This window comes from Microbispora siamensis, assembly GCF_016863095.1.
Lineage (GTDB): Bacteria > Actinomycetota > Actinomycetes > Streptosporangiales > Streptosporangiaceae > Microbispora > Microbispora siamensis.
Window position 1 is genome coordinate 1 of sequence record NZ_BOOF01000050.1, and the last position, 55818, is coordinate 55818.

The following is a 55818-nucleotide window of genomic DNA, read 5'->3' on the forward strand; positions in this document are numbered from 1 at the left end:
CGATCTGATTCTGTATCTGTTCGGTACGCCGGGTCAGCATCGGTTCTGGTTCATGTGGGATGACCTGGTGCGGGGGGCGATCGGCGCGGTGGTGCTGGTCGACACCCGGCGGCTTGCCGACAGTTTCCCCGCGGTGGACTACTTCGAGGAGGCGCGCCTGCCCTTCGTCGTCGGCGTCAACGGCTTCGACGGGGAGTACACCCATGGGGAGGACGAACTGCGTGAGGCCCTGACGTTGTCGCCCCGGGTCCCGATCGTCCGCACCGACGCCCGTGACCGTGAATCGGTCAAGAGCACCCTGATCACCCTCGTCGAACACGCGCTGACGTCCCACGTGGGCGCGGTCCGTTGAGAGCAGGGAACGGGCCGGACCGGCGATCTCGCCCCGGCGGCACGGGCGTGAAGGGCGTGCGGGCGGATAGTCTGGGGAGACTGATGATTCACCGACCCGTCCACTCGCTTCGAGGCTGGCCAAACACGTGTTCGAGACGCTTTCCGACCGGCTGACTTCGGTCTTCTCCTCCCTTCGGTCCAAAGGCAGGCTTTCCGACGCCGACATCGACGCGACCTGCCGCGAGATCCGCATCGCGCTGCTCGAGGCGGACGTCGCGCTGCCGGTCGTGAAGGACTTCGTGGCCCGGGTCAAGGAGCGGGCCCGCGGCGCCGAGGTCTCCCAGGCGCTCAATCCCGCGCAGCAGGTCGTGAAGATCGTCAACGACGAGCTCATCGAGGTGCTGGGCGGCGAGACGCGGCGGCTGCGCTACGCCAAGACCCCGCCGACCGTGATCATGCTGGCCGGTCTCCAGGGCTCCGGTAAGACGACCCTGGCGGGCAAGCTCGCCAAGTGGCTGCGCGAGCAGGGGCACGCCCCGCTGCTCGTCGCCTGCGACCTGCAGCGGCCCAACGCGGTGCAGCAGCTCGCCGTCATGGCCGAGCGGGCCGGGGTGGCGGTGTACGCCCCCGAGCCGGGCAACGGTGTGGGCGACCCGGTCGCGGTGGCCCGGCAGTCGGTGGACCACGCGCGCCGTCAGCAGCACGACGTGGTCATCGTCGACACCGCCGGCCGCCTCGGCATCGACCAGGAGCTGATGAAGCAGGCCGCCGACATCCGCGACGCGGTCACCCCCGACGAGGTCCTGTTCGTGCTCGACGCCATGATCGGCCAGGACGCGGTGAGCACGGCTCGGGCGTTCATGGACGGCGTCGGCTTCGACGGCGTGGTGCTGACCAAGCTCGACGGCGACGCCCGAGGCGGCGCCGCCCTGTCGGTGCGGCACGTCACCGGCCGTCCGATCATGTTCGCCAGCACCGGTGAGAAGCTCGAGGACTTCGATGCCTTCCACCCCGACCGCATGGCGGGCCGGATCCTCGACATGGGTGACATCCTCACCCTGATCGAGCAGGCGCAGAAGACGTTCGACGAGCAGGAGGCCGCCAAGATGGCGGGCAAGCTCGTCTCCGGGGACGGCTTCACGCTGGAGGACTTCCTCGAGCAGATGATGATGGTGCGCCGCATGGGGCCCATCAAGAACCTGCTCGGCATGATGCCGGGCATGGGGCAGATGCGCGAGCAGCTCAACCAGGTCGACGACCGCGACCTGGACCGCATCGCGGCGATCATCCGCTCCATGACGCCCGGCGAGCGCCAGGACCCCAAGATCATCAACGGCTCGCGCCGGGCGCGCATCGCCAAGGGGTCGGGCGTCACGGTCACCGAGGTGAACAACCTGGTGGTCCGCTTCTTCGAGGCGCAGAAGATGATGAAGCGGATGACCCAGGGCATGGGCATCCCGGGCATGCCCGGCGGGCGCAAGCAGAAGGCGCAGAAGCCCAAGAAGGGCCGTCGTGTCAGCGGCGACCCGCGCAAGGCCGCCCTCGGCAAGGCCGGCGCGAACGCGTCGCCCGACGCCCCGAAGCTGCCCAAGGGCCTGCTCGGCAACCTCGGCGGCGGCCAGTTGCCCCCCGGCCTGGAGCTGCCGCCCGGCTTCGACCCGTCGAAGCTGAAGCTGCCCGGCCAGAACTGACGGCCCGGACTCCCGCCCGCCCGCCGGTTCTCTTCTCGACGGGCGGCGGATAGGGCGGACAGGTCAGAGGCTCGCGCTGTGTGTCAAAGGCTCGCGCCTGGGGCCATCGGTGTGGCGTCGATCCTGCCGTCGTCGCACACCGTCGCGCTGAACGGAACCTCCAGGTGCGCGACCTCGTCCGGCGGAATGATCATCAGCCGGGCCGAGGCGGGGCACCGGGTCTCGTGCCCGCTCGGCACCACGGTCCAGTGGAGCCGGGCGTGGGCGCTCGCCCCGGGGCGCAGCGTGACCCGGTGCGGGGTGACGCTCTCGCGCCGGGTGCGCGTACGCAGCACGTCGCCGTGGCCGTCGATGAGGACGAGCCCGACGAAGCCGTACACCCAGCAGGTCTTGGCCGAGGTGTTGGTCAGCACGAGCGGCGCGTAGCGGTTGCCCGCCCCCGCGTCCTGTCGTCCCACGCGGGCCCGCAACCCGGTCGTACGGCACCGCTCGGGGGCGGCGCCCGTGCTTCGTGTGGCCGTGGTTCGCGCCGCGGCGCCGTACCGGACGGACGCCGCGCCCGCGGCGGTGGCCCGTCCCGTGTCCACGGCGGGCGGGGCCGTCGCCGTGTACGGAGTCGTCGTGTGCGGGGTCGTCGTCCTGGCCGGGGGAGCGGCGGCCGCGGAGGTCGTGGCGCTCGTGCCGCAGCCTGCGGCCAGCAGGGCGAGGGCCGCCGCTCCGGCCGTGAGGGTCTTGTTCGCAACTCGCATAACAGGTTGGACGGCCTACCCGCGCGATCAGTTCGCACGCCCGTTCCGGGGTCATGGGAGCATCCGTGCCGAAATCAGGGCGGCGGCGGACCCGTCCTTTGCGGAGCATGGGGAATCATCTGGCAGAATGTCAGGCTGGAACATCGTGACCAGGCGGGTGCCCTCTCACCCCCGCCGGTCGCGCCTGTCCCTCGGGCGGGCTCCCGTCGTGCCCCACTCGATGAGACACCGCTCACCCACGCTCTAATGCAGGAGAGACCACACCCGTGGCAGTCAAGATCAAGCTCAAGCGGCTCGGCATGATCCGCAACCCGCAGTACCGCATCGTCGTCGCCGACGCCCGGAGCAAGCGGGACGGCCGTGCCATCGAGGAGATCGGCCTGTACCACCCGAAGGAGAACCCCTCGCGCATCGAGGTGAACTCCGAGCGGGTGCAGTACTGGCTGGGCGTCGGCGCGCAGCCGACCGACCCGGTCCTGAAGATCTTCAAGCTGACCGGCGACTGGCAGAAGTTCAAGGGCGAGCCCGCCCCCGCCACGCCGCTCCAGGTCGCGGAGCCCAAGCCCGACCGGCACGCGGCGTACGAGGCCGCGGCCAAGGAGTCGCTGTCGGGTGACACCGGCGCCGCCGCCACCACGCCGAAGAAGGCCAAGAAGACCGTGAAGGCCGAAGAGACCGCCGAGGCCCCGGCCGCGGAGGAGAAGCCGGAAGGCGAGGCCTGAGGTGCTCGAGGAGGCCCTCGAACACCTGGTCAAGGGCATCGTCGAGCATCCGGACGACGTCCGGGTCCGCGCACGGCGCATCCGCACCGGGCGTGTTCTCGAGGTCCGGGTGCACCCCGACGACCTCGGCAAGGTCATCGGCCGCGGCGGCCGTACGGCGAAGGCGTTGCGCACCGTCGTCAACGCGTTGTCGAACGGTAAGTACGTGCGGATCGACCTGGTCGACCTGGAAGAGGCGCGCTGAGCCGAACGACGTGTCCGGGGGACCCCGCACCGGGGTCCCCCGGCGTGTTTTCGGCTCCGACGGGTCTCTTCCTGGCGGCTCGCGTTGAAGCGTTGAGGCTTTGGAAGCGGTAGCGGAGGTAGGCGACAAGTGCAGCTAGTCGTGGGCAGGATCGGCCGCCCGCACGGTGTGCGGGGCGAGGTCACGGTCGAGGTGCGCACCGACGAGCCCGATCTGCGCTTCGCCCCGGGTGCGACGCTGGCCACCGACCCGGCGTCTGCCGGTCCGCTGACGGTGGAACGGGCCCGGTGGCACAAGGGGATCCTGCTGCTGACCCTGGCCGGCGTGGAGGGCAGGGACGCCGCGGAGGCGCTGCGCGGCACGCTGCTCGTCGTGGACTCGGCGGACCTGCCGCCGATCGACGACCCCGACGAGTTCCACGACCACGAACTGATCGGCCTGACGGTGGTCACCACCGAGGGGGAGACGGTCGGCGAGGTCAGCGACGTCCTCCACCACGGACAGGACCTGCTCGTGGTGGCCCGTCCCGCCCGCGACGAGGCGTACGTCCCGTTCGTCAAGGCGCTCGTGCCCGAGATCGACCTCGGCAAGGGGATTCTCGTCGTCGACGCCCCGCCCGGACTGCTCGACGCCCCAGAGGCGGAGTAGGGGCCGCAGATGCGCGTCGACATCATCTCGATCTTCCCCGAGTACTTCGCCCCGCTCGACGTCTCTCTCATGGGCAAGGCCCGCGAGCGCGGCATCCTCGACATCCACCTCCACCAGCTCCGCGACTGGACGCACGACGTCCACAAGACCGTGGACGACACGCCGTACGGCGGGGGCCCCGGCATGGTGATGAAGCCGGAGGTCTGGGGCGAGGCCGTCGACGCGGTGATCGAGGACGGGCGCGCCGCCTCCGGGGAGGACGCGCTGCCCCGGCTGATCGTCCCCACGCCGAGCGGCCGGCCGTTCACCCAGGAAGTGGCGCTGGAGTACGCCGAGGAGCCGTGGCTGCTGTTCGCCCCGGCGCGGTACGAGGGCATCGACTCCCGCGTCGTCGCCGAGTACGGCGAGCGTCTGCGCGCCGACGAGGTGAGCATCGGCGACTACGTCTTAGCCGGGGGAGAGGCGGCCGTCCTGGTGATGGTCGAGGCCGTGGGGAGGCTGCTGCCGGGGGTTCTCGGCAACGCGCGCTCCGTCGCCGACGACTCCTTCGCGCCCGGGGCCATGGCCAACCTGCTGGAAGGCCCCGTTTACACCAAGCCGCCCGTGTGGCGGGGGCACGAGGTGCCGGAGGTCCTGCTGTCGGGCCATCACGGCAGGATCGCCCGCTGGCGGCGCGACGAGGCGCTGCGCCGTACGCTGGCCAGGAGGCCGGAACTGGTCGCCCGGCTCGACCGGGACGGTCTCGACAAGCACGACCGGCGCGTCATCGAGGAGTTCGGGGAGCGCCGTCACGAGTGCCGCCAGGAGGGCCGTGAGGAACGGCCCGAGGAACGGCCTGAGGAGCGTGCCGGGGAACGTCCCGAAGAGTGCCGTTCCACCGCCGCGTCTCGCACCGCGTTTCGCGCAGCGCCGGAAGATATGGCAGACTGAATCGCTGCTGCCTACTTCGGCATGGCCGGGTGTCCCCGGCCTGGACGTGGCAGACAAGACGTATCAAGCCAAGCACGCGTGTCCCCCTCGTCGCCGCGCCCTCGGGCCGGCCGGGTGGACCTCCGTGTGCCCATGTCAATGAGGAACCGCCGCCATGCACACGCAGATTCGAGAGATCGAGAAGGCTGCCCTTCGCAGCGACGTACCGGCTTTCCGCCCGGGTGACACGCTGGAGGTCCACGTCCGCGTCGTCGAGGGCAACCGGTCCCGCATCCAGGTGTTCAAGGGCTTCGTCCTGCGCCGCCAGGGCGGTGGCATCCGTGAGACGTTCACGGTCCGCAAGGTCAGCTACGGCGTCGGCGTCGAGCGCACCTTCCCGGTTCACAGCCCCGTGATCGAGAAGATCAACGTGGTGACCCGCGGCGACGTCCGCCGGGCCAAGCTGTACTACATGCGCGACCTGCGCGGAAAGGCCGCCCGCATCCGCGAGAAGCGCGAGGCGCAGCCGGCCGGCAAGTAAGGCTTTGAAGATCGTGGTCCGTGCCTCAGGCGCGGGCCACTTTCTTTTTGCCGGTGATGCGGTGTCCCCGGCGCTCGCCGTCGTGGACATCATCTAGGCTCAGCACCGATGGCTAGCGAGGGACAGGGGCCGGGCACGCGCCGCCCAGCCGAGGACGGGGTGGACGTGGTCGCCGAAGACGTCAAGCAGAACGCCGAGGACGGGAAGAAGAAAGGCTCGTTCTGGCGGGAGTTGCCCGTCCTGATCGTGGTCGCCCTCGCCCTGGCTCTGCTGATCAAGTCTTTCGTGGTCCAGGCGTTCTACATCCCGTCGGAGTCGATGGAGAACACGCTTCTCATCAACGACCGGGTGCTGGTGAACAAGCTGGTCTACCACGTACGCGACATCGAGCGCGGCGACATCGTCGTGTTCTCCGGCGTGGACTCCTGGGATCCCGAGGTGAAGCTCGAGGAGCCGTCCAACCCCATCGCGGCCGGGCTGCGCTGGCTCGGCACCGCGTTCGGGGTCGTGCCGGGGGAGAAGGACTACATCAAGCGGGTCATCGGCGTGCCGGGCGACAAAGTCAAGTGCTGCGACGAGCAGGGCCGGGTCACGGTGAACGGCGTACCGCTGAACGAGAAGTCGTACCTGTATCCCGGCGACGAGCCGTCCGGTCGCGATTTCGAGGTCACCGTCCCGCCGGACCGCCTGTGGGTGATGGGTGACCACCGTTCGGTGTCCTGGGACTCCCGCCTGCACATGGGTGATCCGGGCGGCGGCACCATTCCCGCCGACAAGGTGATCGGCCGCGCGTTCGTCATCGTCTGGCCGTTCAACCGAGCCAAGATCCTGCCGATTCCGGATACGTTCGCGCAGCCGGCGCTCCAGGCCGCCCTCGGGGCCGCGCCGTTCGTCGCGGGCTTCGCGGGGGCCGTGCCGCTGGTGGCCCTGCGCCGGCGACTGGTGAGGCGACGATAGGACGTGACAGAGCCGGAGGAGGCAGCCGTGGGGGAGTCCGACGAGAGTCGCTTAGGCGCCGCCGGGCCGGTCGGGTCCGCGGACGGCGTTCCGCGGGAACCGGCGGAACCGCCGGCCGCGGGTGAGGACGAGCCGGCCGGCGACGGGAAGCAGGACCGGCCCGCGAAGAAGAAGGGCTCCGGCCTGCTGGAGATCCTCATGTACTCGCTCGGCGGGGTCGTCGTCGCCCTGCTGGTCCACACCTTCCTGCTGCAGTCGTTCTACATCCCGTCCGAGTCGATGCAGAACACGCTGCTGGTCGACGACTACGTGGTGGTCAACAAGCTGGCGTACAAGCTCGGGCCGGTGGAGCGCGGCGACATCGTGGTCTTCAAGGGCTGGGACGGCGAGGACACGATCAAGCGGGTGATCGGCGTCGGCGGCGACCACGTGAAGTGCTGCGACGCCAAGCGCCGCATCACGGTGAACGGCACGCCGCTGGACGAGGAGGGCAAGTACCTCTACCCGGGGGCCAAGCCCTCCAGCGTCGAGTTCGACGTCAAGGTCCCGCAGGGGCGGTTGTGGCTGATGGGCGACCACCGGAACGACTCGGCGGACTCGCGCTACAACATCGAAGACGGGCACCTGGGCACGATCTCCGAGGACGACGTCATCGGACGGGCGTTCCTGCGCTACTGGCCGCTGAACCGGATCTCGTTCCTCTCCCGGCCCGGCACTTTCTCCGCCGTACGCTGATCTCACCTGCGGCTTTGCCGTCGGCGGTGGTTCCGGCCGTATCGCCGGTCCCGAATGGGGCGTAATCTGCTTGTCGTCATGACAACTGCCTATCGCCCGCGCCCGAGTGTCGTACGACGGGACTCCGGACTCTACGGCTACGAGCGGGCCCTGGCCCGGCGGGGGTTCACGCCGGTCGCCGGGGTGGACGAGGCCGGTCGCGGCGCCTGCGCCGGGCCGCTGGTCGTCGCCGCGGTGGTGCTGGGGCGGGACATCGACGGGCTGAGTGATTCCAAGCTCCTGACCGAGGCCGTGCGCGAGCGCCTCTACGAGCGGATCATGGCGACCGCCCGGGCCGTGAGCGTGGTCGTGATCCCTCCCGAGGAGATCGACTCGCGCGGCCTGCACAAGTGCAACGTCGCGGGGATGCGGCGGGCCGTCGCCGGGCTGGGGCTCGTCCCCGGTTACGTCCTCGTGGACGGCTTCCCGGTGGCCGGGCTGCCCGCGCCGTCGCTGGCCGTGTGGAAGGGCGACCAGGTCGCCGCGTGCGTGGCGGCGGCCTCGATCGTGGCGAAGGTGACGAGGGACCGGCTGATGCACGGCCTCGACGAGGCCTACCCGCAGTACGGTTTCGCCCTGCACAAGGGCTACGTGACCCCTGGCCATCGGCGGGCCCTGGCCCGGCACGGGCCGAGCCCCCACCATCGGTTCTCGTTCGTGACGGTGGCCAGGGTGACTCGTGGGGCAAGGATCCCGGCCGGGGGCCTGTGGACGGGGCAGGATGAGGACATGCGCGAGAATGAGGTTGGGACCGGTGTCGTCTGAACGGGTCGGCCTCGACAGTGGGATCCCGACGGGGAGCGGAAGAGGAGGACCGGGATGAGCGCGGAAGATCTCGAAAAGTATGAGACCGAGATGGAGCTGCAGCTCTACCGGGAGTACCGCGACGTGGTCGGCCTGTTCACCTACGTGGTCGAGACCGAGCGGCGCTTCTATCTCACCAATTCCGTCGATCTCGACGTCCGCACCGCCGAGAACGGCGATGTCTTCTTCGACGTGAAGATGCAGGACGCCTGGGTCTGGGACATGTATCGCCCGGCCCGCTTCGTGAAGAACGTGCGGGTCGTGACCTTCAAGGACGTCAACATCGAGGAACTGGCCAAGCCCGACCTCGAGATGCCCAAGGAGGGCTTCTCGAGCTGATCGTGCGCCGGCTGTCCCCAGAACGGCGTTCGGCCGCTCGGCGCGAGCCTTAGGGGCGCATCGTCGTGGCATGCGTCTCGTCGCGTACGTGCTCGTACTGGTCCTGCTGACCGCTGCCCTCGCCCGGCCATCCGGTGCCGTCCGGCCCGTGGCCGCCACAGGTCCCGTCGAGCCGTACGCGGCCACGACGGCGAGGGGACCGGGGGCTGTGCGGGGCTTGGCGTCCCGGTCCGCGGACGCATCGCCGGTGCGGGCGCCTCGGCCTGCGGGTGCCAGGACGGTCGGGCCGGCCCGGTCCATCGGGTCGGCAGGCGGAGCGCCGGCCGAGCCGAACCGGACTGAGGACGCCGTGCCGGCGGGGGCGCGCTCTCGTGGGCCCGCGCAGCCGTTGGGGCCGGTTGGGTCTGTTGGGCCAGTGGGGCCGGTTGCGCCTGCGCCGGTCGCGCCGGTCGCGCCAGTTGTGCAGGCCCCGATGGGGCCGCATGGGAAGGCATCCGGCTGGCGGTGGCCGCTCGCCGGGCCCGCACGCCCGACAAGGCGCTTCGATCCGCCCCCACAGCGGTGGCTGGCCGGTCACCGGGGCGTCGACCTGGCCGCGCGGCCCGGAGAGAAGGTCCTGGCCGCAGGACCGGGACTCGTCGGCCTGGCGGAGCGGGTCGCAGGCCGGGGGGTCGTGACGATCTCGCACCCCGATGGCCTGCGCACCACATACCTGCCGGTCCGTGCCCTGGTCCGGCCCGGTGACGTCGTCTCGGCCGGTCAGGTCATCGGCGTCGTCCAGGAGGACGCCGCCGGTCACTGCACCGCCTCCTGCCTGCACTGGGGGCTCTTGCGCGGACGTCTCTACCTGGACCCGCTCCTCCTGTTCGGCTGGGGGCAGGTCCGCCTTCTACCCCGCTGGCCCGTCAGTGGGGCCCGCCAGGCGTCATGACGACCGAGAGGCTCATGACGGCCGGGCCGCTGTTTCGGGAGTCGGCTGACGTGCGCGTCCGCAGTCCTCAAGAGCGCTCCTCAAGCACGGTGCGTGATGTTTGGGTGCGGTGCTTGGTGCTGCGCGGTGCTCAGGCGCGGGGATGGGCCTGGCGGTAGGCGGCCCGCAGCCGCTCGATGGACACATGCGTGTAGATCTGTGTGGTGGCCAGGGAGGCGTGCCCGAGCATCTCCTGCACGGATCGCAGGTCGGCCCCGCCTTCGAGCAGGTGGGTGGCGGCGGTGTGGCGCAGCCCGTGCGGGCCCATGTCGGGGGTTCCCTCGACCTGCGCCAGACGGGCGTGCACGACACGCCGGACGGTGCCCTGGTCGATCCGGCCTCCTCGGACGCCGAGGAAGAGCGCGGGGCCGCTTCCCTCGCGAATCCACCGAGGCCTGCCCTGCACACACCATGCGTCCAGGGCGTGCAGGGCGGGCAGCCCGAAGGGAACAGTCCGCTCCTTGCGCCCCTTGCCCAGCACGCGGACCGTCCGGCGGTCCCGGTCCACGTCGTCCACGTCGAGGCCGCACAACTCGCTCACCCGCATGCCGGTGGCATACAGCAGCTCCAGCATCGCCCGATCACGCAGGTCCCTGGCGTCGCCCGGCCCCTGTGTGGACAGGACGGCCTCGGCCTCGGTCTGGTCGAGTACCTTCGGCAGTCGGCGTTCGGCCTTCGCCGTGCCGAGGAGCAACCCGGGGTCACTCGCCAGCCATCCCCGCCGGTGACAGAAGGCGGTGAAGACTCGGGCGCAGGCGGAACGGCGGGCCAGCGTCGCCCTCGATCGTCCGGCCTGATGCTGGTCCCCCAGCCAGTCGCGCAGGATGGTGACGTCAAGAGCGGACACGTCGTCGTGCCCGGCGGCCCTCATATGCGCGAACAGCGAGGAGACGTCCCCGAGATACGCCCTCAGCGTGTGCGGTGACAGGTCCCGTTCGAGACGTAGATGCCGCTCGAACTGCTCCAGCACGGCGTCGAAGTCCCCGAGTCCTTGCCCTTCGTCCGCTGCCACGACGTCGTCCTTTCCCCTCGCTTCCGGCTCGATGCGGGTGCGACCCGCACCGCCCCGCGGGCGAGCCGCAGCCCGTGACCTCCGTAGTCGCGGTCACACGACGACGCGGACCGGTTGTGCCCCATCGCGCCGTGTCACTGCCCCTTTGACGGCGTCCGATGCGCGCTGAGCGTACCCGTCCCGGCGAGCCCGAAAGGAGGAGGGGGAAGGAGACACGGCCACGATCCGCATGCTATCCACCGGTCTCATTCCGGAACGCACGGCCGTATCGGCGCGGGCTGCACCGGCGCATGGTGGCACCCGCGACGAGGTGGCGGGCGCGAGGGGGGCGGGCGCGGTGGTGGCGCCCGTGCGGTGGTGGCGCCCGGGTGGTGGTGGCGCCCGCGCGGTGGTGGCGCCCGGGCCAGGGAGGCCGAGCTCGGCGTCGCCTCAGCCAACGGCCAATGCAATGACGCGCGCCCGCGTTCACTCGCGCGCGGCAGGGCGCAGCCGCCACCCTCGATCCACGTTCTCGACGAACCCCGCGGCTGCCAGGCCGCCGAGGCAGGCGAGGGCTGTCCCGATGTCCACACCGGCGGCGACGGCGATCGCGGCGGGACCCGTGGCACCGCGTGCGGGGATCGCTTCGAGCACACGTCTGGTCTCGTCGTTCAGCCCGTCGCGAGGCCGCACGGGCCCGCGTTGCTCCGGTGCCAGGTCGTCACCGATGGAGCCGACCAACTCGATGATCTCCTCCGCCGAAGTAACGCAGACGGCCTTGCCCTGACGGATCAGGACATGGCAGCCCGTGGAGACCTCAGTGGTGATGGGACCTGGCACGGCCATCAGCTGCCGGTTCAGGCCCCAGGCGTGAGTGGCCGTGTTGAGCGCACCGCTGCGCGCGGCCGCCTGCACGACAACGGTTCCCCGGGACAGGGCGGCGATCACCCGGTTGCGGATCAGGAAGCGCAGCCGGGTGGGGTGTGCGCCGGGCGGCCACTCGCTGATCACTACGCCCTGCTGCCGCACGGCACGGAACAGGTCCTCGTGCGCGCTGGGATAACAGACATCCGTCCCACAGGCGAGCACGACGACCGTCGGCGTTCCGGAGGCCAGCGCGCCCCGGTGGGCGGCCCCGTCGATCCCGTAGGCGCCACCGCTGATCACCGTCCACCCGCGCCCGCCGAGACTCATGGCGAACTCGGCCGCCACGGTCGTGCCGTACGCGGTCGCGGCCCTGGCCCCGACGACGGAGACCGAGCGCAGGCAGGAGAACCGCAGGTTCGCCCGTCCGTCCACCCACAGCCCGAACGGCCGTGCGTCCCCGAGGTCGTCGAGTTGGGTGGGCCATTCGACGTCACCCGGAACGACGAGCCGCGCCCCGCGTTGCGTGCCTTGCGCCAGGTCGCCTGCCGGGTCCGTGTAGCGGGCCGCCCACGCGGCCGCATGCCGGCCGAGATCCAGGTGGCGCCTGGAAGCCTCGGCGCGGTCTTTCTCATCACGTGCGAAGTCAGGGTCGAGCACGCCGCGTTTCGCCTGCTCCATCGCGCCCACGGGACCATAGCGGGCGATCAACCGGCCCATCACCGCGTCGCCTGCTTCGGCCATCCGCATGATCGCCACGCGGGCCAGTCGTTCCGCCCTCCCGGGACCGGCCGCGCCGGCCGCGTCCCCGGTCGCACCGCCGGCGTCCCCGGCCGCACCGGCGATGTCCCCGGCCAGACGGGAGGCGCCCGCTGCCTGCGAGATGGCCTCGCCGGACGACGCGGCGCCGGCGGTGAAGAACTCAGTCGCTTCCATCAATCCACTCCGAGCCACAGTGCGAGGGCCGCCGACGTCTCGGTCTGGCCCGGACGGTCCTTGCCCGCGAGATCCGCGAGCGTCCAAGAGACGCGAAGCACGCGATCCAGGCCGCGTGCGCTGAGCGTGCCCACGTCGAGACCGCGATGGAGCGGGGCCATCGCGGCGTCGGGCAGGCGGAAGTCACGGTGCAACGCGGATGAGGACACCTCCGCGTTGGTACGCCAGGGGGTGCCGGCCAACCGTCTGGAGGCCCGCTCGCGAGCCAGCCTCACTCGCTCGGCCACGGTCGCGCTCGTTTCCACGAAGTGCCGGTCCGCGAGCAACTCGGCGCGGGTGGCCCGGCCGATCTTCACCTTCACGTCGACGCGGTCCAGCAGCGGTCCGGAGAGCCGATCGAGATAGCGGCGCCGGCCCGCGGGGGTGCACTTGCAGGGGTGCCCGACCGTCCCCTGCAGGCCGCACGGACACGGATTGGCCGCCAGGACCAGCATGAACCGGGCGGGGAACGTGACCGCGCCGACAGCCCGTGCGATGGTCACCGTTCCCGACTCGAGGGGTTGCCGCAGGGAGTCGAGCACGGTCGTCGCGAACTCCGGCGCCTCGTCGAGGAAGAGCACGCCTCGGTGCGCGAGCGACACCGCTCCGGGCCGCACGACGCCTCCGCTCCCACCGCCCACGACGGCCGCCATCGTGGCGCTGTGATGCGGAGCCATGAAGGGCGGCCTGGTGAGCAGCGGACGCCCCGGCGGCAGCGTTCCCGCCACCGAGTGGATGGCCGACACCTCCAGGGCCTTCTCCTGGTCGAGCGGCGGCAGGAGGGTCGGCAGGCGCTCGGCGAGCATGGTCTTGCCGCTCCCCGGCGGGCCCAGCATCCAGAGGTTGTGCCCACCGGCCGCGCACACCTCCAACGCTTTGCGGCCCATCGGCTGCCCGGCCACGTCGCACAGGTCCGGCCCCGGCATGCTCCGGCCGCCGCCCTCCGGTCCTGTGGGATGCGACCCGTGCTCGGCCTGCCCGACGTGCCCGACGTGCCCGATGTGCTCGACGCGGCCAGCCTGCTCGGTGTGCTGGACGTGGTCGGCGTGGCCGATGTGCTCCTCGTCCTGCGAGAGCGAAGCGGCGTCCGCCACCACCGGAAGCCGGTGCAGGTCGCCCGAGCGCAGCCACCCCACCAGTTCGCCGAGAGTGGCGACGGGGACCACGGTGAGATCGGGCACGAGAGCGGCCTCGGCGGCGTTGAGCGCGGGCACCACGACCGTGCGCACCCCCGCCGCCGCGGCGGCGAGCGCGGCCGGCAGCACGCCTCTGATCGGCCGGACCCGCCCGTCGAGGCCGAGCTCGCCGAGGAACATCGGCGCCGCGATCCGCTGCGCGGGCACGGCGCCGGCCGCGCCGAGCACCGCGATCGCGATGGCCAGGTCGAAGATCGAACCTCGCTTGGGCAACGTGGCCGGGAACAGGCTCACGGTGACCCGTGCGTCGGGCCAGGCGAACCTGCTGTTGATCAGTGCGGACCTCACGCGGCCCCGGGCTTCACTGATCGCGGTGTCGAGAAGCCCGATGAAATGCGTTCCGGCGATGCCGGGGCCGACATCGGCCTCGACCTCCACGAGGCGTCCGGTGACGCCCACAAGGCCCACGCAGTGGGTCCGGGCGACGGGCATCTCAGACCACCCCGCGTTCGTGCCTGAGTGAGAAGTCGCCGGCGAACCGCTCGATCGCGATCACGTCGACCCGTATCGTGTCGAAACGCTCCGTGTGCATGGACAGCCACCTGACTGCCAGCGTCCGCAGGCGCAGCAGTTTCTCACCGGTCACCGCCTCGAATGCGGTGCCGTGGCTGCGCCCGGAGCGGGTCTTCACCTCCACGATCACCAGCGCGTCGCCGTCGCGGGCGACGATGTCGACCTCGCCCTCCGCGCAGCGCCAGTTGCGGTCGAGTATGTGCATGCCCTTCGCCGTCAGAAAGGTCACGGCGAGTTGTTCACCCTGTCTGCCCAGCCGATCCTTCGCCGCCATGGGACCACCTCCGGCGCAGACAATCGCCCAAGCGGCCCCCGCCCCGTGCCACCGAACCTCTTTCTGTGGAAAAGCCCATCCCGCGAATCGGCCGCTGTGGACGGGCGGAGGAAATCGCAGGTCGGCCTGGTGAGAACGCTCTCGTCGTCCACAGCGTGGCCCAGGAGCGGAAACGAGAGGGTGACCGCGGGCAGACTGCGACCGGCATGGATACTTGCCCCGCTTCCGGGAGGCGGGTGACGGGCTCTGCCCTTACGGAGCACGCCGCCGGGCATCGGGCGCCGCAGGGCATCGGCAGTGAAGAGTCGGCAGTGAGGAGTCGGCAGTGACCGCGAAACTGATCAGGGAACTGGGCGCGGGCGTCGGGGTCGCCCTGCCCGAGGTCCGGGTCACCGGCGAGGACCCCGTCCTGCCGTCCGTCTTCCCCCTCGGCACGATGGCCGCGGCCTCGGCCGGCGCCCTGACCGCCGCCGTCGCGGCGTACGCCGCCCGTACCGGGGAGAACGGCGCGGAAGGGCCCGGCGGCCGGCAACCGTCTCGCGGCGCGCACGGCGATCCGGACGTCACGATCGATGTCCGTCACGCCGCCGTGGCCTTCCAGAGTGAAAGGCATTTCCGCGCCGACGGGAAGGCCGTGGACGGCTGGGCCCCGTTGTCTGGGGACTACGGCACCTCGGACGGCTGGGTCCGGTTGCACTGCAATTTCGACCACCACCGTGATGCCGCCCTGCGCGCTCTCGGGCTGCCGCCCGGCTCGGGCAGAGCCGCGCCCTGCAGAGAGGACGTCGGCAGGGCGTGCGCCGACCGTACGGCGGTGGAAATCGAGGAGGCCGTGATCCGCGAGGGCGGCTGTGCGGCGGCGATGCGGAGCAGGGCCGAGTGGCTCGCGCACCCCCAAGCGCGGGCGCTGGCCGACCTCCCTCTCGTCGGCGTGTCCCGGTTGCCCGATGGGGGCGGCCAGGCGAGCGGCGACGGGCTCCCGGCAGGGCCGGAGCGGCCGCTCGGCGGCGTGCGGGTGCTCGACCTGACCCGCGTGATCGCCGGGCCGGTGGCCGCGCGGGCGCTCGCGGCGTACGGCGCGGACGTGCTGCGTGTGGGCGCTGCGCACCTGCCCGAGGTGCCGGGGCTCGTGGTGGAGACGGCGTTCGGCAAGCGGTCGTGCCACATCGACCTGCGTTCCGAGGCGGACAAGCTGCGGGAGTTGGTCCGTCAGGCCGACGTGGTCATCCAGGCCTACCGGCCCGGGGCCCTGCGGGCCAGGGGCTTCGGGCCGGACGATCTCGCCGCCCTGCGGCCCGGCATCGTCTGCGTCGACATCTCCGCGTACGGCACGCGCGGACGGTGGGCCTCGAGGAGGGGGTTCGACAGCCTCGTCCAGATGGCATGCGGGATCGCCCACGAGAACGGCGACGGCCGGCGGCCGAGTCCGCTGCCCGCGCAGGCTCTCGACCATGGCGCCGGCCACCTGGCCGCGTTCGGCGCGGTCGCCGCGCTGCTCCGGCGGGCGGCCGAGGGCGGCTCCTGGCACGTCGAGGTGTCGTTGGCGAGGACCGCGGCGTGGCTCGACGATCTCGGCAGGATCGACATGGCGGGGATGCGGCAGCCCCGGGTGGAGGATCTGCTGGCGACGATGGACAGCCCTTTCGGCACGCTCACCTACGTGACGCCACCCGGCGCCATCGACGGGGCCCGCCCGCACTGGACGAGCCCGCCGCCCCGCCAGGGGGAGCACCCCGCGGCATGGTGGGCTCCAACCTCCTGACGGTCGACGGCCTAAGGCATGGGGAACAGCGGCGGCCGCCCGGCGGGCCCGCCGGGGAAGGGCGACGGTCACGGGGGTGAGGCTCGATGAGGGAAGAGCGACGGCGGCCCTCCGGAGCACATCGACGGCCCGCGGGGGGCGGCCGCTCCGCCGGGGCCGGTCCGGACAGGCGTTCAAGAGGCCCGGCAGGCGCGTGGAAGGCCGCTGACGGGACGATCGCGGCCACGTGGCGCCTACAGCAGCCGCCTGATCTCGCCGTAGGTCCGGTAGAAGCCGCCCCGGCCGGCGGGCCGCACGCCCTCGACCAGGTAGCGGGCGCCGGGCTCGCGGATGTCCTTGGGGAACTGCACGTTCCACGCCTCGTAACCCGGGCTGGTCACGCGGACGCGCAACCGCTCACCTTCGCGCACGCACTCCACGACCACTCCGTCGCCGGCGTGGCTGACGGTCTCCAGCACGACCGACGGCTCCACCACAGGAAGCGAGGCGGCGGCCTTCACGTCGAGGGGCTCGGGCACCGAACCCTCACGGGCGGCGGCGATCGCGGCCTCGCTCGCGTCGATGCAGGCCAACGACCCGTCAGTGGTGACGATGTAGAGGCGGTCGTCGAGGAACTGCATGGAGAAGGCCGATCCGCACCCGGTGCCGAGCTTCCACAGCCGCTCTCCGGACGCGGCGAAGCAGTACACCGACGAGTGGCTGTCGCCCGCGAAGACGTAACGGCCCTCCGGCGAGGTGGCGCAGGAGTAGACGGGACCGTCGCACCGGTAGACGGCCTCGATCTGGCCGTCGCTCTTGGCCAGCCGGTGGACGGTACGGCGAGCGGTCGCGGCGTAGACGGCGTCCTCCTCCTGCCAGCCGAACAGCACCTGGTCGGCGGCGGAGGTGTGCCAGACGAGGGCGCCGCCGGAGGCGTCGTAGCGGGCCACGCCACCGGAGTGGCCGTGGTAGATCGCGTCCTCGTCGCACCGCACCATCCAGGCGTAGTCTCCCTGGCTCGTACGCGCCCACTGGAACTCGTCCTCGTAGTCGATCGTGGTGATCCGCCCGGCCCGGTCGGAGACGCCGAGGACGCCGTCGTGGATGTCCAGCCAGTAGATGTCGACGTCGGCGGCGATCTCGTAGGCGACCCTGGGCACCTTGCCGCTCAGGTCGTACACCTTGCCGTCGTCGCAGCCCGCGTAGATCCAGAAGTCGTCGGCCACGATGCACTTGACGCCGTCCGGCAGGCGGAAACGGCCGGTCACGGTGCCGGAGTGGGTGATCGTGTACACGTCGCCGCGCTGGTTGCCGACCCAGCAGCGCTCCTCGTCCACGAAGATGCCGAAGGCGGAGGCGCCGCTGTCGAAGCGCCACAGGACCGGCGCCTGGCGGGCGGTGGAGCGGGTGCTCACGATGGTCCTGCGGGTGACCGGCCTGCGCTGGCGCACGCCCCGGACCGCCGGGGCGTAGCCCTTGCGCAGCTTCTCGTTGATCTTCTTGGCCGCCGCGGCCCGCGCCTTGTCCTCGGTGGGGAAGTCGGTGACCTTGGTCTGCCCCGCCTCGCCGATGCGCCCGTACGTGATGGTCACCCGCGTTCCGGAGACGACGGTCTCGTAGAACTTGTGCGCTCCGCCGCCGTCCTCGGACAGCTCAAGGTAGGTCATGTCCCGCCTTCTCCAGTTAAGACCGGCTTGATCAATTGGTCGGGAGGCTAGAGGACGGCGGCGACATTTCGCGGGCGAATGATCGGCTTCGCCGGTGGGTGCATGCCGTGCGCGCCCGCCGGCCGCGCGTCGGGGCGTGTCGGCGGTGCGGGGGCGTGCTGATCCGGCAAGGGTCAACTGAAGGGGCGGATCCGGGTAGACTGTTCGACGGCCTGCTAGGCGGGCCGAATTCGCACGCCCACTCACGAGCCGCCTTCTCGGTCCGGACCGCGTCCGGTGAAAGCGGCCCGGGGCGTCAGGGCGCGGGCAAGACGCCCGCGTGACCAACCGAGACCGTGCCCGAGGGCACACGACCATGGAGGACCATCACCATGGCCCCTGTCGTCACCATGCGGCAGCTGCTGGAGAGCGGCGTCCACTTCGGCCACCAGACCCGCCGGTGGAACCCGAAGATGAAGCGCTTCATCTTCACCGAGCGCAACGGCATCTACATCATCGACCTGCAGAAGTCGCTGTCGTTCATCGACCGTGCCTACGACTTCGTGAAGGAGACCGTCGCGCACGGCGGCACCATCATGTTCATCGGCACGAAGAAGCAGGCGCAGGAGTCGATCGTCGAGCAGGCGTCGCGCGTCGGCATGCCGTACGTGAACCAGCGCTGGCTGGGCGGCATGCTCACCAACTTCTCCACCGTGCACAAGAGGCTCCAGCGGCTGAAGGAGCTCGAGGAGCTCGACTTCGACAACGTGGCCGGCTCCGGGCTCACCAAGAAGGAGCTCCTGATGCGCCGCCGCGAGAAGGAGAAGCTGGAGCGCACCCTCGGCGGTATCCGTGACATGGCCCGCGTCCCGAGCGCGGTCTGGGTCGTGGACACCAAGAAGGAGCACATCGCGATCAACGAGGCCAAGAAGCTCGGCATCCCGGTCGTCGCGATCCTGGACACCAACTGCGACCCGGACGAGGTCGACTACCCGATCCCGGGCAACGACGACGCCATCCGCGCCGTCAGCCTCCTCACTCGCGTGATCGCCGACGCCGTCGCCGACGGCCTCATGACCCGTGCGGGCGCCGGCCGCGGTGACGAGAAGCCCGCGGGCGTCGCCGCCGCCGAGCCGCTGGCCGAGTGGGAGCGCGAGCTCCTCGAGGGCGGCGAGGCCGCCGAGGCCGCCCCGGCCGCGGAGGCTCCGGCCGCCGAGACCGCCGAGGCTCCGGCCGCCGACGAGCAGCCCGCGCAGGGCGAGCAGGCCTGACGAACGACCACAGGTTCCCGCCGGCCGCGACGCCTCAGGCCGGCCGCGACGGCGGGGATCTCCCAGGGAACGACCTGGTTCCGGTGCGGTAGGGCGACGTCCGCCGCACTGAGGGCTTCATCGGGTGGGCGCCCGGCACGGGCGCCCACCCCCCAGACGATTCGCATCCGGGTCCCGAAGAGGAAATTGGACAATGGCTTCCGTAAACATGGCCGACGTCAAGCGGCTTCGCGAGCTGACCGCCGCCGGCATGATGGACTGCAAGAAGGCGCTCGAGGAGTCCGAGGGCGACTTCGACAAGGCCGTCGACATCCTGCGTCTGAAGGGCGCCAAGGACGTCGGCAAGCGCGAGGCCCGCACCGCGTCGAACGGCCTGGTCGCCGTCAAGCACGAGGGCGACTCCCTCGCGGCGCTGCTTGAGCTCAACTGCGAGACCGACTTCGTCGCCAAGAACGAGCGCTTCCAGGAGCTCGCCGCCGACATCGTCGCGCACATCGTCGCGACCAAGCCCGCCGACGTGCCGACGCTGCTCGAGTCCGAGCTCAGCGGCAAGACCGTCAAGGAGCTGCTCGACGAGGCCAACGCGGCGCTCGGCGAGAAGATCGAGATCCGCCGGTTCGCGCTGCTGGAGGGTGGCTTCATCACCTCCTACATGCACAAGACCGACCCGCAGCTCCCGCCGGCCGTGGGCGTGCTCGTGCAGCTCGACACGCCGAACGCCGAGGTCGCCAAGGACATCGCCCAGCACACCGCCGCGATGGCGCCGAAGTACCTCAGCCCCGCCGAGGTGCCCGCCGAGGTCATCGAGAAGGAGCGGTCGCTGTTCGAGCAGATGACCCGCGAGGAGGGCAAGCCCGAGGCCGCCATCCCGAAGATCGTCGACGGCCGGGTCAACGGCTGGTACAAGGACTTCACCCTGCTGGAGCAGGCGTTCGTGAAGGACAACAAGAAGACGATCGCGAAGGTCGCGGACGAGGCCGGCGTCAAGGTCCTGGCCTTCACCCGCTACAAGGTCGGCCAGGCTTAGGCTTACTGCCAGGAGCTTTTCGACCCGCGCTGACATCCGAGGAGGCCGCCGCCGTGCAGGAGAACACCAGACCCGCCACGCCGGCGGCTTCGTCGTACGACGGGCCGCTGCGCTGGAAGCGGGTGATGCTGAAGCTGTCGGGTGAGGCGTTCGCGGGCGGTGAGTCCCTCGGGATCGACCCGCGCGTCGTCGCCCAGCTCGCGGACTCGGTCGCCGAAGCGGTCCGGGAGGGCGTGCAGGTGGCGGTCGTCGTCGGCGGCGGCAACATGTTCCGCGGCGCCGCCCTGTCGCAGGGCGGCATGGACCGCGCCCGGGCCGACTACATGGGCATGCTCGGGACCGTCATCAACTGTCTCGCGCTGCAGGACTTCCTGGAGAAGCGCGGCATCGACACTCGCGTGCAGACCGCGATCACGATGCAGCAGGTGGCCGAGCCCTTCCTGCCGCGCCGCGCGATCCGTCACCTGGAGAAGGGCCGCGTGGTCATCTTCGGCGCCGGGCTCGGCTCGCCGTTCTTCTCGACCGACACCTGTGCGGCGCAGCGCGCGCTGGAGATCGGCGCCGAGGCGTTGCTCAAGGGCACCCAGGTCGACGGCGTGTACGACTCGGACCCGCGCAAGAACCCCGACGCGGTCCGGTTCGACCAGCTTGATTACGGTGAGGTGCTGACGCGGGGCCTCGGGGTCATGGATGCCACCGCGATCAGCCTGTGCATGGACAACGGCCTGCCCATCGTGGTCTTCGATCTCATGGGCGAGGGCAACATCCTCCGGGCGGTCCGTGGTGAGAAGATCGGCACGCTGGTGAGTCCGGCAGGGAAGTAGGGAGCCGCAGTGATCGACGAAACCCTCCTCGAGGCCGAGGAGAAGATGGACAAGGCGGTGACGGTCGCCAAGGACGACTTCGCGAGCATCCGCACCGGCCGTGTGACGCCCTCGATGTTCAACAAGATCAATGTTGACTACTACGGGTCGCCGACGCCGATCCAGCAGCTCGCGTCGTTCCACGTCCCCGAGGCGCGCATGGTGCTCGTGCAGCCGTACGACAAGGGCTCGCTGAACGCGGTCGAGAGGGCCATCCGCGACAGCGACCTCGGCGTCAACCCGAGCAACGACGGCACTGTGATCCGCGTGGTGTTCCCCGAGCTGTCGGAGGAGCGCCGCAAGGAGTACATCAAGGTCGCCCGCAACAAGGCGGAGCACGGCCGGGTGTCCGTACGGAACATCCGCCGGCACGCCAAGGAGATCCTCGACAAGCTCGTCAAGGACGGCGAGGCCGGCGAGGACGAGGTCCATCGTGCGGTCAAGGAGCTCGACGACCTCACCCAGAAGCACGTCGCGAAGATCGACGAGCTGCTGAAGCACAAGGAAGCCGAGCTGCTCGAGGTCTGACGTCGCGGCCCCGCACGTGGGCCGTACGGCACGACCGTGATCCTTGTGCCGCACCGCGAAGGGCGGGGCGGCACAAGGATCACGCGTATATAGAGAGTGGGACGCTGTGGACGGAACTGCTGCCGCAGGCGACCGGAACCCGGCGGGGGGCGCTGCGGGCCCCTCCGGTGCCGGACACGGTCCCGAGGCGGGTGGCCGCACCGGTGCCGGTCCTGGTGCCGGCCAGGCTTCCGCATCGAGCGGCCTCGCCGGTGCCGGCGCGGGCGCCGGCGCCGTGCAGAACGGCGTCACCGATTCCGGCGCCGGTCGCGCCGCCACGCCGAACGGCCTCGCGGACCCGGCGGACAACGGCGCCCCGGGCGGCACGTCCGGTGACGCCGCCAAGAAGCCTTCGGGTCGTACCGGCCGCAACCTCCCGGCAGCGGTGGGCGTCGGCGTCGCGCTTGGCGCGGTGGTCATCGGCTCGCTCTACTTTGTCAAGGTCGCCTTCCTCGTCGTCGTCCTCGTGGCCATCGGCGTCGGGATCCACGAGATCGTCAAGGCGTTCGGCGGGTTCGGCATCCGGGTGCCGCTGCCGCCCCTGCTGGCCGGCATGGCGGCCATGACGCTCGGGCCCTACTGGGGCGGCACGACGTTCCTGGTCGGCGCGTTCGCCGTGACCGTGATGGTGCTGCTGGCCTGGCGCATGTTCCAGGGCGCGGAAGGCTTCGTCAAGGACGCGACCGCAGCGGTGTTCGTCGCCGTCTACCCGGCGCTGCTCGCGGGGTTCGTGCCGTTGCTGCTGGCTCCCGAGGACGGGCCGGACCGCGTGATCGTCTTCATCGCGGTCACCGTGTGCAGCGACATCGGGGGATATTTCGCCGGGATCTTCTTCGGCAGGCACCGGATGTCGCCGCTCATCAGCCCGAAGAAGACCTGGGAGGGCTTCGCGGGGTCCACCCTCGCCTGCGTCGTGGGCGGCGCGTTACTGGTCCACTTCCTGCTGCAGGGCGAGTACTGGGAAGGCGCCGTCGTCGGCCTGGCCGGAGTCGTGTGCGCGACGCTCGGCGACCTCGTCGAGTCGGTGATCAAGCGTGACATCGGCATCAAGGACATGGGCACGCTGCTGCCGGGACACGGCGGGGCCATGGACCGCCTCGACTCGCTGCTGTTCACGCTCGTCCCCGTGTGGCTGCTGCTCACGATCCTGGTCCCGGTCGCCTGACCAACCACGCCGAGTTTCGGCACGCCTCAGATCCGGCTGGTCATCGCCAGTCGCTCGCTGATCGCCCGATGGCCCTGATCGGCCACGAGGCGGAGTTCGGATTCGGTGAGCGGGAGCAACCACAGCCACCGTACGGCGTCGCCGCCAAACACGAATCCCGACATGTCCGGTAGTCCGGGCGGGTCCATCAGCATGAGCACCCCCTGGTGCCCGCCGTCCAACGGGAACGTGACCGGGTTCTGGAACCAGCGGGCCGTGTGCCCGTGCCCCAGCCACGTCACCGACCGCCACGGATACTGCCCGAGCCAGGCGAACAGCCGTGCGGCGATCCTCGGATCCTGCCTGGTCGCCAGCGCGAGTTCCACCCGGCACGCCGTGTCGTACATCTCCGCGGCGGGCATCCGCTGGCAGCTTATGCCGACCGTGGACAGCACCGTGTAGTCCCGCGTGAACGTGGGCGGGCGCTCGCTGACGCCCACCAGGGGGAACCGGTCGCCGCCGACGTCCCAGTAACGGCCGGGCGGCCCCAGCCTGCCGTCGAGGTGGCCCAGCACGAACTGCTGGTAGGTGGCCCAGCTGCCCTCCGCCTGCCGCCACTGCCAGTACGCGCGGGCCTTGGCCACCCGGGGGGACAGGCCCTCCAGCGCCTCGCCGAGCGGCCAGGCGAACGGCGACTCCCCGACGGCGTCCCGCGCGTACCCGGGCAGGCCGCGCTCCATGTCGGCCCACGCCGGAATGACCGCCAGGAGCGTGTCGTTCTCGTACAGGGCGACGCCGTCGCCCTCCTCGAACCACAGCACCGACAGCGACTCCGCGTCCAGGGGCGGCCGGCCGGAGGGATGCGCGGTGTGCGCCTCGGGCATCAGCGGCGGCAGCCCGGCGCCGGCCCGGCCGGGATCGGCCTCGGCGGGCGCGGGGACGTGGTTGGCCAGCCAGACCGCTCCGTGGACGATCCCCTTCGCGTCACGAAGGTAAGCTACGGAGGAGGTCCGGTCTGCTTCGATCGTCAGTGTGCGGCTCCCGTAGGGGTTGGTGCTGGTGAGCACGACAGTGGTGTCCACACCTCACCTCTCGTACGCCTCCGGGATTCGACCGCCAGACAGAATGTAAAGCCGCGCGCGCCGGTCGTTAAGACCACGGCCGCGGATGATGGAAAGGGTTTTGCGTGAGCGAGCAGCCGAAGACCGGGCAGCTGACCTTCGTGGCGCCCCGCCGGGCCAAGCCGCAGCGCCACCTCGCCGACCTGACCATGGCGGAGCGCAGGGACGCGGTGGCGGAGCTGGGGGAGAAGCCGTTCCGCGCCGACCAGCTCTCCCGCCACTACTTCACCCGGCTGACCGGTTCTCCCGAGCAGATGACCGACCTGCCGGGCGCGCTGCGCGAGCGGCTGGTCGAGCAGCTCATGCCCCCGCTGCTGACGTCCGTACGCGAGATCACCTGTGACGGCGGCATGACGCGCAAGACGCTGTGGAAGCTGTTCGACGGTTCGCTGGTCGAGTCGGTCCTGATGCGTTACCCCGACCGCGTCACCATGTGCGTCTCCTCCCAGGCCGGATGCGGCATGAACTGCCCGTTCTGCGCGACCGGCCAGGCCGGGCTCACTCGCAACATGTCCACGGCCGAGATCGTCGAGCAGGTCGTCGCGGGTGCGCGGGCGCTCGCGCGCGGTGAGGTCCCGGGCGGCCCCGGCCGGGTGACCAACGTGGTCTTCATGGGCATGGGCGAGCCGATGGCCAACTACAAGGCCGTCATCGGCGCCGTACGCCGCCTGGTCGACCCCGCGCCGGAGGGCCTCGGCATCTCGGCGCGCGGCGTCACGGTCTCGACGGTCGGCCTGGTGCCGGCGATCGGCAAGCTCGCCGACGAGGGCCTGCCGGTGACGCTCGCCGTGTCCCTGCACGCGCCGGACGACGAGCTCAGGGACACGCTCGTGCCGATCAACACCAGGTGGAAGGTCGCCGAGGTGCTCGACGCGGCCTGGAACTACGCGGCGAAGACCAAGCGACGCGTGTCCATCGAGTACGCGCTGATCAAGGACATCAACGACCAGGAGTGGCGGGCCGACCTGCTCGGCCGCCTGCTCAAGGGCAAGCTCGTGCACGTCAACCTGATCCCGCTCAACCCCACGCCCGGTTCGAAGTGGACCGCCTCCCGTCCGGAGGACGAGCGGGCGTTCGTACGCCGCCTGGAGTCCCACGGCGTCGCCGTGACCGTACGGGACACCCGGGGGCGGGAGATCGACGGGGCGTGCGGGCAGCTCGCGGCCGCGCCCCAGCAGTGAGTCAGGGTCGCGTGCGGCGCAGCCACACGTAGGCCGCCAGGCCGATCGCGGGCCACAGCAGGGACTGCACCGTGAGCAGGGGCAGCCCGGACAGCAGCACACCGTGGTGGGCGTCCCGCATCCAGGCCATGACCGGCACGGTGAGCCAGCGGGCCCCGGCCATGCTGATCATCAGCATCGACAGGTAGCCGAGGATCAGGGCGATCGTGGAGACCGCGGGGGAGGGCAGGATCGGGCGGCTCGTCAGCGCCCCGAGCGCGAGCCCCGCCGCCGCGGACAGCAGATGCAGCCACACCCCGGTCAGGAGCACGGTGAGGGTGGGGGAGGCCGCGAGGCGGAAGAGCAACGCGGCCTCGGCGATCGCGGCCAGCGCGAGCAGCGACGCGAACGCCGCGAGGAGGCCGCTCACCAGCTCCCTCGGCCCCAGCGCGGACAGGGCGACGCTGCGCTGCTCGTCGGGCTCGGTGTCGAGCAGGCCGCGCGCGGCCCAGGCGAGCACCGGCACGAGCATGGCGGCCGAGTCCGCGGTGGCCCCGATCTCCTGACCGGCGGGCACGGCGCCGGCGTAGAGGACCGCCAGCAGTGCCAGCAGCGCGATCAGCGGTTGCAGTGCCCGGTGTGAGGCGACATATCCGGTGAGGCGGAACCTCGCCAGCGCGATCACGGCTGTCATCCGGCGGCCTCCCGGGCGACGCCGCCCGTGATGTGCCCCTTGGTGTGCCCCTTGATATGCACCGTGCAGCCCTCGGCGCGCAGGCGGTCGGCCAGGTCCGACGCCCTCGACGCGGCCACCGCCACCTCCAGCACGGTCAGGGCCGTCTCACCGACCTCCTCGACCGGCTCGAGTTCGCGTACGGCCCGGTCGCGGACCTCGCAGCGGCGCAGGCCGGGGAAGGCGCGCAGATCACCCTGGTGGTCGCTCACCACCACGATCCCGCCGCGCGCGCTGATCTCCCCGATGATCCTGGGGAGTTCGGCGCGGGTGGCGGCGTCGAGACCGGCGAAGGGCTCGTCGAGCACGAGCAGCCCCGGCTCGGCGAGCAGCGCCTGCGCGAGGCCCACCTTGTGCGCGCTGCCCTTGGACAGATCGGGCAGGCGCTGCCCGAGCAGGTGGTCCATGCCGAGCCGCTCGCTCCACCGGCCGATCGACTCCGAGCTCACCCTCCGGACCGCCGCCATGTGCCGCAGGTAGGACGCCACGGTGAACGGCTGGTCGGCGGGGAACCGCTCGGGGGCGTACCCGACGACCCGGGGACGGTCCTGGACGCTTCCGCGTACGGGCCTCAGCAGCCCGGCGACCAGTCGCAGGAGGGTCGACTTGCCGGTGCCGTTGGGCCCGGTGACCTCGACCACGTCTCCCGGATCGAGGACCAGACCGGCGTCGGACAGGACCCAGGGGTCTCGCCGTCCGTACCGGAAGGAGAGGCTGGCGATCCGCATAGTTTTCCGAGCCTATCGGGATGTTCCTCCCGGTGTACGTACATCGGGCGATCTTTGGGTCTCGCCTTTCTGTTGGGACTCCCGTCAAAATGGACGGGCGTCAGCAACGGGCAGGGAGGTGTGGTGTGAACCGCTTTCCCCGCGTCATGGCGGTGCGCCTGGGCTATGACCCCGAACAGGTCGACGACTTCGTGCGCAGGATCGAGCGGACGCTCGGGCTCGGCCCGCTCGACGGGCCACCGGTGACCGCCGACGAGATCAGGAACGCGAAGTTCGCCGTCAAGCTCGGGGGTTACAACGAGACGGCGGTGGACTTCGCGCTCGACGCGTTCATCGTCGCGGTCGAGGCCAGAGCCGGTCGGGACGCCGCCGTACCGGCCGTTCCGCCGCCGCCCGCCGTCTCGGACTCCGTTGTCAAAGAACCCGTCACCACAGAGCCCGTCACCACAGAGCCCGTTGCCCACGAGCCCCGGCCCGTCGCCGCCCGGGCCCCGGCGGCACCGTCCCGCCGTACGCGGGCCGAGGAGCGCGCGCGTCCGCAAGCGGCCCCCGCGCAGGCCACCGGCCGTGTGGAGAAGACCGGCACGCCCCCTCCGGAGCCGGGCACGCCGTCCTGGCTGGAGACGCAGGCGGCCCGGGTGGAGCGCGTGGCCTTCCGTCCCGGGCGGCTCGGGATGGGCTACCGCGAGGAGGAGGTCGACGCGTTCCTCGACCGGGTGGTGGCGACGCTGCGCGGGACGGCGGCCGAGCCGTTGACGCCGGAGCAGGTCAGGAAGGCCACGTTCGCGACCGTCGTGTTCCGGCCCGGCTACGCGATCCACGAGGTGGACGGTTTCCTGGCGGAGATGGCGAGCGTGCTGGAGCGCTGCCCCTGAGGCGATTCGTAAAGGTAATAAATTGCAATTTTCGTGGAGCAATGCACCACGATAGGGATCATGCTGCGCAGACCATCCCCCTTGGCGGCGCTCGTCGCCGCCGGTCTCACATTGGCCGTCCCCCTTCAGACCGTGCCGGCGGCCCAGGCGAGCACGGGCTCCGGCGACTTCGTCCCCGGCTCGGCCGGTCTCGGCGACCCGTACTTCCCCCACGCGGGCAACGGCGGATACGACGTCGGCCACTACACGATCCGGCTGCGGTTCACGCCGAAGACCCGGCACCTCAGCGCCACGACGACGATCACGGCGACGGCGAAGAAGAACCTGTCCCGGTTCGACCTCGACTTCTCCGGGCCGAAGATCGGCAAGGTGCTCGTGAACGGCGAACGGGCCTCGTACGCCCGGAAGGGCCAGGAACTCGTCGTCACGCCCCGGCACGGGCTGCCGTCAGGGAAGACGTTCACCGTCGAGGTGTCCTACGCCGGCCGGCCGAAGGCGATCAAGGACAAGGCGCTCGGCGTCACCGGCTGGATCAATACCAAGGACGGCGCCGTCGTGCTGGCCGAGCCGGACGGAGCGCGTAGCTGGTTTCCGGTCAACGACAACCCGCGGGACAAGGCCACCTACACCTTCGAGGTCACCGTGCCCGAGGGGCTGACGGTCCTGGCCAACGGCGAGCCGGGGAACTCCGGCGTGGCCGGCCCGCGCGACGGCTACAGGACCTCGAAGTGGGAGATGCGCCGGCCCATGGCGTCGTACCTCGCCATGGTCGCGATCGGGAAGTTCAAGGTCACCCAGGGCGTCGTCGACGGCATGCCCAACATCACGGCGTACGATCCGTCCCTGGCCAAGGAGTTCAAGCGCCTGCACGGCACCACCGCCAAGGCGATCAGGTGGGAGTCGAAGATCTTCGGCGACTACCCGTTCTCCTCGACCGGCGGCATCGCCGACCGGCTCGGCGTCTACTACGCGCTGGAGACGCAGGGCAGGCCGGTGTACGACACGGGCATGTCGGACGAGCCGACGATCGTGCACGAACTGGCCCACCAGTGGTTCGGCGACAGCGTCGGCCTGCGCAGCTGGAAGGACATCTGGCTGAACGAGGGCTTCGCGTCGTACGCCGAGTGGCTGTACCAGGAGCAGCACGGCGGACCCTCCGCCGAGAAGACCTTCGCCGAGCACTACAAGCACAAGGCGGGCAGCGCCTTCTGGAAGCTCAAGACCGGCGACCCGGGCCGCACCGGCATGTTCGACTGGAACGCGATCTACCTCCGCGGCGCCATGACCGTGCACGCGCTGCGCAAGAAGATCGGCGACGAGACGTTCTTCACGCTGCTGCGCACGTGGACGAAGGAGAACCGGCACTCCACCGTCACCACCAAGGATCTCATCGCCTTGGCGGAACGGCTGTCCGGCCAGAACCTGGACGACCTGTTCGACGCGTGGCTGTACAAGGCGGCCAAGCCGAAGCTCTGACCGGCGCGGGTCGCGGGCGGCGGCGAGACGGCCGCCCGCGACGGCACCGGCCGCGACCCCCGCGACGGCACCGAGGCACCGGTGCCGCCGCACGGTGTCGGCGAAAACCTGTCAGCGGCCGTCCGACGCGGGCGCCGGTTCGAACCCCGCCGTGCGGTACCGCTCGACCTCCGACCACGCGGCGGACATCCCGGCCAGGCATCGGTCGAACACCTCCGCCTGCCGGACGTACGCCTCGCGGGCGGGACCGGGGCGGACGCACAGGTCGTCGGTATCGCTGACCGACCACGGCACGTCGCTGTGCCCGAGCGCGGCGGGCAGCAGCGAGGCGACCCCGCGTGCGCCGAGTTCGCTGGTGAGCTGACGGCGGACGGGACGGCCGAGCACGTCGGCGAAGATCTGCGCCCACACCTCCGACCGCGCGCCGCCCCCGGCCAGCCGCCAGGGGCGGTCGCCCACGTCGGCACCGCTGGCCAGGACCCGGTCGAGTTGCACCCGGTGATACTGGGCGACCCCCTCGATGACCGCACGGGTGAGATGCCCGCGACGATGTACGGCGGAGATGCCGAGGAAGGTCCCTGAGGCCGCGGGATGCTCGGGGGCGCCGTTGACGAACGGCAGGAACAGCAGCCCGTCCGCGCCCGGCGCCACCGTCGCCGCCTCGGCCAGCAGGTCCGCCGCCGGGACCCCGGCGGTCGCCCGGTGCGGCACCGACGCGGTGCTCAGCCAGTCGAGGTTGGCGGCCGACGTGGGGGCGACCTCCATGGCGAGCATCGTCCCCGAGTCCGGCATCAGCGCGCTGAGCGTGACCTCGGGCGCGGGAGTGGCGGCGGGGACGACGACGCCGTTGATGGCCCAGGTGCCCACGATGATCGTCACGTCGCCCTGCGCCCGGCCGCCCGCGCCCAGCGTGGCGGCCACGCAGTCCATGCAGCCCGCGATCACGGGCAGTCCCTCCGGCAGCCCGGTCAGCTCCGCGACCCGCGCGCTGAGCCCGGCCACGACCTGCCCGGACTCGCGCAGCGGCGGGAAGCGGTCGAGGTCACTGGCCGGAAGCCCCACCAGTTCGAGCGCCGTCGGGGTGTACTGACGGGTGTCCAGTGCCACCATGCCGAACGCGCTCGCGTCGCTGTAGTCGGCGCTGGGCACGCCGGTGAGCTGCGAGGTCACCCAGTCCTTGCACGACAGCGCCCACCGGGTCGCGGCGTACGCCTCGGGCTCGGCGTCGTGCAGCCAGCGCAGGAGCACCGACGGCTGGGCCGCCCACGGGATGGAGCCGGTCTCGGCGGCCAGGCGGCGGGCCGCCTCCGGCTCGATCGCGTCCACGATGTGCTGGGCCCGGCTGTCCGACGATGCGATGGCCGGCCCGACCGGCCGCAGCGACGCGTCGACCGGATAGAGCCCGTTGCCGTGGGCGGCCACGCCGATGCCGGCCGGCGTGTAGCCGTCGGCCGCGAGTTTGCCCGCGAGGTCGCCGAGCAGCGACACGACGGTGTCGGCCAGCCCGGTCATGTCCACGTCGTGCCGGTGGGCGGTCACGCTGGTCCGCGGGGTGCGGGCGTGCACCACGCCCACCTCGCGTCCCTCCGCGTCGAACGCCGCGGCCTTCGACGCGGTCAGGCCGACGTCGACCCCGATGTAACACGTGGCCAGGTTCGTCATGCCGTCCTCCCGTCGTTGCCCCGGCTCGCCGCCGCGGCCAGCGCCCGGGGACGGTGCCGCCGCAGCTCGTTCTCGTAGGCGGCCACCTCGGCGCGGGCCCGCCCCTCGTCCCAGCCGAGGTGTCGTACGGCGACGTCCGCGCAGGTCGCGGCGCTGGAAAGGCCCATGTCGCCGTTGAGCCCGACAAGGATACGCCGCAGCATGACGTCGGCCAGCGTGACCGCGCCCTCCTCGCGCACGGCCATGACGACCTCGGCGGCCAGGGCGCCGGTCTCCTTGTCGACGACCTCGGCGAGCGAGGGGTCCCCGGCGGCGAGGTCGAGCACCCGGCGGGCGCGCACGCCGTACAGCTGCAGCAGCCGGCGGGAGGACGCGCCGTCCAGCGGCGACTCGCGCAGGAAGTCGCGCACGAACTCCGGCCAGTCCGAGGTGTCCGCGCCGGGGAACGGCCGGGTGCGGGTGACGCACGGGCGGGGCCGCCTGCCGAGCACGCGCAGCGCCTCGTCGGTCACGTCCTCCGCGAGCGCCCGGTGGGTCGTGAGCTTGCCGCCGATGACCGTCAGCAGGCCATGGTAGGCGGGCGCGTGGTTGAGCACGGTGTGCCCACGGCTGATCTTGGCGTTGTCCGACACCCCGGTCGTGTACGGCAGGGGCCGGATCCCGGCGACGCTCCAGAGCACGTCGTCAGGGGTCAACCGCGCCTGCGGGAAGATCCGGTTTGTCTCGGCGAGCAGGTAGTCGATCTCGGCGTCGCTGGCGACGACCTCGTCCAGGTCGCCCTCATAGGTGAGGTCGGTGCTGCCGAGCACGTAACGGCCCTGCCAGGGGAAGACGAAGATGGGCCGGCCGTCGGCCGCCGCCTCGAAGAAGATGCAGGTGTCGGGCGCTCCGGGGAACGGGTCGAGGACGACGTGGCTGCCCTTGGTGCCGCCGTTGAGCCGCCGGCTCTCGATCTGCCCGTCGAGGATCCGGTCGATCCACGGCCCGGCGGCGTTGACGGTGACGGCGGCCCGGATCTCCCCGCGTTCCCCGGTCCGTACGTCCTCCGTGCGGAGGCCGGCGACCCGGTCGCCGTCGACGATCAGGCCGGTGACGGAGGTGTAGGTGAGGACGCGCGCGCCCAGGTGGCGGGCGTCGAGGAGCAGTTCGACGCAGAGCCGCTCCGCCCACGGCACCTGCGCGTCGTGGAACAGCGCCGCCCCGCGCAGGCCCTCGCGCGACAGCGTGGGCCACCGGCGGGCCACCGTGCGGAGCGGCACGCCCCGGCTGAGCCCGCGTCCCCGGCCCAGGGCCATCATGTCGAACGCCAGCAGGCCGAGCCGGATCAGCGCTCCCGGCCGGGTGTACCCCTCGTAGAAGGGGATCAGCATCGGGTAGTCGCGGATGAGGTGGGGAGCGGTGCGGAACAGCAGGTGCCGCTCCCGGATGGATTCGTGCACGAGCGTGAAGTCGTAGCGCTCGAGGTACTTGAGGCCGCCGTGGATCAGCCGGCTGGAGGTGCTCGACGTGCCCGAGCCCACGTCGGCGCGGTCGACGACGACGACGCGCAGGCCGCGGGCGGCGGCGTCCCGGGCGATGGCGAGCCCGTTGATACCGGCTCCGATGACGGCGAGGTCGACGGCGTCGTTCTCACCGGAGGGGACGTGATGCGACATGGGAGGCTCCCGGAGGGTGACGGGCGCGGGTCCGCGGGCGGCGGACCCGCGCCGGAGAAGAACTGGACTAGGCTGCGCCGGCCGCCTTCTCCTTGTAGATCTCGTACGCCTCCTCGGGCTTGAGCCCGTCGTGCACGACCGCGCGGACCGCGGCGAGCATGCCGGCGGGGCTGTCGCTCTGGAAGATGTTGCGGCCCATGTCGACGCCGGCGGCGCCCTCCTGGATCGACCGGTAGGCCATCGTCAGGGCGTCGATCTCGGGCAGCTTCTTGCCGCCCGCGACGATGATCGGCACCGGGCAGCTCGCGGTGACGGTCTCGAAGCCCTCCTCGACGTAGTACGTCTTGACGATGTGGGCGCCCATCTCGGCGCTGATCCGGGTGGCGAGGCGGAAGTAGCGGGCGTCGCGGACCATGTCCTTGCCGACCGCGGTGACGCCGAGCACGGCGACGCCGTGCCGCTGGCCGGCGTCCACGAGCGCGGCCAGGTTGGCGACCGACCGCGACTCGTGCTCGCCGCCGACGAACACCTGGATGGCCACGGCCGCGGCGTTGAGGCGCAGCGCGTCCTCCATGTCCAGCGCGATGTGCTCGTCGGACAGCTCCCGCAGGATGCTCGGGCCGCCGCTGGCGCGCAGCACGATGCCGGCGTCGGTGGTCGCGGGGATGCTGGTGCGCAGCGCGCCGCGGGTCATCATGATCGCGTCGGCGTCCGGGACGAGCGGCGCGATCCGGGTGTCGAGGCGCTCCAGGCCGGCCATCGGGCCGACGAAGTAGCCGTGGTCGAACGCCAGCATGACCGTGCGCCCGGTGTCCGGCCGGAAGATGCGCGACAGGCGGTTGCGAAGGCCCCAGTCCTGCCCGTGCGCGCCCTTGACGTGGAAGCCGCTCGCCGCGGGCCCGGCGGACGTCCCGAAGTCGCGGGCGTCGAGCAGGCCGTCGGTGTCAGCCATCAGTGTCGTCTCCTGTGCTAGTGGTGGTGGCGGTCGCGGTGCGCGATCGCCGTCTGAACAGAGATGCGGTACGGTCGCCCCCGCCGGCGAGGAAGAGGACGAAGAGCACCAGGCCGCCCTTGAGCAGGTTCTGCGCCGCGGTGCTCCAGCCGACGAGGTTGACCAGTCCGTCGAGCAGGATGAAGAAGAGGGCCGCGCCCCACACGCCCACCGGGACCGCGCGGCCGCCGGAGATGAGCGTTCCGCCGATGACCACGACGGCCACGGAGTCGAGCAGGTAGCGGGTGCCGAGATCGGCCGAGGGCGCGATGTAGGCGGCGAGCAGCGCGCCGGTCAGCCCGGCCAGCGCGCCGCTCAGCAGGTACGTCGACCCGATGATCCGGGCGACCGGGATGCCGGCCCGCTCGGCGGCCCGGCGGCTCTGGCCCACCGCGATCAGCGACCGGCCGTAGACCGTACGGCGCAGCAGCGCGACGACGAGCACGGTCAGCACCGCGATCGCCAGCGCGAGGAGCGGCACGCCGGCCGGGCGCAGGTTGAGCGCCGAGCGCAGGCCGGGGTCGGGCACGGCGGTGAAGCCGTTGGCCATCGACAGCGTGATCGACGAGGCGACGAGCCCCGCGGCCAGGGTGGCGATGATCGGGGGGACGGACAGGCCGAGGATGGCCACGGCGCTGACCGCCGCGACGAGGACGCCGACGCCGATCCCCGCGAGGATCCCCACGGCCGCCGAGCCGGTCGCGGAGGCCGCCGCCACCGAGACGAACCCGGCGAGCGAGATGACCGATCCCACCGACACGTCGATGTTGCCGGGGCCCGCGGTGATGACCAGCATCTGCCCGAGCCCGACGATGACGAGGTACGGCGCGAGCGACAAAGCGAGGGAGACGGTCTGCCCGCCGCCCTGGCCCGAGATGGCCAGGATCACCAGCCACACGAGCGCGGCGGCGGCGAAGCCCCAAATCCAGGGGGCGCCGTTCCAGGGGCCGCTCCAGCGACGTGAACCGGTCACGCGGATGTTCATCGCAGCACCTTCCCCACGACGACGCGGCCGGCGAGCACGGCCAGGACGATCACGCCTTGCACGGCCGACTGCATGTCGGACCGCACGTCGAGCAGGCTGAGAACCACGCTGACCAGCCCCAGCGTCACCCCGCCGATCGCGGCGCCCCACGGCACGGCGTTGCCGCCGGAGAAGGAGCCGCCGCCGAGGATCACCGCGGCCACGGTCATGAGCGTGTAGCTGGAGGCCGACGACACGTCTCCGCCGCCGGTCTGGGAGGCCAGGACGAGGCCGGACAGCACGCCGAGCGCGCCCGCCGTCGCGTAGGCGATGACGCGGGAGGTGAGCGGTCGCAGACCGGCCCGCCGCAGCGCGACCGGGTTGCTGCCCAGCCCCCGCATCCGCACGCCTGCGGCGCTGCGCGCGGTGAGCAGGTAGACCAGCAGCGCGACGACCAGGATCGGCAGCAGCGGCGCCGGGAAGCCCGCGGGCTGCCACGCGCCGAACGACGCCAGCCACCCGGGCGTCGTGCCGCCCGGCGTCGGCAGCAGGAACAGGCCGAGCCCGAGCCAGACGAACGAGGCGCCGAGGGTCGCGATCAGTGCCGGCACCTCGCGCAGGTGGATGAGCAGGCCGAGCACGGCGTACGCCGCGACCAGCCCGGCCAGGACGAGCGCGCCGACGAGGGGGGACGACACCAGCAGGGTCGCGGAGACCACCGTGACCAGGCCGACGAAGTTGCCGATCCCGAGGTCGATGTCGCCGACGGCCATGAGCGTCATCTGGGCCTGCGCGGCGATCACCAGCGGCACGGTCGCGGACAGGACCAGCGTGAGGCCCTCCACGGTCAGCACGCCCGGCTGGAGCGACGAGCAGACGCCGATCATCGCGATCAGGGCGACGGCGCTGACCGCGGCAGGGGCCGAACGGCGCATCCGCGCGCGGTCGGGCAGCGCCGGGGCGAGAAGCTGGGCCATCAGTCGTTTCCTCCGTCCTCGTTGAAGGAGACGGCGATGATGCGTTCCTCGGAGATCTCCTCGCCGGTCAGTTCGGCCACGATCCGGCCGGCCCGGAAGACGTAGACGCGGTCGCAGTGGGCCATCTCGGCGTTCTCGCTGGAGTACCAGACGATGCTCCGGCCCTTCGCCGCCTCCTCCCTGATGAGGCGGTACAGATCGGTCTTGGTGTGCACGTCCACGCCGCGGAACGGGTCGTCGAGCAGCACGAGCCCGGCGGGGGAGGCGAACGCGCGGGCGACGATGACCTTCTGCTGGTTGCCGCCGCTCAGCTCGGTGATCCCGGCCTCCGCGCCGCCCCTGATGGCCAGGCGCTTCACCCAGTCGCCGACGACCGCGCGCTCCTCGGCCGGACGGCGCAGCCCCCGGCGGGCGATGCCGCGCAGCGCGGTCACGATGAGGTTGTCGCCCACGCTCCACAGGGGCAGGACGCCCGAGCGCTGCCGGTCGCCCGGGACGTACGCCCGCGTCACCTTCACCGTGGTGTCGCGCCGGACGGGCCGCCACAGGCGTTCGAGCACCTCCTGCTGGCCCTGGCCGGCCAGCCCGGCGAGGCCCACGACCTCGCCCCTGCCGACCCGCAGGGTGACCTCGCGGAGGCCGGGGCCGGTGGCGCCGCGCAGCTCGGCCACCGTCTCTCGCGCGGCGGCCCCGCCTGCGGCCGCCCGTGTGCCGGTCGCCGCCGGAGTGGCGACGTGGGCTCCCATCAGCTCCAGGACGTCCGGCTCGCCGAGCCCCGCGGCGGGCCGTTCGGCGGTGACCGCGCCGTCGCGCAGCACGGCCACCCGGTCGGCCACCGAGAGGACCTCGCGGATGCGGTGCGAGATGAGCAGCACGGCGGTGCCGGTCTCGGTCAGCCTGCGCACGTAGGCGTACAGCGACCGGGCGGCGTCCGGGCCGAGCGACTCGGTGGGCTCGTCGAGGATCAGCAGGTCGAGCCGGTCCACCAGGCAGGCCCGGGCGATCTCCACCATCTGGCGTCGGGCGAGCGACAGGTCCTCCACCCGGTCGCGCGGGGAGACGCCGTGGCCGGGGAACATCTCGTCGAGGCGGCGGCGCACCGCGTCGCTCGCCGCCCGCCGCCACCCCAGGCGGGGCAGGCAGTGCCGCGAGGACACCCACATGTTCTCCGCCACGGTGAGGTCGGGGCACAGCGACGTCTCCTGGTAGGCCATCCGCACCGACCGGAAGTCCTCGGCGGACGCCCTGCTCCCGTGCACGAGGACCGTGCCCGTGTCGCAGGCCTCAAGCCCGGCGAGCACGCGCATGAGCGTGCTCTTGCCCGCGCCGTTGTGACCGACCAGCCCGAGCACCTCGCCCGCGCGGACCTCCAGGTCCACGCCCGTCAGGGCCCGGGTGCGCCCGTACGCCTTGGTCACGCCCCTGGCGGTGACGACGGGCGGCCGGGCGGCCGGTCCGGTGTCCGTCTCCGGTGGCGCCGTGCCGCCGGCCGGGAGATTGTCGACGTGCATGCCCGGTCTCCTCCGTCTCCTCCGTGCCGTGGTCGATGTGCAGCCGGGTCAGCCCACGGCCGACGGGATCGGCGGCTGGACCGGCTTGCCGCCGGTCTTGACGGCCTCGACCTGCTGCCGGAACAGCTCCTGGGTCCACGGCCAGGCGGCGTACTCGTCGGGCTTGAGCACCGAGGCCCAGGCGTCGCGGTCCTTCTGCTCGATCAGGACGATCGGGAAGGTCATCTGCTTGGGCACGTCCTTGCCGCCGAGCAGGTCCAGGGCCTCCCAGAGGGCGGCGACCGACTGGCCGGGGTCGGACATGACCGCGACGGAGCCGTTGTCGATCTTGTTGTCCCGCCAGTAGCTCAGCGCGCGGCCGTTGGTCTCGAAGTCGACCGCCGGCACGGGCTTGCCCGCCGTGGCGAAGGCCTGGGCCACGCCGTAGCCGTCGCCGCAGCCGATGACGCCGTCCACCTTCGGCACGCTGGACAGCACGCCGAGCACGGCCTTCTGCGCGGTGGCGCCGTCGCACATGCCGGTGACCGTCGCCACGGTCTTCACCCCGGGGTAGTCCGCGAGGATCTTCTTGGTGGTGTCGAGCATCTCGGCCTCGGGCTGGGAGCCGACCACGCCTCGGCTCACGATGACCGAGCCCTTGCCGCCGATGCCCTCCAGCAGCGGCTTGGCGGCGTACGTCGCCCAGTCGACGAAGCTGTTCTGCAGCACGTGGGCGCAGGGCGCGTCGATGGCGGAGTCGAAGACCACGACCTTGACGCCGGCCGTACAGGCCTGCTGGATCACCGGCTGCAGCGCGGTCGGCGAGGCGGGGTCGATGAGCAGCGCGTCGGGCTTCTGCAGCAGCAGGCTCTTGATCTGGGCGACCTGCTCGGTCGCCGAGTTCTCGCCCGGCGCGTTCACGACCTTGTACTTGCCGATCAGCCCGTCGGTCTTGGCCTGCTCGGCGGCGGCCTCGAACTTGGCGATCATCGTCTGGCGCCAGCCGTTGCCGATGAAGCCGTTGCTCAGCGCGATGAAGGGCTTGCCGCCGCCGCCCGCGGACCCGCCGGCGGCGTCCGCGGTGGCACTACCGGAGCCGCCGGAGCCGCAGCCCGCGGCCAGTACGGCGAGAGCGGAGATCGCCGCGGCGGAGGCGGCGCGCCAGGGCCGGCGTGTGGGGCGCATGTGCATGGTGTCTCCAGACAGAGCGGGTTCGCGAGGGGGGAGAGTCGGCGTGAAGGCTTCGCCCGATCGGCCTGTCATTACAGGCCTGTAGTGACAAGCAAACTAAGCGGGCGTTACGGGCGTGTCAAGAGCCTGTTTTCGGTCACTTCAGCCCGCGGCCGACGATAATCTTGGTTACGGCCGGGCCCACTTGTAGTTACAGGTTCGAGTGGGGCATTCTGCTGCGGTGCCGCCGAGGAGGTTCCCGTGACGATGACCTATCCGCCTCTCAGCCGCGACGGGGCGGAGCCGCTGTGGATGCAGCTCATGCGGGCGTTGCGCGCGGAGATCGAGAGCGGCGTGCGGGGGCCCGACCAGCCGCTGCCGTCCGAGGCCGAGCTGAGCGACCTGTTCGGGGTCTCCCGCACGGTAGTCAGGGAGGCGCTGCGCGAGCTGGTCCAGCAGCGCTTGATCTACAAGGTAAAGGGCAAGGGGGCCTTCGTCGCACCCCGCAAGACCGAGCTGAGGTTCGTCGGCTCGATGTCCGGGTCCGCCGACGACCTGCGGGAATCGGGGCGTCGAGTGACCACGCAGACCGTCCGGCAGGCGCTCGGCGAGGCCGACGAGCGGGAGGCCGCGCTCCTGCGGATACCGCTGGGGGAGCAGGTCGTCCGGCTGCGCAGGCTCCGCCGGGTCGACGGCCAGCCGTGGCTGCTCGTCGACACCGCCCTGCCCGCCCGGCTCGTCCCCGGGCTCGAACGCGCCATCCTGGAGAACCAGTCGCTGTACGACGTGCTGCGCCGCCGGTACGGCATCGAGCCCGCGGCGGCCGACCGCTGGATCGAGGCGGTCTTCCCCAACCGGGAGGACGCGGCCCTGCTGGAGGTGTCCACCTCGACGCCCCTGCTCGGCATCGAGTCGGTCGCCTGGCTGGAGGACAACACCAGGTTCGAGGCCTACTACGCCCTCCACCGCAGCGACCAGACGCGCTTCTACGTCGGCATCCGCTGATCCCCGCCGTTCACAGGCCGCCGAGTTGGGAGGCCGCGCGGATGGCCAGCCACACCTCGGCGAAGTCGCCGGTCGCCGACAGGTCGCGCCCGGTCAGCGCGCCGAAGCGGCGCAGCCGGTACGACAGCGTGTTGGGGTGGACGTGCAGCGCCCGCGCGGCGTCGTCGACGCGGCGGTCGCGCTCCATCCACGTCCGTACCGACGCGATCAGGTCCGATCCGTGTTCGGCGTCGTATCGCAGGACGTCGCCGAGCACGTGCTCGACCAGGGCGGCCAGCACGCCCACGTCGTCGGGCAGCCACCGGCCCGTGGTGTCCTCGCCGTAGCCGACCAGCGGCCTGCCCGCCTCGGCGGCGCGGGAGGCCGCCCACAGCGCCTCACGCTGGGCGACGCGCAGCGACGATCCGGGCGGCAGGGGACGGCTGACGCCGGCCGCGATGCCGGGCACCGCCTCCAGTTCCGCGGTGGCGACGGCCGCCGCCGTCAGCACGTACAGGTCCCGGTGGCGGCGGAGCATGAGGTGCGGGTGCTCGCCGAGGGCCTGGACGACGGCGTCGTCGGCGGCGTCGCGCACCACGAGCAGCACGACGTCGCGCTCGGGCGGCAGGCCCATCAGGTCGAGCCTGCGCCGGGCGGTCTCCGGGTCGAGCACGTCCTGCAGCAGCTCGGCCAGCGTCTCCGCGCCCTGGCGGCGCAGCGTCTCGCGCTCGCTGCGCACCATCGCCACCCGCAGGGCGGCGACGGTCGCGATGTGCTGGACCACGGCGAGCCCGGCAGGACGGGCGCCCTCCCGCTCGAAGGCGACCAGGAACCCGGCCGGCCCGCCGGGCGCGGGCACCGGGAGCGCGAACCCGCCGGGGATCGTCGGCGGGGCGTCCGCCGAGGCGGGCAGCCGTACGGACGGCGGGGGCGCCGGCACGCCCGGCAGCAGCGGGCGGCCCTGCGGCGTGCTCAGGTAGATCTCGTAGCCCGACAGCCGTTCGAGCCGCCGGAACAGCCCGGCCGTGTCCAGCCCCTCGGAGGCGAGCCAGCGCAGCGCGCCGAACACCTGGAGCTGCGCCCCCAGCCGCTGGCGGGCGTCCTCCTGCACGGCCGCCGCGACCTCCTGCGCGATCGCGATGAACGGCACGGCCAGCGGCACCTCGAGCACGGGGAACCCCCGCTCCTCGGCGGCGTCGAGGAAGGCCCGGCGCAGCGGGGGGACGTGCAGCCCCGCGCTGAGCGCGAGCGCGGCCACCCCCGCGTCGTCGAGCCGCTCCAGGTACGCGCGCTGGGCGGCCGCGCTCTTGGGCACCCCGATGCCGGTCGTCATGATCACCTCGGCCCCGAGAAGCCAGGGTGTGGGGTCCTCCAGCTCGCTCACATGGGCCCAGGAGACCGATCTGCCGAGGCCGCGCTCCCCCGCCAGCACCTTCAGTTGCAGCGCGGGGGAGCGCAGCAGGTCCTCCACGGTGTTGTGCGCGTCCACGACGGCCAGCGTATTTGCCGTGATAGCGCTAGTTGTCCTGATTCAGGGGGTCAGGGCACACTCGAGCGATCTCCCCTCACTTGGAGGAACGCATGAGTGCGATCGTCGTGGTCAGTAGAGCGGTGCGGCCGTGACGCGGGTCGCCGTGGCGCAGCTTCCGCTGCGGGTGGGCGAGCCGGAGGCGAACCGGGCCGCCGCCGCGCAGGCCGTCGCCGAGGCCGCCGCGGCCGGGGCCCGCCTGGTCGTGCTGCCCGAACTGGTCAACAGCGGATACGTCTTCACCGGCGCCGAGGAGGCCAGGGGTCTGGCCGAGTCGGCCGAAGGCCCGACCGTCACGGAGTGGGGACGGCTGGCCAAGGACCACGACCTGGTCATCGTGGGCGGGTTCTGCGAGCTGGCGGACGGCCTCGTGCGCAACAGCCAGGTCATGGTCGACCCCACCGGGACCAGGGCCGTCTACCGCAAGGCCCACCTGTGGCACGACGAGCAGGACGTGTTCGCGCCCGGCGACGCCGCCGCTCCCGTGGTGGACACCGCGCTCGGCCGGATCGGCATGATGGTCTGCTACGACCTGGAGTTCCCCGAGTGGGTGCGGGCGGTGGGCCTGGCCGGGGCCGACCTGCTGGCCGTCTCCACCAACTGGCCCGTCTCGCCCGTCCCGGCGGGGGAGCGGCCGGTGCTGGTCGCCTATGCCCAGGTGGCCGCGGCCGCCAACCGGATGTTCGTCGCCGTGGCCGACCGCTGCGCCGCCGAGCGGGGGGTGGGCTGGGTGTGCGGCACCTCGGTCATCGGTCCGGACGGTTATCCGCTGGCGGGGCCCGTGCTCAGGGACGGGCCCGCCGTGCTGGTGGCCGACTGCGATCTGGCCACGGCCAGGGACAAGGCCACCGGCCCGCGCAACGACGTCCACCGCGACCGGCGGACGGATCTGTACGCGATCTCGCGCACGCGCTGAACTGTTCTCGAGAGACCGGGGCCTCGACAGACCGGGGCCGACTCTCTTCGTGGCCTACGATCTGATCGGCCCGCTCGCGTCCGGAAAGGCCCGGAGAAGCACAGGAGAAGCCAGGAGAAGCGATGATCGTCGACCTGTCGGTGCCCGTCGTGAGCGGCATGCCCGTCTACCCCGGAGACCCGGAGGTGGAGATCGCTCCCGCCCTGACGGTGGCGGCCGAGGGCGTGAACGTCCTCGGCCTGCACCTCGGGTCGCAGTCCGGCACGCACGTGGACGCGCCCTACCACATCGACGACGCGCTGCCCACGCTCGACGCCCTGCCGCTGGAGCGGTTCCTCGGCCCGGCGGCGGTCCTCGACGCCCGGGGCCTGCCCCCGCGCGCGCCGATCACCCCCGCGATGCTCGCCGCGGTGGCCGGGCGGCTGGGCCCGGGGACCGTTCTGCTGGTCGCGACGGGCTGGGACGAGCACTGGGGCACGCCCGGCTATCTGGCCCACCCGTATATGGAATCGGAGACCGCCCGCCGGATCGTCGCGGCGGGCGTGCGGACCGTGGGCGTCGACACGCTCAGCGTCGACCCCACTCCGGCTCCCGCCGATCTGCCCGCGCATCGCGTGTTGTGCGGCGCGCACGCCGTCATCGCGGAGAACCTGCGCGGTCTCGGCCCGCTCCTGGAGGCCCAGGCCGCCGGCCGTCCGATCGAGGTCTCCCTGCTGCCGCTGCGTCTCCACGCCGCCGACGGGTCCCCCGTACGCGCCGTCGCCCGCATCGGCTGACACCGGTCCGAGGCTCAGCCGGTGACCGAGATCGTCCAGTAAGGCTGGCATCTCGAACCGAATACGCCGGTGTCGCATCCCTTGACATTCCAGCGGTAGCCGCTGTTGGTCCGCAGGCGGGTCCACGCCTTGCCGCGGTTGCCGCCGATGAAGTCCTCCTGCCCCCCGTTGGGATCCGCGGCGCTGGTCCAGCGGACGAGGAACTTGTCCCAGAAGCGGTCGGTCGACTTCCAATCGAAGTAGGCGTATCCGTTCGTGGAGTAGGCGGCCACCACGAGCTTGGAGCCGTTCTTGGGAGACCAGGCCATCTGCCCGCGCACGAACGACTGCCTGCGCCCGGCCCAGCCGACGCCGTTCATGTAGACGTCGGTCTCCTGCGTCGTCGGACAGCCCAGCGTGCCGTTCGCGCCGCCCAGCTCCGCCCACCGTGCGCCGATCAGCCCGTACGGCGTGATCGCGCAGCCGGTGGCGGCGTGCGCCGGTGCTGCGACGACGATCGTCCCCGCGAGCGCGAGGCCGGCAGTGATGGAAAAGATCATGCGTCTGCTCATCGAGCACGCTCCCAGGAGTCAGACCCGCCCCTCTGCTCGCGCGGGTGCCGCGCTCCTGTGGTACGCCCGCCCACTTATCAGCCACTTGAGCGCCGCTTGCGCCGGAGCCGATGGCCGCGACGTCTTCCTGCGGCGGTCGCGCTCCCTGGAGCCCACCGCCACCTGGCTGCGCCGCCTGCGGCGCTGCGGATTCACGCCCAGCAGGCTCGCGGTCACCGGGGACCTGGCACGGGTGCTGACGACGCCGCCGGACTTCACCCTCCGGGTGGAGCCGGACGCTCGGCTACCGGGACGTGCTCCTGCTGGCCGTGATGACGGCCGTCCCGGACGCCGGCGTCAGTGCGTGCCCCAGGAGTAGGTCTGCTTGTGCAGCTTGAGGTAGACGAACGTCTCGGTCGCGCGCACGCTGGAGATCGCCCGGATCTTCCCCAGGATCTCCAGCAGGTGGGTGTCGCCCTCGCAGACCACCTCGACCATGATGTCGACCGAGCCGGCCGTGAGCACCACGTAGTCGATCTCGGGGATCTGCGACAGTTCGTCGGCGACCTGCTCCAGGTCGCCCTCGCACTTGATGCCGATCATGGCCTGGCGGGGGAAGCCCAGGGTGAGCGGGTCGGTGACGGCGACGATCTGCATGACGCCGAGGTCGAGCAGGCGCTGCACGCGCTGGCGCACCGCGGCCTCCGACAGCCCCACCGCCTTGCCGATGGCGGCGTACGGCTTTCGCCCGTCCATCTGAAGCTGCTCGATGATCTGCTTGGAGATCTCGTCGAGCACGACCGGCCCACCCTTCGCGGCAGCCGCGCGAGCCTTTGGCGGAGTCGTCATCCTCGGGGGGTGTCCTCTCTTGGCGGGCTTCGGCCGCCGTAGCGACCTGGTGTTACAGCACCGTTTTTGACATGTTGCGATCGTGGTCTGACATGTTGTCAGCTCCGTCGCTCACGTCAAGCGATTTCGTAGCAATTTGGTATCTTAGCGACGAAATCCCTTGTCGTAGGCTCTTTCCTCTGCCAGAGTCGCGACAACTCAGCCACCACCAGGAGGTCAACGGTGACCACCCGTCTCCAGAACTTCGTGAACGGGAAGTTCGTCGACGCCGCGAGCGGCCGTTTCTCCGACGTCGTAGACCCTACGACGGGGGAGGTATACGCCCAGGCACCGGTGTCGGGTCAGGAGGACGTCGACGCCGCGTACGCCGCCGCAACGGCCGCCTTCGAGACGTGGGGCCAGACGACGCCGGGCGAGCGCGCGGCGCTGCTGCTGAAGGTCGCCGACGCGATCGAGGCCCGCGCCGACGAGATCAACGAGGCCGAGTGCCGCAACACCGGCAAGCCCCGCGCCCGCATGGCCGAGGACGAGACCCCGGTCGCCGCCGACCACTTCCGGTTCTTCGCCGGTGCGGCCCGCACCCTTGAGGGCCCCACCGCCGGGGAGTTCCTCGCCGACCACACGTCGGTGATCCGGCACGAGCCGATCGGCGTCATCGGCCAGGTCACGCCGTGGAACTACCCGATGATGATGGCGGTGTGGAAGATCGCCCCCGCTCTCGCGGCCGGCAACACGATCGTGCTCAAGCCGTCCGACACCACCCCGGTCTCCACGCTGAAGCTGGCCGAGATCCTCGGCGACGTCCTTCCGGCCGGCGTCTTCAACGTCGTGACCGGCGACCGGGAGACCGGCTCGCTGGTCGTCGGCCACCCGGCCGCGAGCATGGTCGCGATCACCGGCTCGGTCGGCGCGGGCATGTCGGTCGCCAGGACCGCCGCCGAGGACCTCAAGCGCGTCCACCTGGAGCTGGGCGGCAAGGCTCCGGTCGTGGTCTTCGAGGACGTCAAGGACATCAAGGCCGTCGCCGAGGCGATCGCCGGGGCGGGCCTCTACAACGCCGGCCAGGACTGCACCGCCGCCTGCCGCGTGCTCGTGCAGGAGAGCATCCACGACGAGTTCGCCGCGGCACTGGCCGAGGCCGCCGCCGCCACCAAGCTGGGCGGCCTCGACGTCGAGGACGCCTACTTCGGGCCGCTGAACAACGCCAACCAGCTCGCCCGGGTCGAGGGCTTCTTCCAGCGGCTCCCCGAGCACGCGAAGGTCCTCACCGGCGGCGCCCGCGTCGGCGACAAGGGCTTCTTCTTCGCCCCGACCGTCGTGGACGGGCTGAAGCAGGACGACGAGATGGTGCAGGACGAGATCTTCGGTCCCGTCATGACCATCCAGACGTTCACGGACGAGGCCGACGCGCTGGCCAAGGCCAACGGGGTCCGCTACGGCCTGTCCGGCTCGGTGTGGACCTCCGACCACGGCCGCGCGATGCGGATGTCCAAGCGGCTCGACTTCGGCGTGGTCTGGGTCAACACCCACATCCCGTTCGTGTCCGAGATGCCGCACGGCGGCTTCAAGCACTCGGGCTACGGCAAGGACCTGTCCGTCTTCGGCCTGCACGACTACACCCGCGTCAAGCACGTCATGCACTACATCGGCGAATAGGTACGTCCGGCTCCGGCCGGACACCTATCGAAAAAGAGGGATAAGCCTGGAATGACAGAGATCCAGGCGGGCCCGGGGGCAGCCGTCTCGGCTGCCCCCGTATCAGGAGACGTGCCCGCCATCGAACTCGACAACGTGGTCAAGGAGTACGTCTCGCACGGCGAGGTCGTACGGGCGGTCAAGGGCGTGAGCCTCGCCATCGCGGAGGGGGAGTTCTTCTCCCTCCTCGGCCCCTCAGGCTGCGGCAAGACCACCAGCATGCGAATGATCGCCGGGTTCGAGGACCCCACACAGGGGGTCGTCAGGCTCCACGGGGAGGACGTCACGAACGTCCCCCCGAACAAGCGTGACATCAACATGGTGTTCCAGTCCTACGCGCTGTTCCCGCACATGAACGTCTGGGACAACGTCGCGTTCGGGCTCAAGCGCAAGAAGGTCCCCGACGCGGAGATCAAGCGCCGCGTCGGCGAGATCCTGGAGGTCGTCGACCTGACCGGCCGCGAGAAGCGCCGGCCGAAGGAGATGTCGGGAGGCCAGCAGCAGCGCGTCGCGCTCGCCCGCGCCCTGGTCAACCGGCCCCGCGCGCTCCTGCTCGACGAGCCGCTCGGCGCGCTCGACCTCAAGCTCCGCCAGGCCATGCAGATCGAGCTCAAGCGCATCCAGCGCGAGGTCGGCATCACGTTCGTCTACGTGACGCACGACCAGAGCGAGGCGCTGACGATGAGCGACCGCATCGCGGTCATGAACGACGGCCTCGTGGAGCAGCTCGCCGAACCCCGCGAGATCTACGAGCGCCCTGCCAGCAAGTTCGTGGCCGGGTTCATCGGCACATCCAACCTGCTGAGCGGCACCGTCCAGCAGGTCGCCGGCGACACGGCCGTGCTCGCGCTCGGCGCGAGCGACCGGATCCTCGTCCCCGCCGACGGCGCGCTCTCGACCGGCGCCACGGTCGACCTCACGGTCCGGCCGGAGAAGATCAAGATCGCCAAGGAGCAGCCGGAAGGCGACCTCAGCGTGGTGCGGGGGACGGTGGCCGAGGTCGTCTACCTCGGCACCTACAACAGCTACGTCGTGGTGCTCGGCGACGGCGCCGAGATCACGGTCTTCGAGCAGAACGCCCACGACAGCACGATCACCGCCGAGCGAGGCGACACCGTCTGGCTCTCCTGGCAGCCCTGGCACTCCTACGCGCTGCGGTAAATCCCCGCGTCAGCTCCTCCCGTCGCACCCTCGCGACGCATCCCCGCGACGAATTCCCGAACCCCCGGTACAGCGAATCCGGAGCACGAACCCCTATGAACGACCCATTCAGGCAGGATCCCGCCCTCCTCCGCGGCATGACCCAGCGCCGGCTCGGCAGGCGCGACGCCTTCCGGCTCGCGGGCCTGTCGGCCGCCGGGCTCGCCCTCGCGGCCTGCGGCGTGCAGGGCAAGGGCAAGGCCCGGCCCACTTCCTCCGCCCAGGTGCAGTCCGAGGTGGAGAAGTACTGGTCGGGCAAGGCGAAGAACGGCCACGTCGACTTCGCCAACTGGCCGCTCTACATGGACCCCAAGAAGCCCGAACTCAAGGAGTTCACCAAGCGCACGGGGATCACGGTGACCTACAAGGAGGTCATCCAGGAGACCGCGGGCTGGTACGCGAAGATCCAGCCGCAGCTGGCCGCCGGGCAGTCGATCGACTACGACCTGATGGTCTTCACCAACAGCGTCCAGCTCACCCAGCTCATCAAGCTCGGCTACCTGGTGCCGCTCGACCACGACCGGCTGCCGAACTTCACCAAGAACGTCGGGGCGCGGTACACCCAGGAGGCGTTCGACCCGGGCAACGTCTACACCGTCCCGTGGGCGTCCGGCATGACCGGCATCGCGTACAACCCGAAGTACATCGACACGCCGCCGACGAGCTACTCGGCCCTGTGGGACCCGAAGTACAAGGGCAAGGTCGGCATGATGGCCGACTCGCAGGAGATCGCGAACTTCGCGATGTTCGCGCTCGGCATCGACCCGGACAAGTCCACCCCGGCCGACTGGGAGAAGGCGGCGGCGAAGCTCACCGAGCAGCGCGACTCGGGCATCGTCCGGAAATATTACGACCAGTCGTACATCGACCCGCTGGCCAAGGGCGACATCTGGATCTGCCAGGCGTGGTCCGGCGACATCTTCCAGAAGAACCTCTCCGACGGCACGGACCTGAAGTTCGTGATCCCGCAGGAGGGCGCCACGATCTGGACCGACAACTTCATGATCCCGAAGACCGCCGCCAACCCGGTCGACGCGATCACGCTGATCGACTTCTTCTACGAGCCCGCCATCGCGGGAAGCCTGGCGGAGTACATCAACTACGTCACCCCGGTCCCGTCCGCCAAGGACGCCATCCTCGCCGACGCGGCCAAGGCGTCCGGAGCCGACAAGAAGACCCTGCAGATGATCGCCGACAGCCCGCTGGTGTTCCCGAGCGACGACGACTACGCCAAGCTGCGGACCTACGTGACCTTCGCCAACAGCGAGGATCACAAGAAGTTCGAGAGCATCTTCCAGCCCATCACCACGTCATGAGCAGGCTCAGGGCGGCGCTCACGCCGTACGCGCTGATCTTCCCGGGCGGTCTCTGGCTCGCGATCTTCTTCGTGATCCCGATGATCGTCATGCTGTCCCTGTCGCTGCAGTCGGGCAGCGTCGAGGACGGCTACGCCTTCACCTTCAACTGGCACTCATACGCCGACGGCCTGGCGAACTACCACGACCAGATCATCCGGTCGCTGCTCTACGGCCTGGCCGCGACCCTGCTGCAGATCATCCTCGGCTTTCCGGTCGCGTACTGGATCGCGTTCAAGGGCGGCAACCGCAAGTCGGTCTACCTGTTCCTCATGCTGCTGCCGTTCCTGGTGTCGTTCGTGCTGCGGACGATCTCCTGGCAGTTCCTGCTGTCGGACAACGGCATCCTGCTCGGCCCGCTCAAGGACATCGGGCTGCTGCCGGACGGCTTCCGCGTCCTCGCCACGCCGTTCGCCGTGATCGCCGGCCTCGCGTACAACTTCCTGCCGTTCATGGTGCTGCCGATGTACGTGGCGCTGGAGCGGATCGACCCGCGCGTCCTGGAGGCGGCTCAGGACCTTTACGCGAGCCGGTTCCAGACGTTCCTGCGCGTGGTGCTCCCGCTGTCGCTGCCCGGCGTCTTCGCCGGCGTGCTGATGACGTTCGTGCCGGCGACGTCGGACTACGTCAACGCGTCCGTGCTCGGCGGCACGAACACCACGATGATCGGCAACGTCATCCAGAACCAGTATCTGGTCACACAGGACTACCCGACGGCCTCGGCGCTGTCGTTCACGCTGATGGCGCTGCTGCTCGTCGGCATCTTCGCCTACGCCAGGGCGCTGGGCACCGAGGACGTGCTGGAGGTGGCGGCCCGATGAGGCAGGGTCTGCTGAGGGGGCGCGGCCTCCAGATCTACACCTGGCTGGTGATCGCCTGGCTGGTCGTGCCGATCGCGGTCATGATCCTGTTCGGGTTCAACGACACGCACGGCCGTTACAACACCGCCTGGCAGGGCTTCACGCTCAAGTGGTACGGCAAGCTGTTCGAGATCGGCGACCTCACCCAGGCGCTGGTGAACTCGCTGCTCATCGCCGTGCTGACGATGATCATCGCGGGTGTGCTCGGCTCGCTCATCGGCCTGGCGCTCGGCCGCTACCGCTTCCGCGGGTCGGCGACGATGAACGTCGTCATGTTCGCGGCCATCTCCTGCGCCGAGATCGTCATGGGCGCGTCGCTGCTTTCGCTGTTCGTCACCCTCGCCGTGCCGCTGGGCTTCTGGACGATCGTGATCTCGCACGTCATGTTCTCGATCTCGTTCGTGGCCGTGACCGTGCGGGCCCGGGTGATGACGCTGGACCGCTCGCTCGAGGAGGCCGCCAGGGACCTCGGAGCCGGCACCTGGACCACGTTCCGCCTGGTCACCCTTCCGATGATCTTCCCGGGTGTGCTGGCCGGCTCGATGCTGGCGTTCGCCCTGTCCATCGACGACTTCGTGATCACCAACTTCAACGCGGGCGGGACGGTGACGTTCCCACTGTGGATCTGGGGAGCCACCCGCGTGGGCATCCCGCCCCAGGTCAACGTCATGGGAACGCTGATCTTCGCGGTCGGCGTGCTGATCGCCGTGGTCAACGGCCTCGTGGCCCGGCGCCGGAACTGATGTAGGACCCTGTAAGAACCTGTGAGATCCCCCGTGATCTCGAGGGGAAGTGAAATGTGTGAGTCCGCAGAAAGCTCTCGCTGACGCGGAGCGCAAACCGTACTGGCTGGACCGGCCGATCGCGCCCGAGCCGCTGCCCCCGCTGAGGGGAGACGTCACGGCGGACCTGGCGGTGGTCGGCGGCGGCTTCACCGGCCTGTGGACCGCCCTGATGGCCAAGGAGCGCGACCCCTCGCTCGACGTGGTCCTCCTGGAGGGCCGCGCGGTCGGGTGGGCCGCCTCCGGCCGCAACGGCGGGTTCTGCGCGGCGAGCCTGACCCACGGGCTCGGCAACGGGCAGGACCGCTGGCCCGCGGAGATCGAGACGCTGGAACGGCTCGGCCGGGAGAACCTCGACGAGATCGAGCAGACCCTCACCCGGTATGGCGTCGAGTGCTCCTTCGAGCGGACCGGCGAACTGCGGGTGGCCACCGAGGAGTGGCAGCTCGCCGGGCTCGACGAGGAGGTGAGCGGGGCGGCCTCGCTCGGCGTGCGGCTGGAGCGGCTCGACCGCGAGCAGGTGCGCGCCGAGGTGGACTCCCCGACGTACCTCGGCGGCGTGTGGGACCGCGAAGGCGTCGCCATGGTCGATCCCGCGCGGCTGGCGTGGGGGCTGCGCGACGTCTGCGTGCGGCTCGGCGTGCGCGTCTTCGAGCACACGCCGGTGCGCTCCCTGCACGACGACGGCGTCGCGCTCGAACTGGAGACGCCGAAGGGGCGGGTCAGGGCCGGGCGGGTGGCGCTCGGCACCGGCGCCTTCCCGCCGCTGCTGCGCCGGCTCAGGCACTTCCTCGTGCCGGTGTACGACTACGCGCTGATGACCGAGCCGGTGCCGGACGACCTGCTGGCGGAGATCGGCTGGCGCAACCGCCAGGGCATCGGCGACTCGGCCAACCGGTTCCACTACTACCGGCTGACCGACGACAACCGGATCCTGTGGGGCGGCTACGACGCCGTCTATCACAACGGCGGCCTGGTCAAACCGGAGTACGACCAGCGCGACGCCACCTTCGAGAAGCTCGCCACGCACTTCTTCGAGACGTTCCCGCAGCTCCACGGCCTGCGCTTCACGCACAGGTGGGGCGGCGTCATCGACACCTGCAGCCGGTTCAGCGCCTTCTTCGGCACCGCGTACGGCTCGCGCCTCGCCTACGCCGCCGGATACACCGGCCTCGGCGTGGGCGCCACCCGGTTCGGGGCCAACGTGATGCTCGACCTGCTGCAGGGCCGGGTGACCGAGCGTACGGACCTGCGCATGGTGCGGCAGAAGCCGGTGCCCTTCCCGCCCGAGCCGGTGCGGTCGGGCGTCATCCAGCTCACCCGCTGGGCCATCGCCCGGGCCGACGAGCACGAGGGCCGCCGCAACGCCTGGCTGCGCACCCTCGACGCCTTCGGCGTCGGTTTCGACTCCTAGTGGCGCCGTAGCGGTGCCGACGGCGGGGCCGGGCACGGCCCCGTCGTCGCACATCCCGCACTGCTCATCTCCTGGCTGCTTGAAGCGCCAGGAGTCGTCTTCGTAACGTCGACATATGGATCTTCTCCTCCGCCGGCTTCACGACGCGGGATTCGCCGCGCAGTCCGTACGGGTGGCCACCGGCGGTGTGGTGGCCATGGCGGGCATCGCCACTATGAGCGACGGTTCACAGGTTTTCGCCAAGACGCTGTCCGGGTCCGGTTCGGACGTCTTCGAAGTCGAGGCCGAAGGCCTGCGGGCGCTCCGTGAACTCGGCGGCGCCGTCACCCCGGACGTGCTGGCGGTGACACCGAACCTTCTCGTGCTTCAGCCGCTCGAGCCTCGCCGGGACAATGAGGAGCGGTTCTGGGAGGACCTGGCCCGCGTACTTTCCACAATGCACACAACCACGATCGGCGACCGTTTCGGATGGCACCGGGACGGCTGGCTGGGCCGCATGCGACAGGACAACACCTGGGACGACGACGGATACTCCTTCTTCGCCCAGCGCCGCATCCTGCGCTGGCTGCCCGAACCCTTGGTCGAGGCGGCGTTCGACCGCGAGGATCGCCGGGCGCTGGAGCACCTGTGCGCCGCCCTTCCCGAGTTGGTGCCGCCCCAACCGCCGGTGCTGACTCATGGCGATCTGTGGTGCGGGAACATCGCCAGTGATCAATCAGGCGCGCCGATCCTGCTTGATCCGGCCGTTTCCTACAGCTGGGCCGAGGCCGACCTGAGCATGCTGTGGTGCTCACCGCGTCCGCCTGCGTCGGACCGCTTCTTCGCCGCATACACAGAGATCACTCCGCTGGCTGACGGTTGGCACGACCGCATGCCGCTGTTTCACCTGCGGGAGTTGCTGAGCATCATCGCCCACGGCGACGACAACTGGGGTGCCGCCCAGGCCGTTCGCGAAATCGCCGCGCCTTTCGCTCGCAGGTAGCCACCAGCACGTCGATGGCCCGCAGGGCTCTCAGTCGCTCAGGTGGAGCCACCAGGTGATGTCGTCGCCGACGCGGGTGAAGCCGCACGCGCTGTAGAGCCGCTCGCCCTCGGGGGTCGCGTTCAGCACGGCGTGCCGCGCCCCGGCGGCGCGGGCGGCCTCGCACACCGCGTGCAGCAGGCCGGTGCCGAACCCGCGCCGCCGGAAGGGCTCCCAGACCTCCATATCGAAGATCCCGGCCAGGTCGCCGTCGAGGAACGACCAGGCCCGGCCCGCGAACCGGCGGGAGCGGGTGTAGGCGGCGGCGTACCACGCGCGGGCCGGCCGCAGCCGGGTCAGCGCCAGCAGCTCGCGGTAGGTGGGATCGGTCTCCCGGTAGTCGGCGGTGTCCTCCTGCAGCTCGACCCCGGGGGCCGGGCGGCCGATCGGCCGGGACAGGTCGGCCGTCATCCACCAGGGCGCCCACCCGCGCTCGAAGCCCGCCTCCGCCAGCGGCGCCGGGTCGACGGCCGGATCGAGCCAGGCGCCCACGATGGGCCGTCCCCGGTCACGGGCCCGCTCGACGCCGCGGACGACGGCCGCGGTCGTCATCTCCCTCGGGAACATGAGGTTCTGGCCGTCCGGCCCGTCGATCCAGGTCAGCGGGCCGTCCGTCCACACCTCGCCGCCCAGGGCCCGGGCCTGGAGCAGGAACCAGCCGGTCTGGACGCGTCGGCAGTCGGCGATCGTCACCACAGCCGTACATCGTGCCATTCCCGTGGAGGCGTCAGGCGGTGAGCCGGCGGAGCGGGTTCGACTCCAGACCGGGCCGTACGCCGGGATCACGGGCGGGGGAGGAAGTCCAGCAGGGCCTCGGTGAGGAGATCGGGTGCCTCCTCCATCATGTGATGGCCGGTGTCGAGGGCGTGACCGGACAGGTCGGTGGCCCACGGTCGCCACACGCCCAGAACGTCGTGGTCGTACAGTTCAGCCACGTCGTCCTTGGCTCCCCACAGGACCAGCAGGGGGCTGGTGATCCGGCGGCCGGCTGCCCGGTCGGCGTCGTCGGCGGCGCGGTCCACGCCTAGCCCGGCACGGTAGTCCTCGCACATCGCGTGCCGCACCCGGGGGTCGGCCACCGCCTCGGCCACGTCCGCGTGGTTCTCCCGGCCCATCAGATCCGGATCGAGCGTGTACCAGGCGTCCGGGTCGGCGGCGATCAACCGCTCGGGCAGCGGCGCGGGCTGGCCCATGAAGAACCAGTGATACCAGGCGTGGGCGAACCTGGCGTCGCAGCGGGCAAGTGCCTCACCGATCGGCACATCGCCGAGGATGACGACGTGGTCCACGGCATGCGGATGGTCCAGGGCGAGGCGCTGGACGACATAGCCGCCGCGGTCGTGGCCCACGGCGTGGAACCGCTCGTGGCCGACTTCCCGCATCAACGCGATCAGGTCGCCGGCCATGGCGCGCTTGCCGGCCTGGGAATGGTCGGGCTCGTCGGGAGGCGCCGTGGACCGGCCGTAGCCCCGCAGGTCGGGGCAGACGACGGTGTATCCGGCGGCGGCGAGAGCGGGCGCGACCAGGTGCCATGTGGTGTGCGTCCGGGGGTGCCCGTGGACCAGCAGCACCGCCGGTCCCTCGCCTCCGTACCGCACCCGGAGCCGCGCATTTCCGACCTCGACGTAGCTGAGTTCGAATCCGGCGAACATGACCACGCCTCTGCCCGCGGCGCCGCGGGATATGGCGGTCGGGATCCGGGCGGTGACGTCAGGCGGTGAGCCAGCGGAGCGGGTTCTCGTGGGTGATGAGACGCAGGGTGTCGTCGTCCACGCCGGCCTCCCGCAGGGCCGGAAGGACCGACGAGAACAGCCGGCCGTACCCCTGCCCGCCATAGCCGGCCAGGTGCTCCCGCAGGCGTACGCCGCTGCTGAGCAGGACGCGCTCGGCGTGCCCGCCCTCGAGGAGGGTGAGGACGTCCTCGGCGTCGTCCACGCTCACGTACGCGCCGGTCTCGGCGATCTTGCGCTGGGCCAGCGGGTCGCCGGTGCGGGCGCTGAGCCGCCGGGCGGGGACGTTCTGCGAGAGCAGGAGTTCCAGCAGTTCCAGGCCGCCCGTCGCCACCGGGAGGTCGGTACGCAGCGAGGCGCGGGCGGCGGCGGTGACGGCCCGCTCCTCGGCGGGGGTGGGCGTCTCGTCCCATGCGGCGGCGACGATGACGCCCGGCCGCGCGCCCGTCCCGTCGAGTCCGGCGCCGATCTCGTGCAGCAGGTCGGCGGTCAGGTCCTCCACGCCGTACCGCGTGACGGCCTCACCCGCGAACGGCTGCGCGGCGAAGCCGGTGGCGGCCACGATCGGGACCCGCGCGGCCATCGAGATCCGGGCGAGCGCCGCGGGGTCGCGGGCCATCCCGATGCAGCTGTGCTCCACGACGAGGCCCAGCGCCTGCTCCCTGCCGAGGTTCTTGACCTCGGCCAGCACGTATCGTTCCTCGTCCAGCCACCGATGGGGATCGGAGTCCACGCCGATCCCCCAGCGGGTGTCGGTGCGCAGGTGCTCGTACGGCAGCACCGGCCCGTCGATCTCTGCGACGGGGACGGCGCCCGTGACGGTCTGGATTCGGGGAAAATATGCGCCGGACATGAACGGACATTAACCGATTTTTTGCCGAAACTGCTCGCGAATCACATGATTCTTTACGTTCAGCGCGTCAACTCATCGTCTTGCCGCCGTTGACGGCGAGCCGCTGGCCGGTCACGAACCGGGCCCCGGGGGAGGCGAGGAACGCCACCGTCTCGGCCACGTCCGCCGGCACGCCCATGTGTCCCAGCGGGACGTCGCGCAGGTAGCCGGTGTAGTCCTCCGGCGGGACGTCCGCGTGCCGCTCCACGGGGATCCAGCCCGGCTCGACGGTGTTCACCGTGATCCCGTACGGCCCCAGCTCCCGGGCCCACGACCGGGTGAGCCCGTGCATCGCGGCCTTGGCGGCGACGTAGTGCCCGAACTCCGGGTTGCCGAGATCCGCGACCTCGCTGCCCACGTTCACGATCCGGCCGGAGCCGGCCTCGCGCATGCCGGGCAGCACGGCCTGCAGGATCAGCAGCGGGGCCTTGACGAAGAAGCGGAGCTGGCCGAGGTGGTCCTCCCAGGTCTGCTTCTCCACCGGCATCAGCGGCTGGGGGCCGGTGGCGTTGTTGACGACCACCTCGACGTGCCCGATCGCGGCCACGCCCTCCCGTACGGACTCCTCGTCGGTGACGTCGAACCGGGCCAGGCGGGCCGAGCCGCCGGCGGCGGTGATGCGGTCGACGACGGCGGAGGCCCCGGCCGTGTCGTTGGCGTAGTTGACGGCGACGTGCCAGCCGTCCGCGGCGAGCCGTTCGGCGATGACGGCGCCCAGACCTCGTGAGGCGCCGGTGACCAGTGCGGTACCCATGACAAGCGTGCCTATCACAGATCACGTAGGGCAGGATGGGGCGCATGGATGAGATCGCCGCTCTGGTGGACCGGGCCGAGATCGTGGACGTCGTCACGGCCGTCTTCGACACCGTGGACGCCAAGAACTGGCCGGTGTGCCGGGAGCTGTTCGACGACGAGGTGGACGCCGACTTCACCAGCCTCAACGGCGGGGAGCCCGCCCGGATCAGCGCCGACGCCCTCGTGGACGGGTGGCGCACCGGCCTGCACGCCCGCAAGCAGAGCTTCCACACCGTGAGCAACTTCGCCGTGACGGTGGACGGCGCCGAGGCGCACGTGACCACCAAGGGGTACTCCTACAACCTGCTCGACGCCGCGCTCGGCGGCGGCATGTTCGAGGTGTGGGGCGTCTACCGGCTCCGGCTCGTACGGCAGGCCGAGGGATGGAAGGTCGCGGCCTTCGCGTTCGACGCCTGGCACACCCGCGGCGACGAGGCGGTGCGCACGCACCGGCTGGAGGGCTAACGGGTGATCGCCGGGACCTCGGTGTGCAGCCGCCGCAGGACCCGGCGGAACGCCCAGATGGACGCGACGAAGGCCAGGCCGGTGACGACGGCGACGGCGGCGGTGCGGATGATCAGATAGTCGCCGATCGACTCGTGCAGCAGCAGCCAGATGCTCATGGCCGAGTTGACCAGGAGGACGAACGCCCACAGCAGGGTGATCCGGGCGAAGAAGGTGCGGACGCGCTCGTGCCGCAGCACGAACGACGGCAGGTGGATGTAGTCGAGGGTGA

The 55818-nt window shown here is 71.2% G+C and carries 56 protein-coding genes and 1 pseudogene (1 of these 57 only partly in view); 33 read left to right on the forward strand and 24 right to left on the reverse strand.

The genetic code is table 11. From position 1 onward, the window contains the following. The coding region (locus Msi02_RS34570; RefSeq protein ID WP_204052047.1) for a GTP-binding protein at nucleotides 1-352 on the forward strand (352 nt) is incomplete at its 5' end. A 127-nt stretch (nucleotides 353-479) separates the two neighbouring features. Further along, a complete protein-coding gene (gene ffh, locus Msi02_RS34575; RefSeq protein ID WP_204052048.1) occupies nucleotides 480-2024 on the forward strand; it encodes a signal recognition particle protein in 1545 nt (514 codons plus the stop codon). Nucleotides 2025-2107: 83 nt separating this feature from the next. On the opposite strand, the gene Msi02_RS34580 is transcribed toward ffh, so the two are convergent. Further along, nucleotides 2108-2773 carry a DUF4232 domain-containing protein gene (locus tag Msi02_RS34580; protein WP_204052049.1) on the reverse strand — a complete coding sequence of 222 codons (666 nt, stop codon included), beginning with the start codon at nucleotides 2771-2773 and terminating at the stop codon, nucleotides 2108-2110. A 266-nt stretch (nucleotides 2774-3039) separates the two neighbouring features. On the opposite strand from Msi02_RS34580, the gene rpsP reads away from it, so the two are divergent. From rpsP to Msi02_RS34630, 10 genes and pseudogenes are all read left to right on the forward strand, one after another. Further along, a complete protein-coding gene (rpsP, locus tag Msi02_RS34585; protein ID WP_079320658.1) occupies nucleotides 3040-3495 on the forward strand; it encodes a 30S ribosomal protein S16 in 456 nt (151 codons plus the stop codon). Between the two features lies 1 nt (nucleotide 3496). Beyond that, nucleotides 3497-3739, forward strand: a complete 243-nt coding sequence (locus tag Msi02_RS34590) for an RNA-binding protein (protein ID WP_079320659.1) — start codon at nucleotides 3497-3499, stop codon at nucleotides 3737-3739. 129 nt (nucleotides 3740-3868) lie between these two features. Then, nucleotides 3869-4387, forward strand: coding sequence for a ribosome maturation factor RimM (rimM, locus tag Msi02_RS34595; RefSeq protein ID WP_204052050.1), 519 nt, complete (start codon nucleotides 3869-3871; stop codon nucleotides 4385-4387). Between the two features lie 9 nt (nucleotides 4388-4396). Further along, nucleotides 4397-5167, forward strand: a pseudogene (gene trmD / locus Msi02_RS34600) (tRNA (guanosine(37)-N1)-methyltransferase TrmD); the annotation flags it as partial. Between the two features lie 304 nt (nucleotides 5168-5471). Further along, nucleotides 5472-5837, forward strand: a complete 366-nt coding sequence (gene rplS, locus Msi02_RS34605; protein WP_079320662.1) for a 50S ribosomal protein L19 — start codon at nucleotides 5472-5474, stop codon at nucleotides 5835-5837. A gap of 108 nt (nucleotides 5838-5945) precedes the next feature. After that, nucleotides 5946-6794, forward strand: a complete 849-nt coding sequence (gene lepB / locus Msi02_RS34610; protein ID WP_204052052.1) for a signal peptidase I — start codon at nucleotides 5946-5948, stop codon at nucleotides 6792-6794. Between the two features lie 27 nt (nucleotides 6795-6821). Then, on the forward strand, nucleotides 6822-7529 hold the full coding sequence (lepB, locus tag Msi02_RS34615; protein ID WP_239109004.1) for a signal peptidase I: 708 nt from the start codon (nucleotides 6822-6824) through the stop codon (nucleotides 7527-7529). Nucleotides 7530-7607: 78 nt separating this feature from the next. Continuing rightward, on the forward strand, nucleotides 7608-8333 hold the full coding sequence (locus Msi02_RS34620) for a ribonuclease HII (RefSeq protein WP_204052053.1): 726 nt from the start codon (nucleotides 7608-7610) through the stop codon (nucleotides 8331-8333). A 54-nt stretch (nucleotides 8334-8387) separates the two neighbouring features. Continuing rightward, nucleotides 8388-8711 carry a DUF2469 domain-containing protein gene (locus tag Msi02_RS34625; protein WP_036327164.1) on the forward strand — a complete coding sequence of 108 codons (324 nt, stop codon included), beginning with the start codon at nucleotides 8388-8390 and terminating at the stop codon, nucleotides 8709-8711. A 472-nt stretch (nucleotides 8712-9183) separates the two neighbouring features. Continuing rightward, complete coding sequence (locus tag Msi02_RS34630) at nucleotides 9184-9642, forward strand: M23 family metallopeptidase (protein ID WP_204052054.1); 459 nt, start codon at nucleotides 9184-9186, stop codon at nucleotides 9640-9642. Between the two features lie 130 nt (nucleotides 9643-9772). On the opposite strand, the gene Msi02_RS34635 is transcribed toward Msi02_RS34630, so the two are convergent. The 4 genes from Msi02_RS34635 to Msi02_RS34650 form a co-directional block, all read right to left on the reverse strand. After that, nucleotides 9773-10693: a tyrosine recombinase XerC gene (locus Msi02_RS34635; protein ID WP_373308331.1), complete on the reverse strand. Its 921-nt coding sequence runs from the start codon at nucleotides 10691-10693 to the stop codon at nucleotides 9773-9775. A gap of 465 nt (nucleotides 10694-11158) precedes the next feature. After that, nucleotides 11159-12472, reverse strand: coding sequence for a DNA-processing protein DprA (gene dprA / locus Msi02_RS34640; protein WP_239109005.1), 1314 nt, complete (start codon nucleotides 12470-12472; stop codon nucleotides 11159-11161). Then, nucleotides 12472-14139 carry a YifB family Mg chelatase-like AAA ATPase gene (locus tag Msi02_RS34645; protein ID WP_204052055.1) on the reverse strand — a complete coding sequence of 556 codons (1668 nt, stop codon included), beginning with the start codon at nucleotides 14137-14139 and terminating at the stop codon, nucleotides 12472-12474. The genes dprA and Msi02_RS34645 overlap by 1 nt, the downstream gene beginning before the upstream one ends. A gap of 1 nt (nucleotide 14140) precedes the next feature. Further along, nucleotides 14141-14494: a YraN family protein gene (locus Msi02_RS34650; protein ID WP_193208594.1), complete on the reverse strand. Its 354-nt coding sequence runs from the start codon at nucleotides 14492-14494 to the stop codon at nucleotides 14141-14143. 325 nt (nucleotides 14495-14819) lie between these two features. Between Msi02_RS34650 and Msi02_RS34655 the strand changes: the two genes are divergently transcribed. After that, nucleotides 14820-16256, forward strand: coding sequence for a CoA transferase (locus tag Msi02_RS34655; protein WP_204052056.1), 1437 nt, complete (start codon nucleotides 14820-14822; stop codon nucleotides 16254-16256). A 233-nt stretch (nucleotides 16257-16489) separates the two neighbouring features. On the opposite strand, the gene Msi02_RS34660 is transcribed toward Msi02_RS34655, so the two are convergent. Continuing rightward, a complete protein-coding gene (locus Msi02_RS34660) occupies nucleotides 16490-17902 on the reverse strand; it encodes a WGR domain-containing protein (RefSeq protein ID WP_204052057.1) in 1413 nt (470 codons plus the stop codon). Between the two features lie 371 nt (nucleotides 17903-18273). Here Msi02_RS34660 and rpsB point away from each other — a divergent pair, with 371 nt between their 5' ends. The 5 genes from rpsB to Msi02_RS34685 all read left to right on the forward strand — a co-directional run bounded on the left by rpsB (nucleotide 18274) and on the right by Msi02_RS34685 (nucleotide 22774). Next, nucleotides 18274-19152 carry a 30S ribosomal protein S2 gene (gene rpsB / locus Msi02_RS34665; protein ID WP_204052058.1) on the forward strand — a complete coding sequence of 293 codons (879 nt, stop codon included), beginning with the start codon at nucleotides 18274-18276 and terminating at the stop codon, nucleotides 19150-19152. Between the two features lie 193 nt (nucleotides 19153-19345). Then, complete coding sequence (gene tsf / locus Msi02_RS34670; protein WP_079320644.1) at nucleotides 19346-20179, forward strand: translation elongation factor Ts; 834 nt, start codon at nucleotides 19346-19348, stop codon at nucleotides 20177-20179. Nucleotides 20180-20232: 53 nt separating this feature from the next. Continuing rightward, nucleotides 20233-21003: a UMP kinase gene (gene pyrH, locus Msi02_RS34675; protein WP_030511713.1), complete on the forward strand. Its 771-nt coding sequence runs from the start codon at nucleotides 20233-20235 to the stop codon at nucleotides 21001-21003. 9 nt (nucleotides 21004-21012) lie between these two features. Next, the gene (gene frr, locus Msi02_RS34680) at nucleotides 21013-21570 is read left to right on the forward strand and encodes a ribosome recycling factor (protein ID WP_079320643.1); all 558 of its coding nucleotides are present in this window, start codon (nucleotides 21013-21015) and stop codon (nucleotides 21568-21570) included. Between the two features lie 106 nt (nucleotides 21571-21676). Further along, the gene (locus Msi02_RS34685) at nucleotides 21677-22774 is read left to right on the forward strand and encodes a phosphatidate cytidylyltransferase (protein ID WP_275414203.1); all 1098 of its coding nucleotides are present in this window, start codon (nucleotides 21677-21679) and stop codon (nucleotides 22772-22774) included. A gap of 26 nt (nucleotides 22775-22800) precedes the next feature. On the opposite strand, the gene Msi02_RS34690 is transcribed toward Msi02_RS34685, so the two are convergent. Next, complete coding sequence (locus tag Msi02_RS34690) at nucleotides 22801-23835, reverse strand: suppressor of fused domain protein (RefSeq protein ID WP_204052059.1); 1035 nt, start codon at nucleotides 23833-23835, stop codon at nucleotides 22801-22803. 104 nt (nucleotides 23836-23939) lie between these two features. Between Msi02_RS34690 and rlmN the strand changes: the two genes are divergently transcribed. Next, on the forward strand, nucleotides 23940-25055 hold the full coding sequence (gene rlmN / locus Msi02_RS34695) for a dual-specificity RNA methyltransferase RlmN (RefSeq protein WP_204052060.1): 1116 nt from the start codon (nucleotides 23940-23942) through the stop codon (nucleotides 25053-25055). A 1-nt stretch (nucleotide 25056) separates the two neighbouring features. On the opposite strand, the gene Msi02_RS34700 is transcribed toward rlmN, so the two are convergent. Together Msi02_RS34700 and Msi02_RS34705 are read right to left on the reverse strand one after the other, a co-directional pair. After that, complete coding sequence (locus Msi02_RS34700; protein ID WP_143737917.1) at nucleotides 25057-25728, reverse strand: hypothetical protein; 672 nt, start codon at nucleotides 25726-25728, stop codon at nucleotides 25057-25059. Next, nucleotides 25725-26495 (reverse strand): ABC transporter ATP-binding protein, encoded by a 771-nt coding sequence (locus Msi02_RS34705; protein WP_204052061.1) that lies wholly within the window; start codon nucleotides 26493-26495, stop codon nucleotides 25725-25727. The genes Msi02_RS34700 and Msi02_RS34705 overlap by 4 nt, the downstream gene beginning before the upstream one ends. 125 nt (nucleotides 26496-26620) lie before the next feature. On the opposite strand from Msi02_RS34705, the gene Msi02_RS34710 reads away from it, so the two are divergent. After that, entirely contained in the window at nucleotides 26621-27370 is a 750-nt protein-coding gene (locus Msi02_RS34710; RefSeq protein ID WP_204052062.1) for a DivIVA domain-containing protein, read from the forward strand. Nucleotides 27371-27430: 60 nt separating this feature from the next. Further along, a complete protein-coding gene (locus tag Msi02_RS34715; protein ID WP_239109006.1) occupies nucleotides 27431-28846 on the forward strand; it encodes a M1 family metallopeptidase in 1416 nt (471 codons plus the stop codon). Between the two features lie 111 nt (nucleotides 28847-28957). Here the strand turns inward: Msi02_RS34715 and Msi02_RS34720 are convergent, their stop codons facing one another. The 7 genes from Msi02_RS34720 to Msi02_RS34750 form a co-directional block, all read right to left on the reverse strand. Further along, complete coding sequence (locus tag Msi02_RS34720; protein ID WP_204052063.1) at nucleotides 28958-30508, reverse strand: FGGY-family carbohydrate kinase; 1551 nt, start codon at nucleotides 30506-30508, stop codon at nucleotides 28958-28960. Next, the gene (locus Msi02_RS34725) at nucleotides 30505-32163 is read right to left on the reverse strand and encodes a glycerol-3-phosphate dehydrogenase/oxidase (RefSeq protein WP_204052064.1); all 1659 of its coding nucleotides are present in this window, start codon (nucleotides 32161-32163) and stop codon (nucleotides 30505-30507) included. Before Msi02_RS34725 ends, Msi02_RS34720 begins: the two co-directional genes overlap by 4 nt. A 67-nt stretch (nucleotides 32164-32230) precedes the next feature. After that, a complete protein-coding gene (gene lsrF / locus Msi02_RS34730) occupies nucleotides 32231-33115 on the reverse strand; it encodes a 3-hydroxy-5-phosphonooxypentane-2,4-dione thiolase (protein WP_204052065.1) in 885 nt (294 codons plus the stop codon). Beyond that, a complete protein-coding gene (locus tag Msi02_RS34735) occupies nucleotides 33108-34139 on the reverse strand; it encodes an ABC transporter permease (RefSeq protein WP_204052066.1) in 1032 nt (343 codons plus the stop codon). Before Msi02_RS34735 ends, lsrF begins: the two co-directional genes overlap by 8 nt. After that, the gene (locus tag Msi02_RS34740) at nucleotides 34136-35095 is read right to left on the reverse strand and encodes an ABC transporter permease (protein WP_204052067.1); all 960 of its coding nucleotides are present in this window, start codon (nucleotides 35093-35095) and stop codon (nucleotides 34136-34138) included. The genes Msi02_RS34735 and Msi02_RS34740 overlap by 4 nt, the downstream gene beginning before the upstream one ends. Beyond that, nucleotides 35095-36606, reverse strand: a complete 1512-nt coding sequence (locus tag Msi02_RS34745; RefSeq protein WP_204052068.1) for a sugar ABC transporter ATP-binding protein — start codon at nucleotides 36604-36606, stop codon at nucleotides 35095-35097. The genes Msi02_RS34740 and Msi02_RS34745 overlap by 1 nt, the downstream gene beginning before the upstream one ends. Nucleotides 36607-36654: 48 nt before the next feature. Then, a complete protein-coding gene (locus Msi02_RS34750) occupies nucleotides 36655-37770 on the reverse strand; it encodes an ABC transporter substrate-binding protein (protein WP_239109008.1) in 1116 nt (371 codons plus the stop codon). Nucleotides 37771-38022: 252 nt separating this feature from the next. On the opposite strand from Msi02_RS34750, the gene Msi02_RS34755 reads away from it, so the two are divergent. Continuing rightward, a complete protein-coding gene (locus tag Msi02_RS34755) occupies nucleotides 38023-38760 on the forward strand; it encodes a GntR family transcriptional regulator (RefSeq protein WP_239109021.1) in 738 nt (245 codons plus the stop codon). A 10-nt stretch (nucleotides 38761-38770) separates the two neighbouring features. Here the strand turns inward: Msi02_RS34755 and Msi02_RS34760 are convergent, their stop codons facing one another. Then, nucleotides 38771-40228 carry a PucR family transcriptional regulator gene (locus Msi02_RS34760; RefSeq protein ID WP_239109009.1) on the reverse strand — a complete coding sequence of 486 codons (1458 nt, stop codon included), beginning with the start codon at nucleotides 40226-40228 and terminating at the stop codon, nucleotides 38771-38773. A gap of 130 nt (nucleotides 40229-40358) precedes the next feature. Here Msi02_RS34760 and Msi02_RS34765 point away from each other — a divergent pair, with 130 nt between their 5' ends. Together Msi02_RS34765 and Msi02_RS34770 are read left to right on the forward strand one after the other, a co-directional pair. Further along, nucleotides 40359-41183, forward strand: coding sequence for a nitrilase-related carbon-nitrogen hydrolase (locus tag Msi02_RS34765; RefSeq protein ID WP_204052071.1), 825 nt, complete (start codon nucleotides 40359-40361; stop codon nucleotides 41181-41183). A 122-nt stretch (nucleotides 41184-41305) separates the two neighbouring features. Further along, entirely contained in the window at nucleotides 41306-41959 is a 654-nt protein-coding gene (locus Msi02_RS34770; RefSeq protein WP_204052072.1) for a cyclase family protein, read from the forward strand. 14 nt (nucleotides 41960-41973) lie between these two features. On the opposite strand, the gene Msi02_RS34775 is transcribed toward Msi02_RS34770, so the two are convergent. After that, a complete protein-coding gene (locus tag Msi02_RS34775; protein WP_204052073.1) occupies nucleotides 41974-42498 on the reverse strand; it encodes an LGFP repeat-containing protein in 525 nt (174 codons plus the stop codon). 97 nt (nucleotides 42499-42595) lie between these two features. Here Msi02_RS34775 and Msi02_RS34780 point away from each other — a divergent pair, with 97 nt between their 5' ends. Next, nucleotides 42596-42868 carry a hypothetical protein gene (locus tag Msi02_RS34780; RefSeq protein ID WP_204052074.1) on the forward strand — a complete coding sequence of 91 codons (273 nt, stop codon included), beginning with the start codon at nucleotides 42596-42598 and terminating at the stop codon, nucleotides 42866-42868. Here Msi02_RS34780 and Msi02_RS34785 read toward each other — a convergent pair. Next, nucleotides 42847-43338: an Lrp/AsnC family transcriptional regulator gene (locus Msi02_RS34785; RefSeq protein WP_030511698.1), complete on the reverse strand. Its 492-nt coding sequence runs from the start codon at nucleotides 43336-43338 to the stop codon at nucleotides 42847-42849. The genes Msi02_RS34780 and Msi02_RS34785 overlap by 22 nt on opposite strands. 222 nt (nucleotides 43339-43560) lie before the next feature. On the opposite strand from Msi02_RS34785, the gene Msi02_RS34790 reads away from it, so the two are divergent. The 7 genes from Msi02_RS34790 (at nucleotide 43561) to Msi02_RS34820 (ending at nucleotide 51626) form a co-directional block, all read left to right on the forward strand. Continuing rightward, complete coding sequence (locus Msi02_RS34790; RefSeq protein ID WP_079319779.1) at nucleotides 43561-44994, forward strand: gamma-aminobutyraldehyde dehydrogenase; 1434 nt, start codon at nucleotides 43561-43563, stop codon at nucleotides 44992-44994. Between the two features lie 51 nt (nucleotides 44995-45045). Beyond that, on the forward strand, nucleotides 45046-46194 hold the full coding sequence (locus Msi02_RS34795) for an ABC transporter ATP-binding protein (RefSeq protein WP_204052075.1): 1149 nt from the start codon (nucleotides 45046-45048) through the stop codon (nucleotides 46192-46194). Between the two features lie 137 nt (nucleotides 46195-46331). Beyond that, the gene (locus tag Msi02_RS34800) at nucleotides 46332-47549 is read left to right on the forward strand and encodes a polyamine ABC transporter substrate-binding protein (RefSeq protein WP_239109011.1); all 1218 of its coding nucleotides are present in this window, start codon (nucleotides 46332-46334) and stop codon (nucleotides 47547-47549) included. After that, the gene (locus tag Msi02_RS34805) at nucleotides 47546-48409 is read left to right on the forward strand and encodes an ABC transporter permease (RefSeq protein ID WP_079319781.1); all 864 of its coding nucleotides are present in this window, start codon (nucleotides 47546-47548) and stop codon (nucleotides 48407-48409) included. Before Msi02_RS34800 ends, Msi02_RS34805 begins: the two co-directional genes overlap by 4 nt. Beyond that, entirely contained in the window at nucleotides 48406-49191 is a 786-nt protein-coding gene (locus Msi02_RS34810) for an ABC transporter permease (RefSeq protein WP_204052077.1), read from the forward strand. The genes Msi02_RS34805 and Msi02_RS34810 overlap by 4 nt, the downstream gene beginning before the upstream one ends. A 58-nt stretch (nucleotides 49192-49249) precedes the next feature. Beyond that, nucleotides 49250-50644: an NAD(P)/FAD-dependent oxidoreductase gene (locus Msi02_RS34815; protein WP_204052078.1), complete on the forward strand. Its 1395-nt coding sequence runs from the start codon at nucleotides 49250-49252 to the stop codon at nucleotides 50642-50644. A gap of 115 nt (nucleotides 50645-50759) precedes the next feature. After that, a complete protein-coding gene (locus Msi02_RS34820) occupies nucleotides 50760-51626 on the forward strand; it encodes a fructosamine kinase family protein (RefSeq protein ID WP_204052079.1) in 867 nt (288 codons plus the stop codon). A 30-nt stretch (nucleotides 51627-51656) separates the two neighbouring features. Here Msi02_RS34820 and Msi02_RS34825 read toward each other — a convergent pair whose 3' ends face one another. The 4 genes from Msi02_RS34825 to Msi02_RS34840 form a co-directional block, all read right to left on the reverse strand. After that, the gene (locus Msi02_RS34825; RefSeq protein ID WP_204052080.1) at nucleotides 51657-52361 is read right to left on the reverse strand and encodes a GNAT family N-acetyltransferase; all 705 of its coding nucleotides are present in this window, start codon (nucleotides 52359-52361) and stop codon (nucleotides 51657-51659) included. A gap of 86 nt (nucleotides 52362-52447) precedes the next feature. Then, on the reverse strand, nucleotides 52448-53317 hold the full coding sequence (locus Msi02_RS34830; protein ID WP_204052081.1) for an alpha/beta fold hydrolase: 870 nt from the start codon (nucleotides 53315-53317) through the stop codon (nucleotides 52448-52450). A 58-nt stretch (nucleotides 53318-53375) separates the two neighbouring features. Then, a complete protein-coding gene (locus tag Msi02_RS34835; RefSeq protein ID WP_204052082.1) occupies nucleotides 53376-54248 on the reverse strand; it encodes a phosphotriesterase family protein in 873 nt (290 codons plus the stop codon). A 67-nt stretch (nucleotides 54249-54315) separates the two neighbouring features. Next, a complete protein-coding gene (locus Msi02_RS34840; RefSeq protein ID WP_204052083.1) occupies nucleotides 54316-55041 on the reverse strand; it encodes an SDR family oxidoreductase in 726 nt (241 codons plus the stop codon). Between the two features lie 44 nt (nucleotides 55042-55085). Here Msi02_RS34840 and Msi02_RS34845 point away from each other — a divergent pair, with 44 nt between their 5' ends. Then, nucleotides 55086-55547, forward strand: coding sequence for a nuclear transport factor 2 family protein (locus tag Msi02_RS34845; RefSeq protein WP_179155487.1), 462 nt, complete (start codon nucleotides 55086-55088; stop codon nucleotides 55545-55547). Here Msi02_RS34845 and Msi02_RS34850 read toward each other — a convergent pair. Beyond that, nucleotides 55544-55818, reverse strand: the 3' portion of a protein-coding gene (locus Msi02_RS34850) for a VC0807 family protein (protein WP_204052084.1). Its footprint extends 367 nt past the window's final position; the window shows 275 of its 642 coding nt (coding positions 368-642); its start codon lies off the right edge, out of view; the stop codon is at nucleotides 55544-55546. The two genes, Msi02_RS34845 and Msi02_RS34850, sit on opposite strands and share 4 nt — an antisense overlap.

Excerpts from the sequence above, each read along its gene's own strand:
- Msi02_RS34580 (WP_204052049.1), bottom strand. The coding sequence starts at position 2,773 with ATGCGAGTTGCGAACAAGACCCTCACGGCCGGAGCGGCGGCCCTCGCC.
- rplS (WP_079320662.1), top strand. The coding sequence starts at position 5,472 with ATGCACACGCAGATTCGAGAGATCGAGAAGGCTGCCCTTCGCAGCGAC.
- lepB (WP_204052052.1), top strand. The coding sequence starts at position 5,946 with ATGGCTAGCGAGGGACAGGGGCCGGGCACGCGCCGCCCAGCCGAGGAC.
- Msi02_RS34620 (WP_204052053.1), top strand. The coding sequence starts at position 7,608 with ATGACAACTGCCTATCGCCCGCGCCCGAGTGTCGTACGACGGGACTCC.
- Msi02_RS34625 (WP_036327164.1), top strand. The coding sequence starts at position 8,388 with ATGAGCGCGGAAGATCTCGAAAAGTATGAGACCGAGATGGAGCTGCAG.
- Msi02_RS34630 (WP_204052054.1), top strand. The coding sequence starts at position 9,184 with ATGGGGCCGCATGGGAAGGCATCCGGCTGGCGGTGGCCGCTCGCCGGG.
- dprA (WP_239109005.1), bottom strand. The coding sequence starts at position 12,472 with ATGGAAGCGACTGAGTTCTTCACCGCCGGCGCCGCGTCGTCCGGCGAG.
- Msi02_RS34645 (WP_204052055.1), bottom strand. The coding sequence starts at position 14,139 with ATGCCCGTCGCCCGGACCCACTGCGTGGGCCTTGTGGGCGTCACCGGA.
- Msi02_RS34650 (WP_193208594.1), bottom strand. The coding sequence starts at position 14,494 with ATGGCGGCGAAGGATCGGCTGGGCAGACAGGGTGAACAACTCGCCGTG.
- Msi02_RS34660 (WP_204052057.1), bottom strand. The coding sequence starts at position 17,902 with ATGACCTACCTTGAGCTGTCCGAGGACGGCGGCGGAGCGCACAAGTTC.
- rpsB (WP_204052058.1), top strand. The coding sequence starts at position 18,274 with ATGGCCCCTGTCGTCACCATGCGGCAGCTGCTGGAGAGCGGCGTCCAC.
- tsf (WP_079320644.1), top strand. The coding sequence starts at position 19,346 with ATGGCTTCCGTAAACATGGCCGACGTCAAGCGGCTTCGCGAGCTGACC.
- Msi02_RS34700 (WP_143737917.1), bottom strand. The coding sequence starts at position 25,728 with ATGACAGCCGTGATCGCGCTGGCGAGGTTCCGCCTCACCGGATATGTC.
- Msi02_RS34705 (WP_204052061.1), bottom strand. The coding sequence starts at position 26,495 with ATGCGGATCGCCAGCCTCTCCTTCCGGTACGGACGGCGAGACCCCTGG.
- Msi02_RS34715 (WP_239109006.1), top strand. The coding sequence starts at position 27,431 with ATGCTGCGCAGACCATCCCCCTTGGCGGCGCTCGTCGCCGCCGGTCTC.
- Msi02_RS34720 (WP_204052063.1), bottom strand. The coding sequence starts at position 30,508 with ATGACGAACCTGGCCACGTGTTACATCGGGGTCGACGTCGGCCTGACC.
- Msi02_RS34725 (WP_204052064.1), bottom strand. The coding sequence starts at position 32,163 with ATGTCGCATCACGTCCCCTCCGGTGAGAACGACGCCGTCGACCTCGCC.
- lsrF (WP_204052065.1), bottom strand. The coding sequence starts at position 33,115 with ATGGCTGACACCGACGGCCTGCTCGACGCCCGCGACTTCGGGACGTCC.
- Msi02_RS34735 (WP_204052066.1), bottom strand. The coding sequence starts at position 34,139 with ATGAACATCCGCGTGACCGGTTCACGTCGCTGGAGCGGCCCCTGGAAC.
- Msi02_RS34740 (WP_204052067.1), bottom strand. The coding sequence starts at position 35,095 with ATGGCCCAGCTTCTCGCCCCGGCGCTGCCCGACCGCGCGCGGATGCGC.
- Msi02_RS34745 (WP_204052068.1), bottom strand. The coding sequence starts at position 36,606 with ATGCACGTCGACAATCTCCCGGCCGGCGGCACGGCGCCACCGGAGACG.
- Msi02_RS34750 (WP_239109008.1), bottom strand. The coding sequence starts at position 37,770 with ATGCGCCCCACACGCCGGCCCTGGCGCGCCGCCTCCGCCGCGGCGATC.
- Msi02_RS34755 (WP_239109021.1), top strand. The coding sequence starts at position 38,023 with ATGACCTATCCGCCTCTCAGCCGCGACGGGGCGGAGCCGCTGTGGATG.
- Msi02_RS34770 (WP_204052072.1), top strand. The coding sequence starts at position 41,306 with ATGATCGTCGACCTGTCGGTGCCCGTCGTGAGCGGCATGCCCGTCTAC.
- Msi02_RS34775 (WP_204052073.1), bottom strand. The coding sequence starts at position 42,498 with ATGATCTTTTCCATCACTGCCGGCCTCGCGCTCGCGGGGACGATCGTC.
- Msi02_RS34785 (WP_030511698.1), bottom strand. The coding sequence starts at position 43,338 with ATGACGACTCCGCCAAAGGCTCGCGCGGCTGCCGCGAAGGGTGGGCCG.
- Msi02_RS34795 (WP_204052075.1), top strand. The coding sequence starts at position 45,046 with ATGACAGAGATCCAGGCGGGCCCGGGGGCAGCCGTCTCGGCTGCCCCC.
- Msi02_RS34800 (WP_239109011.1), top strand. The coding sequence starts at position 46,332 with ATGACCCAGCGCCGGCTCGGCAGGCGCGACGCCTTCCGGCTCGCGGGC.
- Msi02_RS34805 (WP_079319781.1), top strand. The coding sequence starts at position 47,546 with ATGAGCAGGCTCAGGGCGGCGCTCACGCCGTACGCGCTGATCTTCCCG.
- Msi02_RS34810 (WP_204052077.1), top strand. The coding sequence starts at position 48,406 with ATGAGGCAGGGTCTGCTGAGGGGGCGCGGCCTCCAGATCTACACCTGG.
- Msi02_RS34820 (WP_204052079.1), top strand. The coding sequence starts at position 50,760 with ATGGATCTTCTCCTCCGCCGGCTTCACGACGCGGGATTCGCCGCGCAG.
- Msi02_RS34830 (WP_204052081.1), bottom strand. The coding sequence starts at position 53,317 with ATGTTCGCCGGATTCGAACTCAGCTACGTCGAGGTCGGAAATGCGCGG.
- Msi02_RS34835 (WP_204052082.1), bottom strand. The coding sequence starts at position 54,248 with ATGTCCGGCGCATATTTTCCCCGAATCCAGACCGTCACGGGCGCCGTC.
- Msi02_RS34840 (WP_204052083.1), bottom strand. The coding sequence starts at position 55,041 with ATGGGTACCGCACTGGTCACCGGCGCCTCACGAGGTCTGGGCGCCGTC.
- Msi02_RS34845 (WP_179155487.1), top strand. The coding sequence starts at position 55,086 with ATGGATGAGATCGCCGCTCTGGTGGACCGGGCCGAGATCGTGGACGTC.